The sequence below is a fragment of the Amycolatopsis sp. 2-15 genome, from assembly GCF_030285625.1.
Taxonomy (GTDB): Bacteria; Actinomycetota; Actinomycetes; order Mycobacteriales; family Pseudonocardiaceae; genus Amycolatopsis; species Amycolatopsis carbonis.
This window is the reverse complement of record NZ_CP127294.1, coordinates 1,557,618-1,613,250: the sequence shown is the minus strand read 5'-3', so window position 1 is coordinate 1,613,250 and position 55,633 is coordinate 1,557,618. Positions and strand designations below refer to the sequence as shown.

The window sequence follows — 55,633 nt, the reverse complement described above, 5'->3', positions numbered from 1 at the left end:
CGCGTCCGACCTGCTGGTGAAGGAACACCGCTGGTTGCCTTCGCTCGCCTCGCGTCTTCCGCTGCCGGTCCCGACGCCCGTGCGCCTGGGCGTTCCTTCGGAGCGGTTCCCGAAGCACTGGACCGTCGTCAGCTGGGTGCCCGGCACCCCGGCCGACCGCGCGCCGGTCACCTGCGCCGACGCCGCCGTTGCCCTGGGCGCCTTCCTCACCGCGCTGCACCGCGAGGCGCCTGCTGACGCGTTGACCAACTCCGACCGCGGCCTCCCCCTTGCGACCTTCACGCCGGCACTGCCGACCGCGCCCCTGCGCGCGATCTGGGCCGACGCCCTTGCTGCCCCCGCCTGGTCCGGCCCGCCGGTCTGGCTCCACGGCGACCTCCACCCGGCCAACGTCGTGACCACCGACGGCACCCTCTCCGGCGTCCTCGACTTCGGCGAACTCTGCGGCGGCGACCCCGCGACGGACCTCGCCGCCGCCTGGGTCCTCCTGCCCGACGCTTCGCGCCTCTTCACCGCGTACGCCACGGACGACGCCACGATCCGGCGCGCCCGGGGCTGGGCCGTGCTGTCGGCGTCGCGTCTGGTGTCCATCGGCGAAGCCGGCCCGCCGGGCGGGAAGCCGACGTGGGCGGTCGCCGGCCGGGCCGCGTTGGCGCGGCTGCAGGCCTGACGGGGCGGGGCTGGAGGCAGTCGCGGGTGCTGGGGTTGGTGGCGGCCGGTGAAGCTGGTCCGCCCGCTGTGAGCTGGTGGGCGGGTGTCGGGGTTCGCCAGCTCCGTCTCTCGGCTAGCAAGTCTCGCGCTCGCCGGCCAACCGCTCGGCCGACTTGTCCGCCGGGTGGCAAGCCGGCGTGGCTGTCGCCGGCCGGGTTGCGGGCGAGCGGCTGCAGGCCTGGCTAGGCGGGCCGTCAGGGCCAGAGGCGTTCGCGGGTCCAGGTGTCGGCGTCGCGGAGGTAGCGGAGGCGGAGGTGGCGGCGGTCGTGTGCGGCTTGCCAGAACTCGACCGTCGTGGGGGTGACGAGGTAGCGCGTCCAGGTTTTGGGGGCGGTGTCGGGGTTTTCGGCGACCCAGTGGGCGGCGGCGTCGGCGGCTTCGGTGAGTTTGGCGGGGTCCGGGAGGGGTTCGGACTGGTGGCCGATGAAGGCTTCGACGCGGGAGGCGGGTGGGCGGGCCAGGAAGTCTGCCGCCGAGATCTCCGGGGCGGCCGGGGCGACGGTGCCGCGGACGCGGACCTGGCGGCCGCGGGCGGGCCAGAAGAAGGTGAGGGCGGCGTGGGGAGTCTTGTCCAGCTGGCGGCCCTTGGGGCTTTCCGAGCTGGTGGCGATGGCCCAGGCGGACGGGGCGACGTCCTTGAGGATCACGACGCGGGCGTCGGGGGCGCCGTCGGAGTCCACTGTGGACAGGGTGACGGCGTGAGGGGCGAGGACGTGTTCGCCGGCCTCGGTGAGCCATTCGAGGAACAGCTCTTCGGGGGTTTCCGGGGCAGTGTCCGGGTCGAAGGAAGGGAGCTCTTCGGGGAAGGATTGCCAGCCGCGTAGGGAAACCATGTCACTGACCGTACGGTGGGCGGCCCGGTGGTGGGTAGTGCGGTGGCTGGGGGCCGGGTGGGCCGGCGGCCGGGGGTGGCGGGATCTGGGGTTGCCAGCCGGGTGGGATTTGCTGGCCCGGGAAGCCGCCGGGGCCGCCGGTGGTGGGACCGGTCGCGCCGGGGACCGAACCGGGGTCGTTCGGCGCGGTGCCAGGCCAGGCGTTGTACCCGGCCTGCTGTGCCTGCCATTGCGCTTGCCACTGCAGCTGCTGGTAAGCCTCCGTCGGTTGCGGGAAGCAGAACAGCAGCTTCGCGTTCACCGATCCCTGCACCGCCGCGCCCCAGAACTTGCCGCCGACCCAGGCGTACGTCATGCCGGCGTACGGATCGACGGCGACCATGCGCGTCTCGCCGCCGAACTGGTTGGCGGTTTTCGCCGACGCGGCCGTGGCGGCGTCGGGGTGCAGCGCGGCCCACCAGGCCCGCGATCACGACGGAGGCGGCCGTCCAGCCGACGGTGCCTTGCACGTTGGCGCGCGCGTCTTGCGTGGCGAGGCCGGTGAACTGGAACAACGTCTGCGCGTCGATCTCCGGGTAGGCGGCCGCGACGACGCAGTAGTTCATGGTGGACAACATGATCGACTCGGTGAACAGGCCGACGGCAGCGGTCACGGGTCCGATCTGGACGGTGCTGAGCCGGCCGCCGCTGCGCTGGACGCGCTCGGCCACCACCTGCAGGTACTGATCCGGCGTGAACACTCGCACCCCCTGACCGCGACAACCGACCGTCCGGCGCTCATCGTCGCACGCCGGGCGGCCGGGGCGGTCAGCCGGCGGCGACCGTGCCGGTGGCCGGGACCGCGCGGGTCCGGCGGAACAAGTCGGTCAGCGCCCAGTGGCCGCCGCCGGTGAAGGCGAGCAGCAGGAAAGCCCAGGCGAAGATGGCGGCTTGCTCGCCGCCGTTCTCGATGGGGAGCACGGCCTTGCCGATGTGCACGGTGAAGTACGCGAAAGCCATGGAGCCGGAGCAGATCACGGCGGCGACGCGCGTGCCGATGCCGAGCGTCACGGCCGCGCCGCCGAGGAGCTGGATGAGCGCGGCCCACCAGCCGGGCCACGTGCCGACGGCCGTGGCGTGGTGTCCCCAGAGGCCGAACACGGTCGAGGCCCCCTGGCAGAAGAAGAGAAAACCGAGCACGATGCGGAAGAGCGCGAGGACGTGGTCACGGCCTCTGTCGAAGAGTTTCACGGCTGTCGTCTCCCTGGCAGTCGGAAAATACGTGACTGCAAGGGTAGGTAAGCCAAGCCTCAACACCACCACAGTGAGTGAAACATCCCTTACTCGCTGGAACTTGAACCTTTCGCTCTTCACCCTCGTGTGACTGGACATGATTGACTGTGCGCGCTATGCGACGAATCCTCGCTCTCGCGCCCGCCCTGGCGTTGCTCGCCGGCTGCAGCGTGTCGACCCCCATCGCGGGCACCGCGCAGCCCGCGCCGCCGTCGACCACCACCAAGCACGCGGCTGAGCCCGGCCTGCCGCCCGATCCGCAGCCGGCGCGGGAAGCGAAGTGTCCGTACCTCTCGGCCGAGACCGTGCAGGATGCGAACGGCCAGCACGTGACGACCGTACGCGTCTCGGACGACGGGCCGCACCCGTCGTGCTTCTTCTACCGCCCCGACGGCGGGCTCCAGGTCACCGTGCAGGTGTACGTGGGCACGAAGGACGTCGCGACGAAACTGGTCAACCGCGCAGCGCCCGTAGACACCTCGAACCCCGCTTCGGACCCCGCCGGGTGGAAGGGCGGCTACCAGCCGGCCGGTGACGGAGTGGCGTACGCGGTCTCGAAGGGGGGAGCCGCGGTCATCGTGACGAGTAACCAACAGCAGAGCATCAAAGCACGCACAGTGGCCAAGAAGGCTATCGCGGCCCTGAAGCTCTGAGTAGTGGCCTCCACACGGGTGAGTGAAGTTGATCTTGTATTACCCTGTGCGGCACGCGCAGGCCTGGAGCACTCGCGCGGGCGGGTGCCCGTCCGGCACCACAAGCACTTCGCCATCTCGACGACAAGGACAAGATTCGTGGCTGACACCCTCAAGGAAATCCTGCTCGACTCCAGCCGTCGCCCGTCGGTCGTGACCGACCTCGAGGGCCTCGTGGACGCCGAGGTGTCCGACAAGGGCGGGGTCTCCGGCGCCGTCGTGAAGACCGGCTTCGCCGCTGTCAAGAAGATCAAGCCGGGCATCATCCCCTCGGCCGTCGACACCCTGCTGGACGACTTCGCCGTGGCCCTCGAGCCGTTCTACGGCGACTACCGGGCCCAGGGCGGCAGCGACTTCGGCGCGTACCTGACCAGCCGTTCCGACGCGGCCTCCGACGCGCTGCTGAGCGTCACCGACTCGCGCGCCGACCGCAGCAGCCGCGACAGCATCAAGAAGGTCTACTCGAAGCTGCGCCCGAACGGCAAGAAGAACGTCGAGGAGGCCCTGCCCCGCCTCGGCCAGCTCATCGACAAGCACGCCGCGATGGCCTGATCTGCCTCAGTAGCAACGGAAAAGGGCCCCGGGACGGCGATCCCGGGGCCCTCTTCGCGTCTGGTTCAGTTCTTCTTCTCGGCGGCCGGCGTGCTGGGCGCCTTGCCGTTGCTCGCCGGAGACGGCTTGGTCTCCGAAGCGGGCTTCGCCGGGGGAGCCGGCGGGGTGGCCTTCGGCGGCGCCGGGGCGACCGGCGGCTCCTGCTGGCGCGACTTCAGCACCACGGCCGTGCCGACAGCTACGGCACCCAGGCCGAGCAGCCACGGCCAGCGGCGACGCTTGCGCGTGCCCTTGGCCGCCGACTTCGCCTCGACCAGCGCGGCGCGGAAGTCCTTCTTCGCGGCCTTGAAGTCCCTCTTGCCCCGGCGCTTCGATTCACCGGCGGACTTCGCGGCCTTGATCGCGGCCTTCTTCGCCTTGCGCCCGGGCTTCTTCAGCTCGGCGACGCGGGCGAGGGCCTCCTTGCGAGCCGCGGCCGAGCTCTTCTTGAGCTCCTTGCGCGTCAGCTCGGTCTTCTTCGCGAGCTTCTTGCGTGCCCGGCGGCTCTGCTTGGCGAACTCTTCGGCGCCGGCTTCCGCGGCTTTCGCCGCCGAAGCCGCCCCGCCTTGCCCGCTTCGGTGGCTCGCTTGCGCAGGCCGACCGCGCCGGACTTCACCGACTCGCCCACCGAATCTGCGGCCCGGGTCATGGCCTTCACCTCACCAATCGTTTTGATATCGCTCTGTTGCCCGTAACCTATCGTGCCCTTTTTCCCGGCGTGACGCTGTGTCTTCCCCCATCGGGAACCGGTGAAACCTCGGGAAATGCCCATCTTCCTGCGGTCCTACCGCCGGGTTTCCCCGTGGCGAGCCCCCTGAACCCCCCAAATGTGGGAAGGGATGGCACGATGGCGACGTGACTGAAAGCGCCCGCAAGGCCACCCTGCACACCAATCAGGGTGACATCCACGTGAACCTGCTCCCCGACCACGCGCCGAAGACGGTCGCGAACTTCGTGGGGCTGGCCGACGGCTCCAAGGAGTACACGCAGCCGAACGCGCAGGGCACGAACTCCGGCCCGTTCTACGACGGCTCGATCTTCCACCGGGTCATCGACGGCTTCATGATCCAGGGCGGAGACCCGACCGGCACCGGTCGCGGCGGCCCCGGCTACAAGTTCGGCGACGAGTTCCACCCCGAGCTGCAGTTCAACAAGCCCTACCTGCTGGCGATGGCGAACGCCGGGCCCGGCACCAACGGCTCGCAGTTCTTCATCACCGTCTCGCCGACGACCCACCTGAACTTCAAGCACACGATCTTCGGCGAGGTGGCGGACCAGGAGTCCCGCAACGTCGTCGACGCGATCGCGCGCGCGGCGACCGGCCCGGCGGACAAGCCGCTGTCCGACGTCGTCATCGAGAAGGTCACCATCGAGGCCTGAGGCCGTCTCGGGGGGATTTCGGTAGGTTGGAGTCATCGTGAACCAACCGCCGAATCCCCCCGCGTACCCTCCGCAGGCCGCGCTCCCCGGTTGCTGGTGGCACCCCAACCGCCCGACCGGTCTCAGCTGTGCGCGCTGCGGACGTCCGGCGTGCCCCGACTGCCTCCGGGAAGCCCCCGTCGGCTTCCAGTGCACCGACTGCGTGCACGCCGGCTCGCAGCAGACGCGGCAGCAGCACCGCCAGTATCAGAACTCCGGCATGGGCACGCGCACGATCGCGGGAGCCCGGCCGACGAGCTCCGTCGTCGTCACGATCACGTTGCTCGCCGTCAACGTCTTGATCTACCTGATCACCGCGCTGCAGGCGAAGAGTCTCGACAACAGCAACGCGTCGATCGATCTCGCCGGCGCCATGCGGCCCGCCATCACCCTCGTCGGTGGTGAGTGGTGGCGCATCTTCACGTCGGGCTTCGTGCATTTCGGGATCATTCACATCGCCGCGAACATGTTCTCGCTGTGGATGATGGGCCGCGCACTGGAGCAGGTGTTCGGCAAAGCCCGGTACACGGCGCTCTACTTCGTGTCGATGCTCGGCGCGTCCGTCGCGGTGCTGCTTTTCGACAACCCGTTCCAGGTCTCCGGCGGCGCCTCGGGCGCGTTGTTCGGCCTGATGGGCTGCTACGCGGTGATCGTCGTCAAGCTCAAGCTCAACCCGAGCTGGTTGCTGGTCTCGCTGGCGATCAACGCCTACATCACGTTCTCGATCCCCGGCATCTCGATCCTCGCCCACGTCGGCGGGCTCATCACGGGTGCGCTCGTGGCCGTGGCGATCCTCTACGCGCCGGACCGCGACCGAGTCCGCTGGCAGGTGATCGGTGTGTCGATCATCGTGGTGGCGCTGATCGGCCTGTCCGTCTACCGCGGCGTCGTGCTCTCGTCGCTGGTGAGTTAGGAACGGTTGCCGCCCACCGGCCGGGCCCCTCGACTCGGCCGGCAGGCGATCGACCCGGGCTTACGCGGCGGTCGGCAGGCCCTGGCGGATGCGGCGGATCCCCGGCGCGGACACCGTTTGCACGAGGTCGGCCCCGACGTGGCGGATGTGCACGAACCCGCCGCTGTAGGAGATCTCCACGTTGCGCACCGTGCGGGTTTCAGTGCCTTCGGCGTCGGTGAGCACGTATCCCTCGACGAGCTCCACCTCGTCGGCGCGCTGCCACGACCGGGACATTTCGTCACGCGGCTCGAGCTCGATCGCGGGGAAGTCCAGGTCCGGCTGGGCGAGGTGGTTGGCGTAGTTGGAGAGCACGTTGAGCGCGATGTGGCCGACGATCTCCATCAGCTCCGCGTCGGTGACGCCGGCTTCGCGAGCGCTCGCGATGGCCTTGTCGTCGATCCGCCCGCCCGAGCGGAGCACGATCACCGCGACGCGCAGCACGGCTTCGGTGTGGTGGTCGTCGTCGAGGGCGTGGCGGGTGTCGAGCAGCTGCTGGGCGGACATCTTGAACAGGCGGCTGCCGCGCATCGTGTGGGCGGCGACGCAGTACTCGCAGCCGTTTTCCTGGGCGATAAGCAGCGCGAGTTTCACCCTGGTGCGCGCGTCGAGCACGCCGTGTCCGAGGGAGTCGCGCAGCGCCAGGTATCCGCGCAGGGTGGCGGGCCCGTTGGCGATCGCCGCGTACAGGTTGGGCACCTTGCCGAGCTGAGCCTTGGTCTGCTCCAGCAGCTCGCGCTGCTCGGTGCTGAGGTCGGCCTGGTCGAGGGCGAGCTGCGGGACGCGAGGCATGAGTTCTCCAGTTGGTACCAGTCGGTTCCATCTGACTTGATAACGGTACCAACTGGTTCCATCTTGTCAAGACGGAACCGACTGGTACCATTTTGGCATGGCAACCCAGGCGAGGCAGCGACTGCTGGAGTCGGCGGAGCGGTTGTTCTACGCGGACGGCACTCGTGCGGTCGGCGTCGAGCGAATCCTGGAGGAGTCCGGAGTGGGCCGGGCGTCCTTCTACCGGCACTTCACGAGCAAGGACGACCTGATCGTCGAGGTGCTGCGCCGCCGGGACACCGCCTGGCGGGAGTGGCTTGCCGCACGGGTCGAGGCGCTGGCCGGCACCGCCGCGGACAAGCCGCTGGCGGTGTTCGACGCCCTCGAGGAACGGTTCGGGTGGCAGGACTTCCGGGGCTGTGCGTTCATCAACACCATCGTCGAGACCGCCGACCCCACGAGCGTGGCCCACGACGTGGCCAACGAACACAAGGTCGCGGTGATCGGCTACCTCACGGGCTTGCTGCGGGACAGCGGTCATCCCGCGCCGGAGCCCACTGCCCAGGCGCTGCACCTGCTCATGGACGGCGCGGTCGTCACCGCGCTTCGGGAGCGCACGCCCGACGCGGCACGGCGCGCGAAGCAGACCGCGGCGGTTCTCCTCGCCGCGACGCCGGCGGCCGGCTAGCAGGCCCGCTTAGAACGCGCTACGCAAGGCAGTGAGCGCGTCCATGACGTCTCGCGGGTCTTCGCCGAGGTCGATGCGGCCGAAGATGTAGAGCTCGTCGTCGTGTTCCAGCTCCAGTGTGACGCCGTCGCGGCCCAGGCGGCGGGTGGTGCGCAGCTGGATGGAGGTGCGGGCCCACGGCAGGCGGTGCGAGCCGCCGAGGGTGCGGGTGACCAGGCCCTCGGCGTCGACGGACAGGCGTGGGCGGACCACGCTCCAGTGCGCCGCGAAGGCCCCGATCGCCACGGTGGCGAGCCCCATCAGGACTGCGCCCTTGCCGTCGCCGAAGAGCCCGTCGAGCACCGCGCCGGCGAGCAGCAGGGCTGTGACCAGCCAGGCCACTACCACAAGGGCCGGAAGGGGTGCCCACGAGGTGGGGTAGTTATCCACAGAGGTTATCCACACTGGGGATGAGTCACACCGGTGTAATTCGGTGTCAAGCCGCCATCCGGAGTAATGATCAGCGCCAGCGCATGGTCATGAGCAGGCCGACGATCATCGCCGCGAAACCGATGCCGAAGTTCCAGTTCCCGAGAGAGGTCAGGAACGAAATCTTGTCGCCGGCGATGTAGTTCACGATGAGCCACAGCAGCCCGAGGAGCATGAGGCCGAACATGACGATCTTGTAGAACAGGTTCGACGGGCCCGCGGCCTTGACCTTCACCGGCGTCCGGCGATCAACGGGCGGGGTGTACGCGGTCTTCTTGCGGACCTTGGACTTCGGCATCGTGTTCCTCGCGTGCTGTTCTGGCTCTGCCTGGTGGCGGTGCCTGTTCGCGGGCGTCCCGCTCGTCGGGTTGCGCAACCAGCGCCACGTGAACACGTTAACGTAAACGACGGCTCCAGAGCACCGGGCGGGAGCGGTCGGATTTCCGGACTGTGACAATAGCGCCACCGGCAGTTCCACCGGCGGTGTGAGAGGAGCTTGCGTGACGACGCAGGATTGGCCGGGTGAAGACGACCGCCGCCGCCCCACTGGAGGGCCTGACGGCCAGCGGCGACGCCAGCCGCCGCCTGGTGCCGATGGCGCCGCGAGACCGCGCAGGCAGCCCCCGGAGGACCCCACCCCGAGAGTGCCGCCGCCGCCCCGCCGGGTCGCGGGTGACCCGGCGCGCAGGCAGGCCGACCAGCGCAGATCACCCGAACAGCGGCAGCCGCGTCCCGCTCAGCAGTACGGCCCTGACGCGGCCGACCAGCGGAACCCGCCACCTTCTTCTCGACGCCCGCAGGGTGACCCGGGCCGACGCGCCGCCGCCCGGGCCGAGGGAACCGGTACTCCGCCTCGCGGCACCGAGCGCCTGAATCTCCCGCCGCGCACCGAGGGAACGGCGCCGCAAAGCACCGAGCGGATGGGCACCCCGCCCCGCGGGACCGGCCGTCCCACGCAGCCGCCGCGCGGCGGTGGGCCCGACCCCAGGCGCAGGCCGCGGCCCGTCGTGGCCGATCAGCCCACGGAGGTCTTCGCCGCCGTCGAAGCCGGCGGCAGCACCGCGCTGAAGGAGAAGCCCCAGCCCGCATCGCTGGGCAAGAGTGGCGTCGCGATCCGCACGGCCGGGGAAATCCTCATCACGCTCGGCCTGGTCGTGCTGCTGTTCATGGTCTACGAGGTCTACGTGACCGACCTGTTCTCGGCCGAGAAGCAGTCGGCGGCGAGTGACCAGCTCCAGGGCGACTGGGCCAAGGACCGCACGCTGCACCCCGGCCTCGTCGACGGCAAGGCGTTCGCGCGCATCCACATCCCGGCGTTCGGCGCCGACTTCAACTTCACGATCCAGGAGGGCACGGGCGAAGACTCGCTCGCCATCGGCCCCGGCCACTACAAGGGCACGGCGCTGCCCGGCGAGCCCGGCAACTTCGGCGTCGCCGGCCACCGCGTGGGCAAGGGCGCGCCGTTCAACGACCTGGACAACCTCAGCTCGTGTGACCAGATCGTGATCGAGACGCAGACCGACTTCTACATCTACAAGGTCCTGCCCTACGACGACGAGATCTCCGGCTGGAGCAGTGGCAAGGGCGCGCAGCCGGAGTGCAAGGGCGTGTCGACGCTGCGCAACCCGAGCATCGCGGGCGGCGGTGCGTACGACCAGACGTTCGGCCGCAAGGTCGTGCTCCCGAGCCAGGGCGACGCCGTGAACCCGGTGCCGTACAAGCCGGCCGACACGCTGCCGAAGGCGCAGGAGGCGTCGCTGCTCACGCTCACAACGTGTCACCCGCAGTTCTCCGCGAAGCAACGGCTGATCATCACGTCCGTGCTCACGCAGCAGGTGCCGAAGTCGCAGGTGGCCGACTACGGGAAGCTCCTGACCGAGATCGGCGGTGCTGCCTGATGTACGCGTGGCTCTGGCGGCGCCTGCCGGGACCGTTCGCAGCGAAGCTGACGATCGCGGTCGTGCTGGTGCTCGGCATCATCGCGCTGCTGATGTTCGTGGTGTTCCCGTGGCTCGACCCACTGCTGCCGTTCAACGAAGTGTCGGTGGACAACTGAGGCACACCCGCTTCGGCGTCTTCCTCGTCTCCGGGCGGTTCCCGGGGCAGGAGGACGCCGAAGTGCTGCTCAGGACCGTGCGCGCGGCCGAGGCCGCCGAGGCGGCGGGCTTCGACGACGTCTGGCTCGCCGAGCACCACTTCCTGCCCTACGGCGTGTGCCCGTCGGCGATCACGCTCGCCGCGCACGTCCTCGGGCGCACGTCGCGGATCGCCGTCGGCACGGCGGTGAGCGTGCTGTCGACGACGCACCCGGTGGCGCTGGCGGAGCAGTGGTCGATGCTCGACGCGGTGTCCGGCGGCCGGCTGCGCCTCGGCGTCGGGCGCGGCGGGCCGTGGCAGGACCTGGAGGTGTTCGGCACCGGGCTCGAGCGGTACGAGAGCGGTTTCGAGGAATCACTCGACGTGCTGCTCACCGCTGCGAACGGCACCGCGTCCGCGGCTGGTGAACACTTCGCCTTCCGCGAGGTGCCGCTGGTGCCGGCGCCGCGGCGGCGGCCGGAGGTGGTCGTGGCGGCCGGCGGGCCGAAGTCCGACGCCGTGCGGCTGGCTGCCGAGCGCGGCTTGCCGATGCTGCTCGGGCTTCACGCCGGTGACGACGAGAAGGCCGCGACCGTCGAGGCCTACGGCGGGCACAACAACCACGTGTCCACGGTCCTCTGCGAGGTCGGCGACAGCCGTGAGGCGGCCCTCGACGTGATGCGGAAGTCGTTGCCCGGCTGGCTTTCCGACGGGCTCGGCGCCCACGTGACGGTGGATGGCCGGCCCGGTCCGTCGCGTGATCCGCACGAGTACACCGAGCACCTGTGCGAGATCCACCCGGTCGGGGATCCGGACTACTGCGTGGCGACGCTGGAAACGAGCCTCCGGCGCACCGGGGCCGCCCACGTGATCATGTTCGTGGAGGCGTCCGGTACGCCGGAGGGCACGGAGGAGAACATCGCGCGGATCGGCGCCGAGGTGCTGCCCGCGCTCAGGTCTTGACCGGTACCGCTAGCAGTCCCGCAGCTCCGGGCTCTGGTTGAGCAGCTGCCCGCGCACCGACACGAACGCGCGGTAGCGGTCACTGTCCATTTCGGACGTCCGGAACACCGCCACCCGGTGGCAGTTCTGGAAAGCGAGCTTCACGCCGAAGTGGCGCTCGAGCCCGCCGCGGATGGCGTCGGAGGCCAGCGCACGCAGCAGCTGCCCGCGTGCGGCCTCGCTCGGCGGCGGCGTCTCGTTGTCGGCGAAGCCATCCGGCGCGCCGTCGGCCTCGGCGATCACGCCCGTGATCACTTCCCACGCGTAGGGCAGCGACTCCCGCACGCAGGCGACGAACTCGGCGTCGGAGACCTCCCCGCGCTCGGCCTTTTCCAGCAGCGCGGGCGATACGTCCAGAGACAAGACAACCTCCATGGTGAGTGGTTCCCCTTCCTGGCTACTCGCCTGGCCGAGCAGGCCACAAGAGAAAACGGTATTCATCACCACTTCGGTGGATCACTCCCACCGGAACAGCCGCACGGCCAGCGCCGTCCCGCCCAGCGCGAACGCGGCCAGAGCGACGAATTGCAGCGGCTGAACGCCCGCGCCCACCCACGCGTCCTGCAGCGGTTGCGTGCCCGGCGGCACGTACGCGCCGATCCGCTGGATCACCTCGGGCAGCAGCGGCCGCGGCAGGTACACGCCGCCGAGGAACATGATCGGGAAGAACGCGATCATCGCGAGCGCGGCCGCGGCCTTCGCCGTGCGGGCGATCGAAGCCGCGACGAGGCCGAGCGCGAACACCGACACCAGACCCAGCAGCAGCGTCACGACGTAGGTCAGCGGGTGGCGCGGAAGTGGCACGTCGAACCCGACGTGTGCGGTCACCAGCATCAGCGCGACGCCCGCGAGCGCCACCGCGGCGTGCAGCACCAGCTGCGCCAGCAGCAGGAACGCGGGTGGCACGGGCGTGGTCGCGAGCCGGCGCAGCACACCCTGCTCGCGGTAGCTCGCGACGGCCGAGGGGATCGACTGCAGGCCGAGCATCGCGAGCCCGACGACCACGAGCGAGGGGACCCACAGGTCGATGAAGCGGTAACCACCGGTCACCTCGCTCGGTTTGCTCATGCCGGGGATCGAGCCGACGCCGACCAGGACCGCGGTCGGCAACAGGATCCCGAAGATCGCCCACATCGGCGTGCGGAGGAAGAGTTTCGCTTCGGTGGCGAGAAGTTTGGTGAAGGTGTGCACGGTCAGCTCCGTCCGGTGAGGGTGACGAACGCGTCGTCCAAAGTGGATTTACCCGTGGTGGCACGGAGTTCGGCCGGGGTGCCGGTGGCGACGATCCGGCCGGCGTCGAACACGGCGACGCGGTCGCAGAGGCGCTCGGCCTCGTCCATGAAGTGGGTTACGAGCACGACGGTCACGCCGGCGCCCCGCACCCCGGTCACGAGTTGCCAGGTGTCGCGGCGCGAGTGCGGGTCGAGGCCGGTGGTGAGCTCGTCGAGGATCGCGATCTCGGGGTCGCCGACCAGCGCGAGCGCGATCGACAGCCGCTGCCGCAGGCCGCCGGAGAGCTTGCCGAACGCCGTGGTCCGGTGCTCTTCCAGCCGCAGCTGCCGCAGCAACAGCCCGACGTCGGCCGGGTGCGGGTAGAACGCGGCGAACAGCTCCAGCGCCTCGGCCACCCGCAGCTTTTCGGGCAGGCGGGCATCCTGCAGCTGCACGCCGACGCGCTGGTGCAGCTGAGCGGCGTCCTGCGCGGGATCCAGGCCGAGCACGGAAATCACACCACTGTCGGGCCGGCGCAGGCCCTGGAGGCATTCGACGGTGGTGGTCTTGCCGGCGCCGTTGGTGCCGAGGATGCCGAAGATCTCGCCGCGCTCGACGGTGAACGAAACGCCGTCGACCGCGACCCGCTTGCCGTAGGTTTTGCGGAGCTCGGTGACTTCGATGAGTGGCATGCGATAAACGCTAAAAGCGCGCGACGTCCCGCAGAATGACGCTGAAACCCCAGCTCAGGTGGGGTTTCGCTGACGCGGGGGTGGGGCTGGGCCCACCCCGGTCCGGGAGCTTCGGCCAGTGCGTTCGAGCGTCCGGCTCGGTCAGACTGCGGGAAAGGGGGTGCGGCGAATGGAATCCGTGCGGCGAGCGTTCGTCCTCGCCGGCCTCGCGCTGCTGAGCTGGGTCGACGCGCTCGTGGAGCTGCTGGCCTTCCTGCTGCTCTGCGTCGGGCTCGTCTTCTTCTTCACCCCGGTCATCGACCGGGCCCGCGGGCGTTCGGCGCGCACGCGGGAGCTCGTCGGCCGGTGGTGCGAGATCGACGTCGCGACCCCGTACCGGCCGGCGCCGGTAGAGCCGGAACGCGAGCGCGACGGCTGGTACCGCGACGGCAACCAGCTCTACAAACGCGCGTGGTGGATCCGCTGGAACCGACGTTTCACGTGGATCATGGAGGATCCGGCGACGGGCCGCGAGCTCGGCTGGCAGGTGCTGAACCCGCCGTTCGCGCTGGTCACGGCGCTGCTCTCCGTCTTGTTCCGGCGCCGCGCACTGCGCTGGTACGGCCGGTGGACCCGCCATTGGCTCGGGCCGCACCCGGCCGCCGACCCCGCTCGCAAGCGGTGGCTGCACCGGCACACGGAGTCGGCGGGGCACCAGTTCGCGATTCTCGCGCTGGCGCTCGTGCATCTGGTCTTCTCGGCGTGGCAGCTCGTGGTGATCATCGGCGCGGCACCGGTGGCCGCGCCGCTCGTGGTGGGAAGCCGGACGATCACCGACACGCTCCGCCGTGAGGCCGGCAACTGGACGGGCGTGCGCATCGCGCGGCCGTACCTGCCGCCGCCCGGGCTGCCGGTGCCGCGCGCCGACGGGCTCTACCAGTTCGGCCAGCAGCTGTACGACGAGCCGTTCTGGCCGCTGCAGCGCGCCCGCACGCGGTGGGTCCTGCGCGACCGGGCCACCTGGCGCGACCTCGTCGGCGGCGCGCTGATCCCCGTGGTCTCGCTGGTCCTGTCGCTGCCGACGATCGTACTGCTCGGCTGGAGCCTGACCGGCTTGGCGACCCTCTGGGTGGGGCGGCCGTTCGTGGTGTCGCCGGTCCAGTGGTACCCGCTGCCCGAGGTGTCGACGCACCTCGGCGCGCTCGCGCAAACGCCACTCGTCCTCGTGGTGCTGGTCGCGGGCCTGGCGCCGACGACGTGGCTGGCCCGGCAGCAGGCCCGCTTCGCGCGGGTGTGGCTCGGGCCGACGGAGGCGACCCGGCTCGCGCAACGCGTGGCGCGGCTGGACCAGTCGCGCACCGACGTCACCGTGGCCCAGGCCGCGGAGCTGCGCCGCATCGAACGCGACCTGCACGACGGCATCCAGTCGCGGCTCGTGGCCATGGGGATGAAGCTGGGCGCGGTCGAGGCGCTGATCGACAGCGATCCCGAAGCGGCCAAACGGCTGGCCGCCGAGCTGCGCACCGCCTCGGCCGAGGCGCTGACGGAGCTGCGGCTGCTCGTGCGCGGCATCCACCCGCCGGTGCTGTCCGAACGCGGCCTGGTCGACGCCGTGCGCGCGGTCGCGCTCGACAGCCCGCTCAAGGTCGACGTGACGGCCGACGTGCCCGGCCGGGTCGAGCAGCCGGTGGAGGCCTGTGCCTACTTCGCTGTGTGCGAACTGCTGGGCAACGCGGCGAAACACGGTGGCGCGAAACGGGTTGCGGTCTCGCTGACGCACTCCGACGGCATGCTGCGCGTGGTCGTGACCGACGACGGCAGCGGCGGCGCCGAAGCCGCACGTGGATCGGGACTTCGTGGAATCGAGCGCAGGGCGGGGGCTTTCGACGGTACGTTTGGCCTCACCAGCCCACCGGGCGGACCGACCGAGGCGATCCTGGAGGTGCCGTGCCAGACAGTCCCGGAACCGGCGGTCAAGGACCCGGCACCGGCCGCCCCCGAACCGTCATCGCCGAAGACCAGTACCTCCTCCGAGACGGCCTGACCCACCTGCTCACCGCGCACGGCTTCGACGTCGTCGCCGCGGTCGGCTCAGGCCCTGAACTCGCGGCGGCACTGCGGGAACACCGGCCGGACGTGTCCGTTGTGGACGTTCGCATGCCCCCGACGAACACCGACGAAGGCCTACAGGTGGCGCTCGCCGCCCGCCGGGAAATGCCCGGCCTGCCGATCCTCGTGCTGTCGCAACACGTCGAGCAGCTCTACGCGCGTGAGCTGCTCGCCGACGGCACCGGCGCCGTCGGCTACCTGTTGAAGGACCGCGTGTTCAACGCCGAGCAGTTCGTCGACGCCGTGCGCCGCGTCGCCGCCGGCGGCACAGCCATGGACCCCGAGGTGATCGCGAAACTGGTGGCAGGCAACGCGAATGACCCGCTCGCGGCCCTGACCCCGCGCGAACGCGAGGTGCTGGAGCTCATGGCCGAGGGCTGCTCCAACGCCGCGATCGCCGCGCGCCTGCACTTCAGCGGGGGCGCCGTCGGCAAGCACACGGCCAACCTCTTCACGAAGCTCGGCATCGCCGCTTCCGACGACACCAACCGCCGCGTGCTGGCCGTGCTCGCCTACCTAGGCGCGGCTTAACCGCGCGAAACTCGCACCATCTCGTCGCGCTCCACGACCTTGATCCGCTCCCGGCCGTGCGGCTCGCCCAGCGACTTCTCGTGCGCGTCGAGCTTGCCCCAGCCTTCCCAGGTGGTGAACGGAATCCCGCGCCCGGCGAGGAAGTCGAGGATCGCGTGGGGCGAGTCGTGCTTCGGCGACGTGAGCGTGTCGGCATCGGCCAGCAGGCTCGCGACGGTCTCGGCCGCGTCGCCCTTCGTGTGGCCGATCAGGCCGATCGGGCCGCGCTTGATCCAGCCGGTGACGTAGACGCCGGGCAGCTGGTTCTCGTCGAGGTCCAGCACGCGGCCGGCCTGGTTCGGCACGACGCCCGCGACGTGGTCGAACGGGATCTCCGGCAGGTGCGACGACAGGTAGCCGACCGCGCGGTACACGGCCTGAACGTCCCAGTCGTGGAACTCGCCCGTGCCGCGCACGCCGCCCTCACCGTCGTACTCGGTCCGCTCGGTGCGCAGGCCGGTCACCCGGCCGTCCTCGCCGAGCACCTCGGCCGGCGAGTGGAAGAAGTGCAGGTGCAGCCGCTTCGGCCGGGTGTCCTCGTCGCGAATTGCCCACTCCTGCAACGTCTTCACGACCATGTCGATCTGCTTCGACGCCCGCAGCGCGGTGATGCTGGCCTCGTCGAACTCCATGTCCTCGGGGTGCACGATCACCTCGACGTTGGGCGAATGGTCGAGCTCGCGCAGCTCCAGCGGCGTGAACTTCGCCTGCGCCGGGCCGCGGCGGCCGAACACGTGCACGTCGGTGACGGGGCTGGCCTTCAGTCCTTCGTAGACGTTGGCCGGGATGTCGGTGGTGAGCAGCTCGTCGGCCGTCTTCGCGAGGATGCGGGCGACGTCGAGCGCCACGTTGCCGACGCCGAGCACGGCGACGGAGGTGGCTTCCAAGGGCCAGGTGCGCGGCACGTCGGGGTGGCCGTCGTACCAGCTCACGAAGTCGGCGGCGCCGTGGCTGCCATGGAGGTCGGCGCCCGGGATGTCGAGCGGCCGGTCGGCCATCGCGCCGGTGGAGAAGATCACGGCGTCGTAGAACTCGCGCAGCTCGTCGAGCTTCAGGTCGGTGCCGTAGTCGACGTTGCCGAGCAGGCGGATGTTCGGGCGGTCGAGCACCTTGTGCAGGGCGGTCACGATGCCCTTGATCCGCGGGTGGTCGGGCGCGACGCCGTAGCGGATCAACCCGAACGGCGCGGGCATGCGCTCGAACAGGTCGACCTGCACATCGGCGTCGGACTTGTCCAGGATGTCGGCGGCGTAGATACCGGCGGGGCCGGCGCCCACGACCGCTACGCGAAGGGATCGGCTCACGGTACCCACGGTAAGTTAGGGCTACCTAACTTTCACTGTGATCTGGCGTACGGTCCAGCAAATGGGACGCAGTAAGGTGGCCGCATGCGCGTACTCGTCGTCGACAACTACGACAGCTTCGTCTACAACCTGGTGCAGTACCTGGCGCAGCTCGGCGCCGACTGCACGGTGTGGCGCAACGACGTGGTCGACCTCGAGCGGGTGCCCGAGTTCGACGCCGTGCTCGTCTCGCCCGGCCCGGGCACGCCCGAGCGCGCCGGCCAGAGCGTCGAGGTCATTGCGAAGTGTGCCGAGACGCGCACGCCGATGCTGGGCGTCTGCCTCGGCCACCAGGCTCTCGGCGTGCACTTCGGCGCGACCGTGGACCGCGCCCCCGAGCTGCTGCACGGCAAGACCAGCCAGGTCCGCCACGAGGGCAAGGGCGTGCTCGCCGGCCTGCCCGACGGGTTCACCGCCACCCGCTATCACTCGTTGACCGTGTTGCCCGAGACGATCCGCGACGAGGTCTTCGAGGTCACCGGCCGCACCGAGTCCGGTGTGGTCATGGGCATGCGTCACCGCGAGCTGCCGCTGGAGGGTGTGCAGTTCCACCCCGAGTCCGTGCTCACCGAGGGCGGCCACCGGATGCTGGCCACGTGGCTGGCCTCGACCGGCCACCCCGTCGACCCGAAGGTGGTCGACGAGCTGGAAGGCGCCACGAAGGCGCTGCAGAAGGCCGCCGCTGCGTGACCACACCGCTCATCCGGCTCGTGGGGGTCGGTAAGCGGTACGGCGGCGGCGAGCTGGTGCTCGACGGCGTCGACTTGACTGTGCCCGCCGAATGCGTGGTCGGGATCCTCGGGGCCAACGGCTCCGGAAAGTCCACGCTGCTGCGGATCCTGGCCGGTGTTTCGCGCGCGAGCCTCGGCACGGTCGAGGGCACGCCGTCGATCGGCTACCTGCCCGATCGGTTCCCCGGCGGGCAGCGGCTGAGCGCGCGGTCGTATCTGCGGCACCTGGCGCGCATCCGTGGACTTGCCGACTTGTCGATGATCGACCCGCTGCTGGAGCGGCTCGCGCTGGTCGGGGGGCCTGACGCGCAGCTGCGCACGCTCTCGAAGGGCAACGCGCAGAAGGTCGGCCTCGCGCAGGCCGTGCTGCCGCGGCCCGACCTGCTGATCCTCGACGAGCCGTGGTCGGGTCTCGACGTCGGCACCCACGCCGTGCTCGGCGAGCTGGTGGCCGAGACGCGGGCGCGCGGCGCGAGCGTGGTGTTCACCGACCACCGGCCGGCCGTCGTGCGCGAGAACGCCGACGCCGTCTACCGCATCGAAGGCGGCCGGCTCACAGCTGTCGACGGTGTGACCGAGCCCGCCACCCGCATCGTCCTGGCGGGCACCGGCACCGACTGGACCGCCGAACCCGGCGTGCGCCACGCGATCGCCGAGGGTCCGCACGTGGTCCTGACCGTCGACGCGACGAGCGCCGACGCCGTGCTCCTGCGAGCGCTGTCGGGCGGCTGGTCCGTGCGGGAGGTGGCGCCGTGCTCGCCGTGAGCCGCTACTACCTCGCGCTGCTGGGCCATTCCCAGCGCTACCTGCCGGCGGTGCTGGCCTACCTCGCGCTCTCGGTGATCCTCTACTCCGACCCGCACTCGCCGGTGCTGCCGCTCTACGGCGTGAGCAGTGGCGCGCTGGTCGTCCTCGGCTGCTGGCTCACGATCGCGGTGCTCGACATCGAAGATCCGGTGCAACGGCTCGTCACGCTCAGCCACGCGCGCAGCCGCCTGCGCACCATCGGCGGCGCGGTGCTGGCGGTGTTCGGCTGCCTGGTGGTGCTGACGGTGATCACGATCGTGTGGTCGGCGATCAGGACGTGGCAGCTGAACTGGGGCGCGTTCGCCGTCGGCGTGCTGGCTCTGCCGGCGAGCGGGCTGCTCGGGATCGCGATCGGCCTGCCGTGCTCGCGCCTGCTCGTCGGGCGCATCGGCTGGACGGTGCTCGCGGCCGTACTCGTGCTCGGTCTGGTCCTGCTGGGCAAGTGGGTGCCGCTGGTCCACCCGCTGATCACGGCGCTCACCAACGACGCGCCCTACGGCGGCGCCCTCGTCCTCGCCGTGGTCACGTCGGTGGTCGCGCTGGGCGTGAGCGCCGGCGTGGTCGGGTGGCTGGCGGGGCGGCGGGCCTGAGCTCGGAGCGGTTCGAGCATGCTCCGACGTGAATCTGCAAATTGCACATGGCAATTTCCGGTTCGGATCTTCCGGAGATCACCCAGAGCACGCTAATGTCTTGCCTTCACCCACGCGGGTGGCGCCGGCCAGCAGCACACACTGCTGCGGAGAGAGCCCGCGGCGTCGGGAAACGCTCCGGCGCCGCGGGTGGGTCTACCGGTCCACCGGCATTCGTCGGCGGCACGACGCGCCCGTGCCGACGGCGGATGCCGGTGCCCGGCCGGAGCGATCGCACTGAGTTATGTGCAAATTGCAGTCGGCAATTCATCTAGGCGGTCTTCCTCCGCGGCAGCGCGTCGGTTACCCTCGCGCCGTCTGTTCACCCGTGAGGGGAGAGTCGTGACGGCTGGGATCGCCGCGATCACCGTGGCCGGCTCGGATGACGAGCTGCACCAGCTCGCCTCCTGGCTGCGTTCCGAGGACGAGCTCCGCGACCGCGTCCGGCTGGCCGAGAGACCCGTGTCGGACGACGCGGCGCGTGACGCCGTGGTCGTGCTGGTGAGCAGCCGGTCGGCGGGCACGCTGTGCCGCTCGCTGTTCGGCTGGCTGCGCAAGGGCCGCGGCGACGAGCGCGTGCTGCTCAAGCTGAAGCGGTCCGGCGCCGTGGAGGAGCTGGACGTCGACTGCGGTTCGAGCAGCGACGTCGACGCGGTGCTGGCGAGCGTCCGCGGCTTCCTTGACCAGGACTGAGAAACTTCCGGGGAAAGCACAGGGCCCGCACGGAAAACCGTGCGGGCCCTGTCGCGTTTCAGCGGATGATCACGGGTTTCCGGGCGGATGGATGCCGATCCCGCCGCCGCCGGGGTTGCCCGACGTAGACGGAGTACCGCCGTCGTCCTGCTCCAGGATCGTCAGCGTGACGTTCTGCGTCGGCGAGATCGTCTGGCCGGCGTCCGGGCTGGTCCGGAGGACCGTGCCCGGCTGGCCCGCACCGAAGTGCACCGACTGGACGTTGATGTTGCCCGACCAGCCCAGCTTCTGCAGAGACTGTGTTGCCTGGTCTTCGGTCTGCCCCGTCAGGTCCGGCATCGTGATCTGCTGCGGGCCCTTCGAAACCGACAGCGTGATCTTCGAACCGGGTGCGACCTGACCGCCGTTCGGCTGCTGGTTGACGACCTGTTCCTTCGGCTGGGTCGAGTCCACATCGGTGCGGTTGACCGTGAAGCCGAGGCCTTCGAGCTGCTTCTTCGCGTTGGCGTAGGTCTGGCCGGTCGTGTCCGGCACCTGCTTGAGCTGCAGATCGCCGCCGACGGTGATGTTCACCTTCGTGCCCTGGGCCGCCGTCACGTTCGGGGTCGGGTCCTGCGAGATGACCTTGCCGACGTCGTCCGGGTTGTCGACCGACTTCGAGTTGACGTTGCCCAGCTGCAGGTGGGCCTGATCGAGAATCGGGCCGACTTGGTCCTGGGTCTTGCCGGTCAGGTCCGGCACGGTGGTCGAATCGGGCCGCGCGCCCACGTACAGCTGGATCTGCGTGGTCGTCGCGACGTTCTGGCCGGGGCCTGGGTCGATCGAGACGACCTTGTCGATCGAGTCTTCGCTGCAGGTCAGGCCCTTGGGGTTGGTGCTCGGGTCCGAGGCCCCGCAAATCACGCTCTTGTTCGGCGCGAACGAGGAGAAGCCCGCCGTTTGCAGGTTCGACTTCGCGACACCGGCCTGCTGGCCCACCACGTTCGGAATCGCCGCGTTGGTGGTCTCCGAGCGGAAGGCCCCGTTGAGCCACATGACCAGGAGCACCACACCGGCCACGAGCAGAACCCCGACCACGGCCAGGATCGTGCGGTTGCGGCGCTTGGCCTTCGGGTCCTCGTCCGGCTCGTCGGCGTACTCCTCGTAGCGCTGCGGCTGCCGGCGGTCCTGGTTCATCACCTGGGTGCGCTCGTCCTCCGACATCACCATCGGAGCGGACGGGCGCTGGCCCGAGAGCGTGCGCACGAGGTCCGAGCGCATCTCGGCGGCTGACTGGTACCGGTTGGCCGGGCCCTTCGCCAGCGCCTTGAGCACCACGGCGTCGAGCTCGGGCGTCACCGCCGGATTCACCGACGACGGCGGGTTCGGGTCCTCTCGCACGTGCTGGTAGGCCACGGCCACCGGTGAGTCACCCGTGAACGGGGGCTCCCCGGTGATGAGCTCGTAGAGCACGCAGCCGGCCGCGTACACGTCGGAACGCGCGTCGACGGCTTCACCGCGCGCCTGCTCCGGCGAGAGGTACTGCGCGGTGCCGATCACGGCGGCCGTCTGCGTCATCGCCGACTGGCCGTCGTGCATCGCGCGGGCGATGCCGAAGTCCATCACCTTGACGGCGCCGTTCTTCGTGATCATCACGTTGGCGGGCTTCACGTCGCGGTGCACGATGCCGTGGCGGTGGGAGAAGTCCAGCGCCGCGCAGACGTCGGCCATGACCTCCATGGCCCGCTTCTGCGACATCGGGCCCTCGGTCTTCACGATGTCGCGAAGCGTCCGGCCCTCGACGTACTCCATGACGATGTAGGGCAGGTTCCCGAAGTCGGTGTTGGCTTCACCGGTGTCGTAGACCGCAACGATCGCGGGGTGGTTGAGCGCGGCCGCGTTCTGGGCCTCACGGCGGAAGCGTTCCTGGAACTGGGGGTCGCGGGCGAGGTCCGCGCGCAGGACCTTGATCGCGACTTCCCGGCCCAGACGCACATCGTGCCCGTGATGGACCTCGGACATACCTCCGTAGCCGAGCGTCTCGCCCAGCTCGTACCGATTGGAGAGCAGTCTGGGTGTGCTCATCTCTGTGTGCCGTTCCATTCCGTCCAAGGTGTGGTCATGATGCCTTGCAGGCCCTGCTTCTCGCTCGCACCCGGTTCGGCGGGTCCGCCTGCGGTCGGTCCTCCTGCGCGGCCGGTCGGCTCGACCGGCGCCGGTCTGCCTGTGTCCACGCTTCTCGGTGTCTGTCCGTTGCCGGTGCCCGCCACTTTGGCCACGACGAACGCCGCCGCCACGATCACGGCGATCACGATCACCGCGAGCAGCACCCACCAGCCCCACTGGCTCTTCCGCCGCGGCACGGGCGGGTGCACGGGGCGCACCGAACCCGGCGACAGCGGCGGGAACCCGGGGTTGGAACCAGGACCGATGGGCACATGGGGGAGCTCGCCGGCCTGCGGCATCCCGGGGGGCGGCGACGGCGGGACCTGGCCCGCCGCGTAGGCGGCGTTGACCAGGCCGAGCGGCGTCGGCAGGGGGTGCCCGGCGCGGACGGCCGCGACGGCGTTGGCGAACTCGCCACCACTCGCGTAGCGCTGCCGGGGGTCCTTGACCAGCGTGGCCTCGATGACCGCGCGCGCACCCGGTGGCACGTCGGGCGGCAGCGGCGGCGGGAGGTCGCGGATGTGCATCATGGCGACGCTCACCGCGTTCTCCGAGAGGAACGGCCGGTGGCCGGCGAGGCATTCGTAGCCGCACACGGCGAGCGAGTAGACATCGCTGGCCGGCTCGGCGTCGTGGCCCAGCGCCTGCTCGGGAGCGATGTAGTGGGCCGTGCCCATGACCATGCCGTTGCGGGTCACCGGGGCGGCGTGCGCGGCCTTGGCCACGCCGAAGTCGGTGATCTTCACCTGGCCCGCCGGCGTGACGAGGATGTTGCCCGGCTTGACGTCGCGGTGCACCAGGCCCTGCTCGTGCGCGGCCTGCAGCGCCGTGCCGGCCTGCTCCAACAGGTCGAGCGTGTAGTCGGCCGAGAGGCGCCCGTGCTTGGCGAGGATGCCCGCGAGCGGGTCGCCCTCCACGAACTCCATGACCAGGTACGCGATGGGCAGCGCGTCTTCCTCTTTGCCGCCCTCGGTTCCGGCGAAGGTCTCGCCGTAGTCGTGCACCGCCGCGATCCCGGCGTGGTTGAGCGACGCCGTCATCCGCGCCTCGGTCCGGAACCGGTGCAGGAACTCGGCGTCGCCGGAGAGTTCGGCCTTCAGCACCTTCACCGCGACGACCCGGTCGAGCCGGGTGTCGCTCGCCTGCCAGACCTCGCCCATCCCGCCGACGGCGATCCGGTTCGTCAGCTTGTAGCGCTCGGCCAGCAGCTGACCCGAGGACAGCATCGGCTACCCACCCCCGAGGCGCGCGGCGATGGCGGCCCGGCCGATCTCGGCGGCGACGGAGCCGCCGGTCGCGGCGAGCCCGCGGTTGCCGCCGTTCTCGACGATGACCGACACGGCGATCTGCGGGTTGTCCGAGGGCGCGAACGCGGTGTACCACGCGTGCGGCGGCGTGTTCTTCGAGTCGGTGCCGTGCTCGGCGGTGCCGGTCTTCGACGCGATCTTCAGCGCGGGGTCCTTGCCCTTGCCCGCGGTGAAGCCCTCCGACGCGATCATCATCTGCGTGAGGATCTGGTCGTTCGACGGCGAGAGCGCCGGGGTGCCGGTGAGCTGCTCCGGGTCGGTGTCCTCGATCGTCGAGAGGTCCGGCGCCAGGATCGACTGCACGAGCTCCGGCTTCATCGCCATGCCGCCGTTGGCGACGGTCGCGGCGAGCAGGCAGTCCTGCAGCGGCGTGAGCCGAACGTCGCGCTGGCCGATGCCGCTCTGGTAGAGCGCGCCCTGCGAGTCGAGCGCGCCGACGGTGGACGGCGCCACCTTCATCGGCACGGTGAGGTCGGTCTGGCCGATGCCGAAGTTGGCGGCCGTCGCTTTCATCTTGTCGGCGCCGAGCTGGCCCGCGAACGTCGCGAACGGCACGTTGCACGAGTGCGCGAGCGCGTCCTTGAACGTGGTGCCCGGGCAGGCCTCGCCGGCGTAGTTCTCCAGCGTCGTGTTGGTGCCCGGCAGCTTCACGTTGGGCGCGGGGTTGATCGCCGTGTCGGGGCCGATCCCGGCCTCGAGCGCGGCCGACGCGGTGACCAGCTTGAACGTGGACCCCGGCGGGTAGGTCTCCGAGATCGCCCGGTTCAGCATCGGGTTCTTCGGGTCCTTGGAGTAGTTCGCCCAGGCGGTGTTCTGGTCCTTGCCGTGCGACGCCAGCGTGTTCGGGTCGTACGACGGCGTCGACACCATCGCGAGGATGCGGCCCGTCTTCGGCTCCATCGCCACCACGGCGCCGGTGTAGCCGTGCTGGGTCATCAGGTCGTACGCGGCCTTCTGCACCTTCGGGTCGATCGTGAGCTTCACGTTGCCGCCGCGCGGGTCGCGCCCGGTGACCATGTCCGACAGGCGGCGCACGAACAGCCGCGGGTCGGAGCCGTTGAGCACGTCGTCCTCGGCGCGCTCGAGGCCGCCGGCGCCGTAGTTGATCGAGTAGAAGCCGGTGACCGGCGCGTACATCGGGCCGTCGGTGTAGGTGCGCGTGAACTTGAACTTGTCGCTGGAGGCCTTCACGCCGGCCAGCACCACGCCGTCGGGCGTGACGATCTGCCCGCGCTGGCGCGAGTACTCGTCGTAGAGCACGCGCTGGTTGCGCGAGTCGGTGCGGTAGTCGTCGGCCTTGACGACCTGGATGTAGGTGTCGTTCGCGAGCAGCAGGACGATCATCACGAGCATCGCCATGCCGACCTTGCGCAGGGGAGTGTTCACGCGGCCCTCCCGTCACCGTTCGGGCTGCCACCGGCCGGCGGGCGCTGCACCAGCACGGTGTGCGCCTCGGCGATCGGGGCCTGGGGCTGCTGCGGCTTGGCGCGCTTGGCCGGCTTGCGCGCGGCGTCGGAGATGCGCAGCAACAGGGCGACGAGGATGTAGTTCGCGAGCAGCGACGAACCACCCTGGGACAGGAACGGCGCCGTGATACCGGTTTCCGGGATCAGCGCCGTGACGCCGCCGACGACCACGAAGATCTGCATGACCATCGTGAACGCGAGCCCGCCGCCGAGCAGCTTGCCGAACGTGTCGCGCACGGCCAGCGCGCTGCGCATGCCGCGCATCGCGATCAGCAGGTAGAGCATCAGCACGGCGGCCAGGCCGATGAAGCCCAGCTCCTCGCCGATCGACGCGGTGATGAAGTCGGTGCTCGCCGCGGGCACGATGTCCGGCCGGCCGGCGCCGAGACCGGTTCCGCCGACCCCGCCCGTGCCGAGACCGAACAGGCCCTGCGCGAGCTGGTAGGAGCCGCCGAGCTCGTCGTAGCGCGGGCCCAGCGGGTTGAGCCAGTTCTCCACACGCTGCTGGACGTGCGTGAAGAGGTTGTAGGCGATGATGCAGCCGCCGATGAAGAACGTGAGCCCGACGACGACCCAGATCACGCGCTCGGTCGCGACGTAGAGCATGACCAGGATGATGCTGAAGTAGAGCAGCGACGTGCCGAGGTCCTTCTCGAACACCAGGATGCCGATGCTCGCCGCGGCGGCGATGAGGATCGGGCCCAGGTCACGGGCGCGCGGCAGCTCCACACCGAGGACTTTCTTGCCCGCCACCATGAACAAGTCGCGTTTGGACACCAGGAACGACGCGAAGAAGATCATCAGGAGGATCTTCGCGAACTCACCGGGCTGGATCGAGAAGAACGGCAGCTTGAGCCAGACCTTCGCGCCGTTGACCTCGGAAAGGCTCGACGGCAGCACCGCGGGCAGCGCCAGCGCGGCGATGCCGATCAGGCCGAAGGTGTAGCCGTAGCGCGTGAGGGTGCGGTGGTCGTTGACCACGATCAGCACGACCACGAACAGCGCCAGCGAGATGACCGTGAACAGCACCTGCTTGGTCACTTCGGGGCTGTACTCGCTGCCCTTCTGCGCGGCCTGCTCGGCTTCGGCCAGGTCGAGGCGGTGAATCATCACCAGCCCGATGCCGTTGAGCAGCGCCACGCACGGCAGCAACACCGGGTCGGCGTACGGCGCCCAGCGGCGCACGGCGAGGTGCGCGCCGGTCAGCACACCGAGGTAGGCGAGGCCGAGCCACAGGATCGAGAGCGTGAGCTCCTGCTCCTGGTTGGCCTCCACAAGCACGAGCGCGAGGGTGACGATGAACGCGGCGAACGCCAGCAGCAACAGCTCGGTGCCCCGGCGCTTGGGCAGCTCCCGGGGCGGATTGGTCGCGAACTGGGCCGACAACGGGTCGGCCAGGGGCTGACCCATCAGTTACCGCCTCCTGTCGGCGCCGTACTCGACGTCGAGCAGTCCCTCCCCGCAGGCTGGTTCGCCGACGAAGACGCGCCGCCCGAAGGCGGCGGAACAGCGCTGCTCGACGACGCCGGCGGACCGCCGGGAGCCGTCGGCACGCCGGAAGTGGTGCCAGGGGTGGCCGGCGGGCAGTCGGACAGCTGCTTGCGCAGGCGCAGGAAGTCGTCGATGTACGTGCGGGCGTCGTCGAGGCTGTCGCGCTTCACGCCGTTCTGCACGGCGATGCGCGCGTCCTCTTGCAAGGCCGGCACGCGCAGCTTGTCGGTGCACAGCGTCCCCGGCGGGCACGAGCCCTGCTCGAAGGAGTGCAGCTGGATGCCGAGGATGCTGCCCGGCACCCCGCGGTAGATCACGACCTCCTGGTCGGGACCCTCGCCCACGTAGTACTGGCTGAGCACGAAGTAGCGCGTGGCGATCGCGGCCGCGGCCAGCACGATCAGCACCACGACGGCGCCGACGAGCCAACGGAACCGCTTGCGGCGCTTGGCCTTCGGATCCTCCTCGAACGCCTGCGGCTCGGGCCGCGGCTGAGGGGGCGGCTGCGTGAGCGCCCGGGCCCGCGCGGCCGGCGAGTCGCCCTGGTGCTGCTCGTCGCTGCCGTCGCCGGCGGCGCCGCCCACGATCGGGGCATCGTCACCGAAGTCGACGTCGACCACGTCGGCGATGATCACGGTGACGTTGTCCGTACCACCGCCCTTGAGGGCGAGCTCGATCATCCGGTCCGCGCAGTCCTGCGGGTCCGCGATGCGGATGGCCTCCGACATCGTCTCGTCGGAGACCATGCCGGACAGGCCGTCGGAACAGATGAGGTACCGGTCACCGGGACGCGCTTCGCGCACGGTGAGACTCGGCTCGACCTCGTGCCCGGTGAGCGCCTTGAGCAGCAGCGAACGCTGCGGGTGCACCGCGGCCTCCTCGGCCGTGATGCGGCCCTGCTCCAGCAGCTCGTTGACGAAGCTGTCGTCGCGGGTGATCTGCGCGAACTGGCCGCCGCGCAACAGGTACGCGCGGGAGTCGCCGACGTGCACGAGCCCCAGGCGGTTGCCCGCGAAGAGCACGGCGGTGAGCGTGGTGCCCATGCCGTCGAGATCGGGATCCTGGGAGACGAGCTCGGCGATGGCCGCGTTGCCGTTGGTCACGGCCTCGCGGAGCTGACCGAGCAGGTCGTCGCCCGGTTCGTCGTCGTCGAGCGGGGCGAGTGAGGCGATGACGACCTTGCTGGCCACCTCACCGGCCGCGTGGCCGCCCATACCGTCGGCGAGCGCGAGGAGGCGAGGGCCGGCGTACACGGAGTCCTGGTTGTTCGAACGAACCAGGCCCCGGTCGCTGCGGGCCGCGTAGCGGAGGACGAGAGTCATGGGCGAAGCTCGATCACCGTCTTGCCGATCCGGATGGGGACTCCGAGCGGGACCCGGAGGGGTGCAGTGACCTTAGCCCGGTCGAGGTAGGTCCCGTTCGTCGAGCCCAGATCTTCCACGTACCAGTCCTCCCCGCGCAGGGCGATGCGGGCGTGCCGGGTCGACGCGTAGTCGTCGTCGAGCACCAGCGTCGAGTCGTCGGCCCGGCCGATCAGGATCGGCCGGCCGTCGAGCGCGATGCGGGTGCCCGCCAGCGCCCCGTGGGTCACCAGGAGCTGCTGCGGGGCCTTGCTGCCCCGCGGCTTCTTCTCCTTGTTCCGCCGGAACGAGGGCACCTGCACCCGCAGACCGGACGCGGCGTAGAGATCCGAACGGACGACCCGCAGGGCGGCGAACACGAAGAGCCAGAGCAGCACGAGAAAGCCCACTCTGGTGAGTTGAACGACCAGCTCTGGCACTTGTTGTGTCCGCTCCCGACTCTGCCTGCAAGCCGCGGCGCAGCGCGCACCGCGGATCCCCCCGCAAGACAATTCTGCGGGAACCCCGTTACCGGCCTCTGCTCAGCCCTGGGTTCGGAACACCAACGAAGAGTGACCCACCCGGATGACGTCCCCGTCGGCCAGCTGCCACGTCTGCACCGGAGTCCCGTTCACGGTCGTGCCGTTCGTGGACCCGATGTCGGCGAGCGTGGCACTCTGGCCGTCCCAGGTGATCTCCAGGTGCCGGCGCGACACCCCGGTGTCGGGCAGGCGGAAGTCGGCGTCCTGGCCGCGGCCCACGACGTTCCCGCCCTGCTTCAGCGAGTACGTCCGGTTCGAGCCGTCGTCCAGCTGCAGGCTCGCCGCGAGCGCGCGGCCGGCCGCGGGAGCGGGCTGGCCGTAGCCGGGCTGCTGCTGGGCGTACGGGTCCGCTGCCGGCTGGCCGTAGCCGGGCTGCTGGCCGTACGGGTCCGCTGCCGGCGCGCCGTAGCCGCCGCCCTGCTGGGGCTGGCCGTACTGGTCGTAACCGCCGCCTTGCTGGGGCTGGCCGTAGCCCTGGTCGTAACCACCCTGCTGGCCGTAACCGCCACCCTGCTGCGGCTGGCCGTACTGGTCATAGCCGCCGCCCTGCTGGGGCTGGCCGTAGCCCTGGTCATAACCACCCTGCTGGTAGCCCTGGTCGTAGCCGGGCTGAGCGGCACCGCCCTGCTGGGGCTGGCCGTACTGGTCATAGCCGGGCTGCTGGCCGTAACCCTGCTGCTCGTAACCGCCCTGCTGGCCATAGCCCTGGTCGTACCCGGGCTGCTGGCCACCCTGCTGTCCGTAGCCGTACTGGCCCTGCTGGCCGTACGGGTCACCCTGGTCGTATTGGCCGTATCCGGGGGGCTGGCTCATTGCTGGGTCTCCTGCGTTGCTGGGTCGTGCCGACCGTGACGAGCCACCGGGTCCACTCGCGTGGGCGTCGGGATCGACGGACGAACGGGTCTTGAACTGTCCAGTATGCAGCGCCTCGTTGCGCTCGAGTGATACGACGACGTCACCATAGGTCTCCCAGCCGTGCTCGGCGAGGTGTTCGCCCACAGCTTGTGCGAGAACCGCAGTGACCCGCTGCTCGTCGCCGGCCATCCGATCGTGGTCAGCCTGCCCCAAGGACACGATGTAGTGATTCGGGGCGAGCTGCCGACCTCCTGCCAGCTCACGAACGTTTTCCTCGCCTTCCCGCTCGAGCGCCACCGCCACTTCCTGTGTGACGACGTTGCCACCGAACATGCGCGCGAAGGTGTTCCCCACGAGGTTCTCGAGACGCCTGTCGAAGCGCTCTACCCGACCCACCTGGGGTGACCTCCTCGCACGTGTGCTTCCGGACCGATCCTATCCGGGAGAGGAAGCCTCGACACGACCCCCGCTGAAACCTGTGAAAACCCCCTGCTACGCTTTGCTGGCTGTCAGAGAGAAGCAACTCGGGCGAGTGGCGGAATGGCAGACGCGCACGGTTCAGGTCCGTGTGTCCGAAAGGACGTGAGGGTTCAACTCCCTCCTCGCCCACCGTGTTCAGAGGCTGGTCGCTAGCGCGACCAGCCTCTTTCCCGTTTGTCGGTCGTCATTGTTCCCGGGGGCCGAGCCCCCGGACCCCCGCGGTGCCACTGGTGACCGTTCCTGCATGGCTGGGCTCCCGGAACCCCCGCGGTGCCTGTTCCTGCATGGCTGCGTTCCTGGGCCCCGCGGTGCCGCTGGTGACTGTTCCTGGATGGGCCCCCGGACCCTCCACGGTGCGGTTGGTGCTGACCCGGCGTGGTCCAGACCGGTGCGCTGAGCTGGGGAAATGATGTTTGTCATGCCGAGGGCGTGGGGGATTCACGGTGCGTTGGTGAGGTGTGCGTCTACGGGCTGCGGGGGGTGCGCAGCAGGGTGGGGGCATGGGTAGGGAAGTGGTTGTCGAGGTGGACGGGCTGAGGGTCGAGTACGGGTCCTTTGTCGCGGTGCACGGGTTGAGTTTCACGGTGCGGGCCGGTGAGGTCTTCGGGTTGCTGGGGACGAACGGTGCGGGCAAGACGTCGACGATGGATGTGTTGGAGGGGTACCGGCGACCGTCGGCCGGGAGTGTGAGGGTGTTCGGGGTGGATCCGGCCAGCGAGCGCGAGAAGGTGGCGCCGCGGGTGGGGATCATGTTGCAGGAGGCGGGGTTCTTCGATGATTTGACGGTGGTCGAGTCCATTCGGGCGTGGCGGAGGTTCACGGCGGATGCGATGTCGGTGGACGAGGCCGTCGAACTGGTGGATCTGGGGAAGGTCGCGGGTACGCGCGTCGGGAAGCTGTCCGGGGGTGAGCGGCGGCGGCTGGATCTGGCGTTGGCGGTGTTGGGGCGGCCGGAGATGTTGTTCCTGGACGAGCCCACTACGGGGTTGGATCCGCAGGCGCGGCGGCGGACGTGGCACGTGCTGGAGAACATGGTCGCCGGCGGGATGGCGATCCTGCTGACCACGCACTACATGGAAGAAGCGCAGTACCTCGCGAACCGCGTGGCGATCATGGACCGCGGGCGGATCATGCGGCACGGGTCCGTGGACGAGGTGATCGGCGCCGACCACGGGTCGACGGTCACGTTCGTCAGTGAGGTGGCGGTGCCGGTCGAACTGGCCGGGGTGTCGGAGGACGGCCGCCACTACGAGCTGAGCAGCACGGACCCGCAGGCCGACCTGCACCGGCTGCTCGACTGGGCCGCCCGCGCAGGCGCGCGCATCGCGGACCTCGAGGTCCGGCGCAACTCGCTCGAAGACGTTTTCCTCAAGGTGGCCGACGAGGCCGCCCTCGCCACCACCGCGAAGGAGCGCTGATGACCGCCATCGCCCCCGCGTACGCCGGACCTCGCCGTTCACTCGGCTTCTGGCGCTACACCTGGTCGCAATTCCTCTTGTCGCAGAAGGTGCACTGGCGCGATCTCGGATTCGCGCTCACCGGTGTGCTCATTCCGCTCGGGCTCGGCATCGGATTGCCGGCCAGCCAGCACGGCAAGGGCGAGATCGCCGGCGTCGACGGCGGCGTGTACCTGCTGCCCGGGATGATGGGATTCGTCCTCGTCTGGATCGTCTACAACGTGGTGAACTCCGCGACCAGCCGGCGCGGAAAACTGATTTACAAACGCCTTCGCGGCACGCCTTTGCCGGACACTGCCATCATGACCGGCGAAGCGATGAGCGGTTCGGTCACGAGCATCGCGCAGGTCGTGGTGCTGCTCGTTTTCGGGCTGACGTACCTGGGTGCGCCGGCGCCGTCCAACCCGCTGTTGCTGCTGGTCGGCGTGGTGCTGGGGGCGTTCACGTTCGCGGTGCTCGCGATCGGGGTGTCGGGTCTGCTGCCGACCAGCGAGGTGTCCACGTGGATCGTGACGCCATTCCTGTTCCTCATGATGTTCGCGTCCGGAATCGTTTTCCCGCTGTCCGAAATGCCGCACTTCCTGCAGGTGCCGGTGCAGTACCTGCCGTCGAGCTCGGTCGTGGAAATCCTGCGCACCGCGTATCTCGGCCGCGACTTCGCGTCGAATCCGGCGACGGCGCAGCTGCCGCACCAGGTCGGATTCCTGGAGTCGTTCAGGGCGTGCGTTATGCCCCTGGGACTACTGTGTGCCTGGATCGGCGTTTCCCTCGGCCTGGGCAAGCGCTTCTTCAAGTGGGACCCGAAGCGGTCGGGCTGAGCAGGAGGAGACGTGGACCGGTGGAACCCCGGGACACTGGGCCGCGTCGTCGCGCTGCTGATCCTCGGGACCACCGCCGCGTTCACCGTCGAGGCCTTCTTCCTGTGGCTGAGCACCCACCCCCCGGTGCTCGACGTGCTCTTCGCGGTGCTGGCCGGCGCGGGTGTGCTGGCCGGCACCGGACGCATCGTCTGGGCGGTCGTGCGCCGCTCCGCCGCCCGCGGCGAGCACCTGGTGGACATCGCGATCGCGACCAGCCTGGCGTTCGCGCTGCTGCTGGCCTTCGGGCCCGCGTGGCTGGCGCTGCCGTCGCTGGTCGCCGGTGTCTCCGCGATCAGCCTCACGGGGCTGAAGCGCTGGATCTTCCCGCTGGTCGTGCTGGTCGTCACGGCCGCTCTTGCCCTGTTGATGCAGGTGCCGGCGTACGCGGTGGCCGAGGTGCTGCTGCGGTCGCTGGTGACGATCGTGGTGCTGGCGGGGATGGGGCTGCTCGTCACCTACGCGTCCGAAGTCCACGCCAACCGCGACGAGCTGGCCCGCATGGCGGTGGTCGAGGAGCGGCTGCGCTTCGCCCGTGACCTGCACGACGTGCTGGGCCGCGGCCTGTCGGTGGTGCGGCTGAAGGCCGAGCTGGGCGTGCGGCTGATGGACAACGACCACGAAGCCGCCCGCGCGCAACTGGTGCAGATCGCGGAGCTGGCCGGCGGGTCCGTGACCGAGCTGCGCAAGGTGATCGCCGGCTACCGCCAGCCGAGTCTGGCCGAGGAGCTGCGCGGCACGTCGTCGATCCTCAGCCTCGCCGGTGTCCGCGTGATCGCCGATCCCGTTCCCGAGGGACTGCCCGGGCCCGTCGCGGAGGCGATCGGTTCGGCCATCCGCGAGGGCGGCACCAACATCCTGCGGCACAGCGCCGCCGAGAACTGCCGCGTCGAGTTCGTGCGGGACCCCTCGTGCGTCCTCGTGCGGATCCGCAACGACCGCCCGCACGCCGGCGGCACCCGCGCCGGCCACGGCCTCACCGGCCTGGCCGAGCGGCTCGCCGCCGTGCGCGGCACGCTGGAGCACGGCGAGGTCGACGGCGATTTCGTGCTCACCGCCCGCGTGCCCCTTGACCTGCCGAGGAAGAGCTCATGACCTTGCGGATCGTGCTCGCCGAGGACCACGCCCTGCTGCGCGAATCGCTGCGCACGGTGTTCAGCCTCGCCGACGACATCGACGTGGTGGCGGCCGTGGACAACGGCGCCGACGCGCTGGAAGCCATCCGCCGCGAGCGCCCCGACGGCGCCATGGTGGACATCGACATGCCGCGGATGTCGGGGCTCGAGGTGGCCGAGGCCGTGCGCGCCGAGGGGCTGGACTGCGGGCTGCTCGTGGTCACCAGCTACGGCAAACCCGGCTACCTGCACCGCGCGATGCGGGCCGGGGTGCGCGGGTTCGTCACCAAGAACATCTCGCCCGACGACCTGATCACCGCTGTGCGGAAGGTCTGCACGGGCGGTCGACATGTCGACCCGGAGATCGCCGCCGACGCACTGGCCGTCGGGGAGACGCCGCTGACCGAGCGGGAGCTGGACGTGCTGCGCCTGTCCGGCGCGGGGCTGCGGCCCGCGGAAATCGGCGCGCGGCTGTCGCTGGCCGAGGGCACGGTGCGTAACTACCTCTCGAGTGCGCTGACCAAGCTGCAGGTGGACAACCGTGTGGCCGCGTACCGCGTCGCCGAGGAGGCGGGCTGGCTGTGACGGACCTGCTTGAGCTCTACCAGGACCTGCACGCGCACCCCGAGCTCGCCGGCGAGGAGAAGCGGACGGCGGACGTGCTCGCTCGCGAGCTGACCGCACTGGGTTTCACCGTGCGTAGCGGAATCGGCGGCCACGGCGTGGTCGCCGCGTTCGAAAACGGCGCCGGGCCGACGGTGGCGGTGCGGACCGAGCTGGACGCGTTGCCGCTGACCGAGCGCACCGGTCTGCCGTACGCGGCCGGCGGTTCCGCCATGCACGCCTGCGGCCACGACCTGCACCTGACCGCCGTGGTCGGTGCCGCTCGTGAGCTCGTGGCGACGCGTGCGGAGTGGCGCGGCCGGGTCGTGGTGCTCGGGCAGCCGGCCGAGGAGACGCTCGAAGGCGCGCTGGCGATGGTGGCCGACGGGGTGCACGACGTGTTCGGCGCGCCTGATGCGCTGCTGGCCCAGCACGCTGTGCCCGGGCCGGTCGGTCGGGTGGGCCATTCGCCGGGGCAGATCACCGCGCCGTGTGCCGAGCTGGCGATCACCGTGCACGGCCGGGGCGGGCACGCGGCCGTGCCGCACCTCGCCGTGGACCCCGTCGTCCTGGCCGCGCACCTCGTGGTGCGCCTGCAGTCGGTGGTGGCACGCGAGACGAACCCGGCCGACCCGGTGGTGGTCACGGTCGGCTCGGTGCACGCGGGCGACGCGGCGAACGTGATCCCGGACCGCGTGGAGCTCGGAGTGAGCGTGCGCGCGGCGAGCGACGGGGCACTGGCCCGGGCGCTGGCCGCGATCGAGCGTGTGTGCCGGGCCGAGGCCGCCGCGTCCGGCGCGCCCGTGGAGCCCGAGGTCGTGACGGTGCGCTCGGCGCCGGCGACCACGAACGACCGCCAGCTCGTGCTGGCCGTGCGCGCGGCGCACCTGTCGGGACTGGGGGCCGACCGCGTCGGCTGGACGCCGCCCGTGGCCGCGGCCGAGGACTTCGGCCACCTGGCCGCTCTGCCGGACGGCGGGACCGTGCCGCTGTGCTACTGGACGCTCGGCGTCGGCACGCGCGGCACCAACCACTCACCCGACTTCGCTCCGGAGCCGGCCGCGCTCACCGACGGGTGGCGGGCTCTCGTCCTCGCCGCGCGGGCCGTACTCGCTGTAGCCGAGGAGTAGTCACTTCAGCACCCATAGTTGATCTACCTTAAGGGAACCCTAGGAGAATCCTAAGATAGCTGTCAGCTAACTACTCCAGACGGGTGACATGTGTGATTTACCCTCCTCTTGCCTACCGTGTTGGGTTTAGCGTTCCCCCTGTGCGAATCGCTCAGAGCGAATAGCACGAAACTGGGGAATCAAAAGCCTGGGGGGGCTTGCGTGATGAGAACTGTTTTGGTTGCCGCGTTAGTCGTTGTGTCCGTTTTATCCGGTATTACCGCTGCTGAGGCCAGTGTCCCGGCGCCTCCGAGATGTGTGCCCAGCACGCAGTACGCGTACGTCGGCTTCGAGCTGGCGAAATGGGATTACGTCGGTGTCGACGGCGGGGAATACCTGTACCGGTACAGCTTCATTGGTCGCAACCTGGGCATTGTCACCTGCAAACCCGAGGCGTGAATTCCATTCGCTTCTAGCCTTGAAGGGAGGTGAAGGGAATGCAGGAAAACACGAACATCGTCGAGACGGTGGAGGAGCTGCAGGTCGAGGAGCTGGTGGAAACCACCGCGGCCGGCACCGCCTTCTGCATCGGCAGCGCGGGCTGCCCATCCAGCGCCGGCACGGCGTCCAGCTTCGGCTGAGCAGTCCCACACCACTGATCCACACACTTGAGGAGACCGAGATGAACGAGTTCGACAACCAGGTCGAGCAGGCGTTCGCCGAGGACATCACGGTGGAGGAGCTCGGCGAGGTCGCCGGTGCCGGTACCACCAACACCGGCGGCACCATCAGCTCCACCACCTGCCCGGCGTGCATCGGCACCGCCTTCAGCTGGTCCTGAGAGGAACGCGGTCATGGAGATTCAGGAAACGCAGGACTTCACCGAGGAACTGACCGTCGAAGAGCTGTCCGACGCCACCGGCGCCGGCTGGTGCGTCGGGTCGGCCGGCACGTTCGGCTGCCCCTCCAGCGCCGGCAGCTACGGCACCGTCAGCTCGCATTGACGTACTAGCAGGGAGGAAAAGCAATGAACGAGGAAATCTTCGAGCCGGCCACGACCGAGCTCACGATCGAGCAGCTTTCCGACGCGCAGGCCGGCAGCTTCTGCCTCGGCAGCGTGGGCACCGCGGGGTGCCCGAGCTCGGCGGGCACGGTCGGCACCGCGAGCTCGAGCTGACAATCCCCCAGGACATCCGCGGCGAAACGAACCTCTGAAGGGAGGTTGTCATGGAGAACGTTACCACGCAGGCTCCGCAGGTCGAGGAGCTCGTGATCGAGGAGCTCACCGAGGCCGGTGCCAGCAACTGCTTCGGAACGGCGGGCAGCATCGGCTGCCCGGTGTGCTTCGGCACCTACGGCTGCGCCACCTGAGCCACCTGATCCCAGGTGAGCCAGGTCAGCTATTCCACCCACATCGCGTGGTCGCCGTCGAAAAACGATTCATGAATGGCGGCGACCACGCGGTGCGGGAAAACACGTGCTCTGAAAGGACTGGAGGATGTCGGAAATCGTCCAGCGGTTGTGGCGGCACTTCGCACGCCTGGAGCCGTTCGGAATGCAGGCTCCGGATTTCTTCGCGGAGCTGGTGGAACAGGCGCCGGTGGTGCGCTTCGACGGAATGTGGGTCATTTCCGGATACGAGTTGGTGACCCGCCTGTGCACCCACCCCGGCTTCCCCATGGCGGCCCCCGTCTTCACCGACGTGGTCCACCGAGATAACCCACAGTTTGTTCGCTTCTTCGGCAGCACCATGTCGGTGCGGGCCGCCGAGGAGCACACGCGGCTACGCAGTGTGCTGACCGGGGCGTTTTCCGGCCGTCGGCTGGCCGGTCTGCGTGACCGCATCGACGACGTGGTGGCCGATCTGCTGGCCGAACCCCTGCGTCGCGGCGAGGCGGAGTTCGTGTCCGAGCTGGCGACGCCGCTGCCGGCCGCGGTCACCGCCGTGCTGCTGGGCGTGCCGCCCGCCGATCGCGACTTCGTCACGGCGCGGGCCACCGGGATGATGAGTCAGCTCGCCGCCGGTTTCCTCACCGAGTCGCACCCCGAGGCGGGGACCCCGATCACCGCCGCCGAGTTCGCCGAGCTGCGCGACTACGTCGCCGGGCTGCTGGCCCGGCGCCGCGCCGAGCCGGCCGAAGACCTGATCGGGCACCTCGCCCAGGCGCAGGAGGCGGGCAAGCTCACCGCCGACGAAGCCGTGGACATGGTGCTGCTGCTGTTCATGACCGGGCTCGACACCGTCACGGCCGCGCTGGCCAACACGCTGGTCGTGTTGTCCGAACAGCCCGACGTCGCCGCGGCCCTGGCCGCCGACCCGGGGTGCGGCGACCGCGTGTTCGCCGAGGCCATCCGCCTGCGCACGCCGGTCGCGTTCGGTTCGCGCCAGGTCGCGCACGACCTGTCCGTCGGCAAGCTGGACTTCAAGGCCGGCGACACCGTGATCCTCGCCTTCGCCGCGGCCAACCTCGACCCGCGCAAGTTCGACGCGCCGCTCGAGTTCCGCTGGGACCGGCCGATGACCGGCAACGTCGCGTTCGGCCACGGCAGTTACTACTGCCTCGGCAGCGCGCTCGCCGCGATGACCGCGCAGTCGCTGCTGACTGCGGTGCACGACCGGCTGCCGACGCCGAGCCGTCCGCCGGCCGAGCTGCCGTGGCGCGCGTCGCTGGCTTTCCCGACGCCGCGCGTGCTGCCGGTGACCTTCGCGCCCGCGCTGGCGGACAGCGGTGCCCGGTGAGCACGCGCTACCGGTCTCGCGCCGGAGCCGAGTTCCGCCAGGTCGAGGAGTCCGACTGCGGTGCGGCCTGCCTCGGCATCCTGCTCGCCGGGTTCGGCAAGTACCTGTCGTGGCCGGTCCTCTCGCAGGCCTGCGGCGGTGGCCGCGACGGCATCAGCGCCGCGACGCTCGCCCGGCGCGGCCAGCAGTTCGGCCTGACGGTGAGCGCCAAGCGCGTGCGGCTGTCCGGTGCCGAGGCCGACGTCGCCACGCTGCGCGGGCTGGCCGCGCCCGGCGTGGTCTTCGTGGACAACCGGCACTTCGCGGTGCTGGAACGCGTCGGCCGCGGCGGTAAGGTGCGGCTGCACGACCCCGCGGCCGGGCGGCACACGCTGTCGATCGACGAGTTCCGCGAACGGTTTTCGGGGCTGTACCTGGGTTTCCGGCCGGGTGCCGGGTTCGAGCCGAGTGGTGCGCCGCAGCGGATGCTGCCGCGTGCGCTGCGTTGGCTGGGCGCCGGTCTGCCGGTGGTCCTCGGTGCGGTGGTGGCCGGCGTGGTCACGGCCGGGCTGACCGTGGTGGCCGCTCTGCTGGCCCGATCGCTGGTCACGGCGACCGCCGGGCCAGGGGCGACGTGGTGGCTGGCCGCGGTGGCCGTGGGTGTCGCGCTCGCGGGCTGGGCGCAACAGCGGCTGGTTTCGGCCGCGTTGCTGCGTACCTCGCTGAAGCGCTCCACCGAACTCGTCGGGCACCTGCTTCGGTTGCCCGGCAGCTACTTCCACCGCCGCTTCACGGGCGGCGTCGCGGCGCGGGTGCAGATCGCCGACACGATCGCGCAGCAGCTGACCACGGTGGTGCTGCCGGTCGCGGTGAGCCTGGCCGCCGTGGTCGGGCTGCTCACCGTGCTGGCCGTGCTTGCTCCGCCGGCCGCCGCGCTGCTGGCCGGGAGCACCGTGCTGACCGCGTTGGTCGTGCGGTTCGGCCGGCGGGCCGGGATCGAGCGGCAGTCGGCGTTGATGGTCGAACAGTCGGCGCGAGATGGACTTTCGCTCAACGTGTTGTCGGCCATCGACACGGTGAAGGCCGAGGGCAGCGGGCGCCAGGCGTTCGGGCGCTGGTCTGCGGCGCAACGCAAGGTGCTGGCCGCGCAACGGCGGGCGGCGCTGGGCGAGCACGGGATCGGGCTGGCCGTCACGGCGTTGCACGCGCTGGGCTACGCCGCCTGTCTCGCGCTGACCGCGCTGGTCGCGCCCGGCGAGGTGATCACCGTGGCCGTGCTGGCCGGCGTGTGGCAGCTGCACGCGGGCGGGCTGGTCACGGGGCTGCACCGGATCGGCGGCCTGCGCAGCAGCTTCGCCGCGTACGACGACGTGGCCGGCGCCGAGACCGATCCATCCGATGTGGACGAACCCGTCGCCGTCGGGCCGGGGCGGGTCACCGTGCGCGGACTGCGTTACGGCTACGACACCAACACCGAGCCGCTGCTGGTTTCGCTCGACCTCGACGTGCCGCCCGGCGGCCGGATGACGCTGGTCGGCCCGAGCGGCTGCGGCAAGTCGACGCTGGCGAAGCTGCTGGCCGGGCTCGTGCGGCCGTGGTCGGGCGTCGCGCTGGTCGACGGGCGGCGCAGCGCGGACCTGCCGCCTTCGGTGCGGCCGTTCCTGGTCGGGTACGTGCCGCAGCGGCCGGCGTTCTTCGAGGGCACCGTGCGCGAGAACCTGGAGCTCGGCACCGCGCTGCCGGACGACGCCATCGCCGCCGCCCTCGACGACGCCCAGCTCTCCGAGATGATCGAGCTGCGCGGCGGGATCGACGCGGCGCAGGTCAGCCAGCAGGCCCGCAACTTCTCCGGCGGGGAACGCCAGCGCCTGGCCCTGGCCCGCGCGCTCGCCCGAAACCCGCGCGTCCTCGTGCTCGACGAGGCGACCAGCGCCGTCGAAACCGCGCTGGCCGCCCGCATCGACGCAGCCCTGCGCACCCGCGGCGCCACCACGGTCGTCGTGGCCCACCGGCTCTCCGAAGTCCGCGGCGACGACACGGTCGTGTTGCTCGACCACGGCGCCGTGCGCGTCTACGGCACCCACGACGACCTGCTCGCCCACTCCCGCGGCTACCGCGACATCGCGGAGGTGGCCGGATGACCACGACGTTGCCCACTGGGAAAACCCGCTCGTGGTTCGAGGAACCCGGCGCGACGGCGGCGTCCCTGCGCCAGGCCGTCGCCGGTCGGACCAAGCCCGACGGCGACGCGACCAAGCAACTCGACGGCAGTGCGCCTCCGCCGGCCGCTGTCGCTCGACAGACCGAGCCGCAGGCCGCCGTGCCCCGCAAGGCCACCGCCGTGCTGCCCCACGAAGGCAGCACCGGCCGCCACCTGCTGTCCTTCGCCGTGCGCGGCCAGCGGGCCCGGCTCGTGGTGAGCGCCGTGGTCGGGCTGCTGGCGACCGTGTTCGGGTTCGTCGTGCCGCTGGCCGGGATGGTGCTGGCGATCGCGATCGCCGCGGACAACCGCGACGCCGTGCCGTATCTGGCCGGTGCGCTGGTGGGGCTGCTCGCGTTGCAGCTGCTGACCACCGCCGTGGTCGAGCGGGGGCTGCTGACCTTGACCGACGGGGCGCAGGACCGCCTCGAGTCGGCGATCTGGCAGCGCCTGCTGAGCCTGCCCGCGACGTTCTTCCGCGACTACCCACTGCGCCGCCTCATGGGCTTCTCCGGTGGGGTCGGCCAGCTGCGCGGGCTGCTCGGCAGCGGCGGCCTCACGGCGGCGCTGCACGCGGTGTTCGCGCTGGTGGCGATCGCGTTGCTGGCTCTGCTGGACCCGTGGCTGGCCGTCGCGGCGGTCGGGATCTTCGGGCTCGTGCTCGGGGCGATGCTGTGGCTTTCCGTGCGCCAGCAGCGGCACGACACCGAGGTGCTGTCCGCCGTGGACGACGTGCAGGCGGCCGTGTACCCGGCGATGCTCGGCATCGACGACGTGCGGGCGTTCGGCGCACAGTCCTATGTGGTCGGTCGCTGGAGCAAGGCCTTCCGCTCGCAGAAGCGGTCCGACGACGCCGGCCTGCGCTACGCCGAGATCGCGAGCGCGCTGGCCGTGGCCTGCTACCCAGCACTGCTCGCGGTGCTGCTGCCCATGGCGTCGGGCCTGGGGTTCACCGGGCAGTGGACCGTGGTGATGGTCGCGATGACACTCAACCTCACCGCTACCCGGCTGCAGGGCGCGCTCGTCGGCCTGTTCGCCATCGGCCCGGTGCACGCCCGTCTTGCGCCGGTGCTGACCACCCGGCCCGAGACGCCGGCGCGCCCGACCCCGCTGCCGGCCGCGCGTGGCGCGGTGGAGCTGTGCGACGTGAGCTTTCGCTACCCCGGCCAGACCCGCGACCTGCTCACGGACATCTCCCTGCGCATCGAGCCGGGCGAGTTCGTGGCGCTGATCGGCGCGTCGGGCGCGGGCAAGTCGACGCTGCTGCGCCTGATGCTCGGCCTCGACCGGACCGAGCGCGGCAGCGTGCTGGTCGACGGCGTGGACGTGAACACCTGCGACGTCGACGACCTGCGCACGCGGATCGGGTACGTCGCCCAGGACGCGACGCTCATGCGCGGCACGCTCGCCGAGGTCATCTGCGGCGCGGCGGACGAGGTGGACCTCGACCTCGCGCAGCGGGCGGCCGAGCAAGCGCAGCTCGGGGACGTCGTCGCGGCTCTGCCGATGGGCCTGCACACGCAGGTCACCGACGGGGAAAGCGGCCTGTCCGGCGGCCAGGTGCAACGCCTGCTGCTGGCTCGCGCCCTGGCCAAACGACCTTCCGTGCTGCTGCTCGACGAGGCCACGAGCGCACTCGACGCCGCCGCGCAGGAACTGGTGCGGTGCGCGGTCGACGACCTGCGGCTGACCCGGGTGGTGGTGGCCCACCGGCTCTCCACCATCCGCTCGGCCGACCGGATCGCCGTGCTGGAGCACGGACGCATCGCCGACCTCGGCACCTTCGCCGAGCTGTCCGGCCATTCGACGGCTTTCGCCCGGCTGGTGGGCAGCGCCCGCCGGCTCGACTGAGGGGACAACCATGACGAAGAGCATCAATCGGATCACGAGGTTCAACCGGTCGCTGCGGGTGCTGACCGTGCCCGGCGACGCGGTGTACCTCACGAGCGAGCGCACTACGCAGACCCGGCTGGCCGGTGCGCTGGTCGAGCAGCTGGCCCCGCTGCTGGTCGACGGGCAGCACAGCCGCGAAAGCATCAAGCAGGCCCTGGCGGAGGCCGATCCGGCGCGCATCGACGTGGCGCTGGACCGCTTGCGCCGCAGCGGGTACGTCGTCGAGGTCGACCCCGAGGTCGACCCGCGCGTCGGCGGCTACTGGGAAGCGTCCGGTGTGGACGGTGACGACGCCGTGCGCCGCCTGGCCGGTGCGGACGTGCGGGTGCTGACGGCCGGCGATGTCGACGCGGCCGGGTTCACCGCGGCGCTGGCGGAGCTCGGCACCGGCGTCACCACCGACCCCGACGCGCCGGCCGGCTTCACCGTCGTCCTCACCGACGACTACCTGCGTCCCGAGCTCGCCGAGTGGGGCACGAAATTCCACGCGGCCGGCACGCCGTGGCTGCCGGTGAAGCCGGTCGGCAGCATGATCTGGGTCGGTCCGGTCTTCGAGCCCGGCGTGACCGGCTGCTACGAGTGCCTGCGCGTGCGGCTGTCCAACAAAAACGTGCTGGCCAGCTACCTGCGCCAGCGTGGCGTGCTCGACAGCCCGGCGCTGGTCAACTCCGTGACCGGCACCGGCGTCACGCAGGACCTGGCCCACCGCCTCGCCGCGCTGCACGTGGGCAAGTGGCTCACCGGCGCGTTCGCCGCGGGCCGGGCCGCGATGCCGGCACCGCCGGGCGGGGTGGCCGCGCAGTACGGCACGCCGTGGCAGTCCGAGGTCATCACGCTCGACACGGTCAGCCTCACGCAGGAGCACCACCCGTTCCAGCGTCGTCCGCAGTGCCCGCTGTGCGGGGAGCCGGACCTGCAGGCCGACCGCATGGCCGCGCCGGTGCGGCTCGAGCCGCGCCCGCGGATGGCGAGCAGCGACGGTGGTTACCGCTCGAGCCCGCCGGAGCAGTTCGTGGCGCGCTACGAGCACCTGATCAGCCCGGTCACCGGCCCGATCAGCAACCTCGTGAAGGTGCCGCTGGAGGTCGAGGGCCTGCACACCTACACCGCGGGCCAGAACTTCGCGATCCCCATGGCCAACGCCAACGACCTGCGCGCCGGCCTGCGCAGTTGCAGCGCGGGCAAGGGCATGAGCGCCGCGCAGGCCAAGGCGTCGGCGGTCGGCGAGGCGATCGAGCGTTACTCCGGGCTGTTCCACGGCGACGAGGCGCGCCGCACCGCGCGGCTGGCCGACCTGGACCCGGCCGAGGTCATCCACCCCAACGCGCTGCACCTCTACAGCGACGACCAGTTCCGCGACCGCCAGGAGTGGAACTCGCGCCCGTCGCACTTCCACTGGGTCGCCGACGACCTCGACCCGCAGGCCGAGATCGAGTGGTCGCCGGTGTGGTCGCTGACCGAGCAGCGCACCAAGCTGTTCCCGACGTCGGGCCTGTATTTCGCTTATCACAACCCGAAAACCCCGTTCCAGGCCGGCGCGAACTCCAACGGCTGCGCGGCGGGCACGAGCCTCGAGGACGCGATCCTGCAGGGCTTCATGGAGCTGGTGGAGCGCGACACCGTGGCGATGTGGTGGTACCACCGCCTGCGCCGGCCGGCGATCGACCTGTCGACGTTCGACGTGCCGTACTTCGCGCAGTGGCAGCAGCGCTACGACGAGCTGGAGCGCGACACCTGGGCGCTGGACCTGACCAACGACCTGGGCATCCCGTCCGTGGCCGCCGTTTCCGTGCGCCGCGACAAGCCCGCGCAGGACATCCTGTTCGCGCTCGGCGCGCACTTCGACGTCGAGGTCGCGATCGGGCGGGCGCTGTCGGAGATGAACCAGTTCCTGCCGGCCGTGATCGGGATGAAGGCCGACGGCTCGGGTTCCTACGCCTACAACGACCCCGACCAGCTGCACTGGTGGCGCAACGCGACCGTGGAGAACCAGCCGTACGTGCTCCCGGCCGAGGGCGCTCGCCGCACTCGGACCGACTTCGAGCGTTACGAAAGCGCCGACGTGCGCGAAGACGTCCTGCGCGCCGAGCGAGCCGTGGCCGAGCGCGGGATGGAAATGCTGGTGCTGGACCAGACGCGGGTGGACATCGGCCTGCCCGTGGTGCGCGTGCTCGTGCCGGGGATGCGGCACTTCTGGCCCCGCTTCGCGCCCGGCCGCCTCTTCGACGTGCCGCGCGAACTGGGCTGGATCGATGAAACGCCGTCCGAAGCCGACCTCAACCCGATTGCGATGTTCCTATGACCACGCTCGAACGCACCGCCGAGTACACCGTCACCTTCCGCCGCGACGTCGCCGTGCTGACCAAGGACGACCAGGTTCTGCTCGGACTGGCCGACCGTGCGGGGTACCGCCTGCGCGGCGTCGGCGCCCCGATGTTGGCTGCCCTGGAGCAGGTCCGCGCCGGGCTGCACACCGAGGACGAGCTGGCCGCCGAACACCCGCAGTCGCCGGTCGCGACCGTGCTGACGAAGGTGGAACCTTTCCTGGCCACGGGTTTCCGCCTGCGCGGCGAGCGCTTGGCCGTGCTGGAGCGTACTGGCGTGACCGGGCTTCGGCCCGACCTGCCGGAGCTGGCCGGCGCGTGGCTGCGGCTGGGCAAGTTCAGCCTGCTGCGCCGTCGCGGTGGCGAACTGGTGGTGGAGTCGCCGCTGAGCAAGTACCGCGCGGTGCTGCTCGACGCGGCGCTGGCCGGCGCCGTGGCCGCGCTCGCCGTCGCCCAGCCGTCGTCCGAAGTGGACACCGAGTGGTGGCCGGTGCTGGCCGCGCTGGCGGGTGCGGGCTTCCTCGACGTCGGCGCCGACGGCGAGTTCCCCGTCGACTCCGACGACGTGCTGCGCCAGTGGGACGTGCACGACCTGTACTTCCACAGCCGCAGCCGGATCGGCCGCACCGACGAGGCGTTCGGCGGCCGGTTCCCGTACGTCGGCGAGATCGAGCCGCTGCCCGCGGTGCGGCCGGCGCCGGAAGGCCCGCGCACGGAGCTGTTCCGCCCGTCGTTCGACGCCGTGCGCGCCGCTGACCAGGGGCTGCAGGAGACGATCGAGGCGCGGCAGTCGATCCGCGCCTACGGTGAGGAGCCCATCACCGCCGATCAGCTGGGCGAGTTCCTCTACCGCACGGCGCGCGTGCGCGGCACCTACGGCCCGCGGCCCGAGGCGCGGATGCCGTACGAGGGTTCGAGCCGCCCGTACCCTTGCGGTGGCGCGGGGTACGAGCTCGAGCTGTACGTCACCGTCCGCCGGTGCCAGGGCCTGGAGCCGGGCATCTACCACTACGACGCCGGCGACCACGTGCTGCGGCTGATCAACACCGAGGCCGAAGCGCGCGATGAGCTGCTTCGCGTGGCGACGCTGTCGACCGGTGGTCAGGCCGTGCCGGACGTGCTGGTCACCATGACGTCGCGGTTCCAGCGGCTGGCGTGGAAGTACCAGTCGATCGCGTACGCGGTGACGCTCAAGCACGCCGGCGCGCTGTACCAGACGATGTACCTGGTGGCCACGGCGATGGGCCTGGCCGGCTGTGGCCTCGGCAGCGGTGACGCGGACGCGGCGGCGCGCGCGTTCGGGCTGGACTACCTGAAGGAGTCGTCGGTCGGCGAGTTCATCCTGGGCAGCGCCCCAGCCGAGCTGCCGGCGCCGGTCAGCGGCGACGGCGCGCTCGACTGGCGGGCCGGCAACGACCCGGGCTGGCAGGCCGAAGCACTCGCCGCGCGGAGGCGGTGAGGTCGTGTCCGAGCTGCTCGTCTCCCGGATCTGCGGCCTGCCCGCCGGCGTGCTCGACGGTCTGCGTGCCCCGGAGACCGTCGCCCTGCTGGAGGAGGCCGAGTCCGCCGCCGCGCGCAAAACCGCGCTGGCGGAACCGGTTTGCGATGCGTTGCACGCCGTGATCGGCCGCGACGAGCTGTCGCGCGAGCAGCGGCGCGGGCTGATCCGGCTTCGTCGGAGCGTGTTCAACGACCGCTCCGACGAAGCCGGCGTCCGGCTCGCGCGGGAAGTGCTGGCCGCGGAGGAGGCGGACCGGCTCGGTGAGTGGTACCAGCTGCTGGTGCGCGAGCGTGAGCTGCTGGAGAAGGCGACGCGGGCGCTCGGCGCGGAGCTGGCTTCGGCGCAGCACGCCGTGGCTTCGGCCCTGCGCAGCCCGCACGTGCTGGCCGGGCTTGCGCTGGCGAGCCCGGAGTTCGTCACGGCGTTCACCGACCGTGCCGAGCTGGGCAAACCCGGGGGCCGGCTCAGCCGCAGCGCCGTGTCGTACCTCGTGCGGACCACCTTGAAGCCGAGCCCGTTCGGTGCGTTGACGACCGTCGGCGTCGGGGACTTCGGCGGGGCGGTCGACCCGGGCGCGGGGTGCCGGCTGGTGAGTTCCTCGCGCGTCGCGGCGCGGCTCGCGTATGCGGCGCTGGAAGACGACCCGGTCGTGGTGCCCAATGTGGACACTCGCCTCGTCGGCGCGGAGTGGCTGGCCGCGCTGCCCGTGCACCTGATGCGTCACGGCGTGTACTTCCGCGAGGACGAGGTCACGGCGCTCGCCGGGCCGGTGCCGCTCGACGCGCGGCCGCGGCGGCTGCGTGAGCTGGCCGCGGAGCTGGGCTGCGCCGTCGACGACGTGCGCCGGCTCGTGGACCAGGGGCTGCTGCTGGTGAGTCCGCCGTGGCGCCTGGACGAGCCCAGGCATTTCACCGCGTGGGGCCGTCCTTCGCTGGCCGAAGCGGAGAAGGTCGTGGCCGGCAGCGCGGACGGCCGGCGCCGGGCCGACGCCGTGCTCGCGTTGCGTGGCCGGTTGCGAACGGTGCTGGCGGAACGCGATCCGGCCCGAGTCGGCTGGCTCGACGGGCTGGGGCTGGTGCACGAAACCGTCGCGCACGGCCCGGAGCCGGAGACCGCGCCGCCCGCGTGGGTGGCGGGGGAGCTCGACCGGCTCGACGGCTTGTTGGGCGCGACCACGCGGCCGCGGGCCGGTTACTACGACCTGGTCAGGTTTTTCCTGCACCACTACGGCAATGGTGGTGTCGCGGACCTGGCGGAGTTCGCGTTCCGGGCGGTGCGGGACCTGGACCCGATGCTGTGGCTGTCGCGCTGTGCGGTGCCTGAGCCCGACGTACGCGACATCGCCGGGCCGAGCATCGGTCGTCCGGTGCACTCGGTGTTCTGGCAGGTCGCGGGCGAAAAGCTGGTGGTCAACCAGGTGCACCCGGGTTACCTCGGTGCCGTCTCGCGCTGGGCCGGCGTGCCCGGGCTGGCCGCGCGGGTCGAGGCGGCCGTGACTTCGTTGCACGAGAAGCGTTTCCCCGGTTGCGCGGTGTACCAGGTGACCGCGCACGCCGATTGGACGGACACGCAGCGGCCGGCCGTGCGTTCGGCGCCGTGGCTGTCGTGGGGTGCCGAACGGCCGTCGGCCGGGCCGCATGCCGTGTCGATCGACGGGTTCCGCGTGCGCCACGACCTGGCCACGGGGACGTTGGAGGTGCTCGACCCCGCCGGGCGGCCGGCCGCGTTGAGCTACCTCGGTGCCGTGCCCGCGCACCTGCTGCGCGGGGTGCCGCGGGTGCTGCAGCTGCTGTCGGATCCGTGGCTGTCGCTGGGCCCGTGGGCGCCGGTGGCAGACGCGGGGTTCCGCGAGCGTGTGACCGACGGGCGGCTGGTGCTGCGCCGCGCCCGCTGGACGCTGCCGGCGTCGGCGCTGCCCGACGTCGCCGGCGGACCCGACGTGGACTTCCTCCGCGCCGGCCGGATGTTCCTGGCCGAGCACGGTTTGCCCGAGCAGGTGTTCGTCCGCGGTCTGGCCGCGGGCGGGGTGCCGCAGGGCAAACCGCAGTGGCTCAGCTTCGCCCACCCGCTCGCGGCGTGGACGGCGTTGAAAGGCCTGGCCGGCGCGGAGGAGCTCGAACTCACGGAGGCCCTGCCCGCGGCCGGCGCGGGCGTCGGGCGCGTGACCGAGTTCCTGACGGTGGTGACCCATGCTTGAGACCTTGCTGCGACCCGACTGGCGCTACTGGCGCGTGTACGTCCCGGATCTGCCGTCCGTGACGCGGCTGCTGAACGAGGTGGTGCGGCCGGTGGTCGGCGGCCATCCGTTGCGTCGCTGGTTTTTCCTGCAGTACATGGACATGTCGGGCCTCCAGCTGCGCGTGCGGGTTCAGGCGTTCGCGGAGTCGGCCGCGCTGGTCGAAGCCGACCTGGACCGCCGCTTCGCCGAGCGCGGCACGGAAGTCGTGAAGCGCTGGTACGAGCCGGAGCTGGCGAAGTTCCGCGGCCCCGACGGCGTGGAGTTCGCCGAACGCGTGGCCCACCTGGGCAGCGACACCGCGCTGGAGCTGCTGCCCGGCCGCGCGTCCGTTCACCGCATCACGCAGGCCGCGGCCCACACGGCGGCGATCGTCGAGGGCCTGCCCGCCGACCAGCAGGTGAGCTTCCTGCACCAGTACGCCTGGTACTGGTCGGGCCGCGGCGCCCGCACCGTCGCCTGGCGCCCCGCGGCCGCCACCGCCCGCCCGGACGACCCGGCCGCCGTGCGCCAAGCGGGCCGCCTGTTCGAGAACGTGACGCGCGAACTGGCCACCGACCGCGTCGGCAAACCCCTGCGCCGCTACGCCGAGCGCTTTTGGACGGAGTACCGCGAATCGGCCCGGCGAGTTTCGCCGTATCGGGCGGCGTTCCAGCACGTCCACCTCATGAACAACCGGCTCGGCGCAGTTCCCGGAGAGGAGGCCCAAATCGCGCGGTTGTTGTGGGTGCAGCGATTGCGTAGCATCGGTAATTGATCGGGTAATCCGATAAAACAACAGTTGGGGAGAAATACCATGGACTCAGGCTCCAGCGGCGTTGCCGGCGGCATCGGCGACCCGGACGACGACCACCCGAACCCCGTCGGCGACGCCGTGGTCAGCGGCGTGCGCTCCGTCCTCAACAAACTCGGCCCGGCGGGCAAGAAAGCCGCCGACCAGCTGCCGAAGAAAAAGGACAAGTAAAGCCGCGATTATTCCGGCATCGTGACCGCGCACCGCGAGGGAAATACGCGTGAACAATGCGGTCACGCATTGACCCGCCACCGGCAGGGGCGCGGAGAGCGATCCTGCTGTCGCTCTCCGCGCCGGTCAGCCACTCACTTCGTGCGGGCCGCGATCCAATCCGCGATCACGTCCACGCGCGACGTCGTCTCGACGGTCGCGTGGGGGCAGTCCGGGCCGGTCGTCTCCACGGAGATGAGCTGGCCGCCGCTGCCGGAGGGCACGAAGTAGGGCGCGCCCGAGTCGTAGACGCAGGCGCTGGTCGTGGGGGAAGGCGCGACGCCGCGGACGCCGACGGTGGTGCTGCCCACGGAGGCGATCTGCACGGTGCCCTGCTGCAGCTTCGAGGACGGCACGGGGTTCTTCGCCGTGTGGCTGCCCCAGCCCGCGAGGGTGAGGCGCTGGCCGGCGGCCGGGATCAGGCGGTTCACGGTCAGCGGCGTGATGTCCGGGACCGCGCTGTCGAGCTGCACGAGCGCGACGTCGTTCTCCGCGGACTGCAGCACCTGCGTGGCCTTGCGGGTGACGCCCGCTTCCTTCGCTTCGTCGACCAGGCCGAGCGTGACGGTGGTCGGGTACGGCACCGGGCCGGACACGCGGTTGCGCTGCGCGTCGTGGAAGCAGTGGCCGGTCGTGAGGATCCACGTGGGCGCGATGAGGGAGCCTGAGCAGAAGCTCGTGTACGTGCTCCCGTCCGGGCGCGGGATGCTCGCCATGGTCAGCTTGGCGGTGAAGCCGTACTGGCCCGGGGCCACGTCGGACCCGTCGGCGACGGCCAGGGCCGGGCCGGCGGTGAGGAGGGGCAGGAGGGCTGCTGCGGTGAGTGCGGCGCGGACGCGCATTCTTTCCCTTCGTCGGGCCACCGGCGGAGCGCCGATGATCGACCCTCAACGCTATCCAGCTACTTCCGGGTCAGGAATTCCCTTGTCGGGCGAAAGAAAACGGGCCCCGCGACCTGTGCGCGGAGCCCGTCTTCTGGTATCTGGGCGTCAGTGAGTCTGCGACAGCACCCAGTCGGCGATCACATCGACGCGCGAGGTCGTCTCCAGCTGGTCGTGGGGGCAGTCGGGGCCTTCCGACTCGACGGCCACGATCCGGCCGCCGCGGCCCGAAGCCACGAAGTACGGCGCGCCCGAGTCGTAGAGGCAGGCACTGGTGTCCGCGGCCGGCGCGACGCCGTGGACGCCGAGGGTGGTGGCCGCGACCTCGCCGACCGCCACGGTGCCCTGCTGCAGCTTCATCGACGGCGCCGCGTCCACCGAGCTCAGCGCGCCCCAGCCGGCGAGCGTCAGCTTCTGCCCGACCGTCGGCGTCGCGCGGCTGACCTTCAGCGGCGTGATCCCACGGACCGGCTTGTCGAGCTTCGCCAGCGCGATGTCGCCTGCGCCGGCCTGGACCACGTCGGTGACCTGACGCGTCACGCCGAGCTTGCCGCGCTGCACGGTCGTGCCGAGCAGCACCGAAGTCGGGTACGGCACCGGGCCGGAGATCGGGTTGCGGTCCACGTCGTGGAAACAGTGCCCGGCGGTGAGGATCCACTGCGGCGCGACGAGGGCGCCGGAGCAGCCGCTGTCGTAGCGCGTGCCGTCGGGCCGCGGGATGTTCGTCATCGTGAGCTTCGCGGCGAACTCGAACCGGCCCTGCGGCACGTCGGATCCGTTGGCGACGGCCGACGCGGGCGCGGCGGTGGCGAGCGCGGCCCCGAGCGTGAGCAGAGCCGCGGAAAGAATCGCGCGAACGCGCATGTCATTCCCCCTGGTTACTGACACCGGCCCCCAGCCGGTGATCGACCCGCAGCCTAGCCAGCACCGGGGTTCACTCGAAAGTGTTCGGGCAACCGGGCTGCCCATAGGGCCGGCCCGGCTGCCCGGAAGCCGATCAGTTCACGCCGACGAGGTCGACGACGAAGATCAGCGTCTCGTGCGGCTTGATCACGCCGCCGGCGCCACGCTCGCCGTACGCGAGGTGCGGCGGGATCACCAGCTGGCGGCGGCCGCCGATTTTCATGCCGGCCACTCCCTGGTCCCAGCCGGGGATGACCTGGCCGGCGCCGAGCGCGAAGCGCAGCGGCTCGCCGCGGTTCCAGGACGCGTCGAACTCCGCACCGGTGGAGTGCGAGACGCCGACGTAGTGGACCGTCACTGCGTTGCCCGGCTGGGCCTCCGCGCCGTCACCGACGGTGAGGTCGGTGATCTCCAGTTCGGCGGGAGGGGGTCCGTCCGGGCGGTCGATTTCGGGCTTTTCCAAGGTCATGGCGCTCACCGTACCCAGCGGTGTCGCGCTGCGCCGATCGGACTAGGCCCAAAGAGGGGTTAAACGCGAATAGTCTTCACGCTTCATCTACCCGTCGGTAGCGTGCGCTGGGTCAGCCCTGGGGGAACCTCGTGGACGGGAGCTCCGGCATGCGACGACGCATCCGCACCCTGGCTGTTTCGGCCCTGGCCGTTGTCGCGGCGGGACTCGTGACAGCCGTCGGCGGCGCGCCACCGGCCTCGGCGGCCTTGCCCGGCAACGACTACTGCGCCGGCCAGTGCAACGACATCCTCCCGCCGGGGGAGAACGGCAGCGCGACGCTGGCGGAGATCCTCGGCAACAATGCGTTCGGCACGCAGCCCGCGCATGCCGACGACCAGCTCGGCAAGTACGCCGACCTCGCCGGCGGCTACAAGACGCTGACCACGGACACCATCGGCAAGTTCTTCAACGACTCCTCCTTCGGCGTCCCCGCCGACCAGGTCGCGAGCACACTGCAGCCGCGCTCCGACGTCACGATCACGCGCGACAAGGCCACCGGCGTCCCGCACATCCAGGGCGCCACGCGTTCCGGCACCGAGTTCGGCGCCGGCTACGCGGCCGCGCAGGACCGCTTGTGGCTCATGGACATCATGCGCCGCGTCGGCCGCGGCCAGCTGACCTCCTACGCCGGTGGCGCGCCCGCGAACCGCGAGCTCGAGCAGTCGTTCTTCGCCGCCGCGCCCTACACCGAGGCCGAGCTGCAGCACCAGATCGACGCCGCGGCCGCCAGCGGCCCGCGCGGCAAGCAGGGCCTGGCCGATTCGCAGGCCTACCTCGACGGGATCAACAAGTACATCACCGATTCCCACAACGGCCGTTACTTCCCCGGCGAGTACGTGCTCACCGGCCACGTCGACGCGATCACCAACGCCGGCACGATCGAACCGTTCAAGCTCACCGACCTCGTGGTGCTCGCGTCCGTGGTCGGCGCGCAGTTCGGCGCCGGCGGCGGCGGTGAGGTGCAGAACGCGATCGCGAAGCTCGCGTTGCAGGAGAAGTACGGCGTGGCCAAGGGCGAGCAGGTGTGGCAGAGCCTGCGCTCGGCCGACGACCCCGAAGCCGTGAAGACGCTGCACGACGGCCAGACCTTCGTCTACGGCATGACCCCGGCCGACCCGCAGGGCCTCGCGATGCCGGACAAGGGTTCGGTCACGCCGCAGCAGCTGGTGTACGACCAGGCCGGCTCGGCGGCCACCAACACGCCGGCGAAGGTCGACGTCAAGGCGCCGCAGGACCAGCAGGCCGCGAAAGGCATGTTCGACAACGGCGTGCTGCCCGGCGACATGCTGAGCGACAAACACGGCATGTCCAACGCGCTCGTCGTCTCGGGCAGCAAGACCGCCAGCGGTCACCCGGTCGCCGTGTTCGGCCCGCAGACCGGGTACTTCGCTCCGCAGCTGCTCCTGCTGCAGGAGCTTCAGGGCCCGGGCATCAGCGCGCGCGGCGCGTCGTTCGCCGGGATCTCGATGTACGTGCTGCTCGGCCGAGGCCAGGACTACTCGTGGAGCGCCACGACGTCGGCGCAGGACGTCATCGACACGTTCGCGCTGCCGCTGTGCGACCCGAGTGGCAAGCCGGCCACGAAGGACTCGAACTACTACCTCTACCAGGGCCAGTGCCTGCCGATGGATACCGTGGAGCGCAAGAACTCCTGGTCGCCGACGGTGGCCGACGGCACCGCCGCGGGTTCGTACACGCTGCGCAGCTATCGCACGAAGTACGGCCCGGTCGTCAGCCGCGCGACGATCGGCGGCAAGCCGGTGGCGTACGCGTCGCTGCGATCTTCGTACTTCCACGAGGTCGATTCGCTCATCGGCTTCCAGGAGTTCAACGACCCCGATTTCATCCACTCCGCGGCCGACTTCCAGCAGGCCGCGAGCGACGTCAACTTCACCTTCAACTGGTTCTACGCCGACTCCAAGGACGTCGCCTACTTCAACTCCGGCGCCAACCCGGTCCGCAATTCCACTGTGGACCCGATGATGCCGGTGTGGGGCGACCAGGGTTACGACTGGCAGGGCTGGAACCCCGACGGCAACAAGGCGAGCTACACACCGGCCTCGCAGCACCCGCAGTCGGTCAACCAGGACTACTACGTCAGCTGGAACAACGCACAGGCGAAGGGTTACGCCTCCGGTGGTGCCGACAAGTCGGCCGTGCACCGCGCCGACCTGCTCGACACCCGGGTGAAGGCGCTCATCACCAGCGGCACCAAGGTGACGCGCGTGAACCTCGCGCAGGCCATGGAGGACGCGGCACTGGCCGACCTGCGGGCCGAGGAGGTGCTGCCGCTGCTGCTGCAGGTGCTCGACAAGTCCCCGCTCACCGGCACGGCGGCCGACGCCGAGGCGAAGCTCAAGACGTGGCTGCAGCACGGCCATCAGCGCGTGGAGACTGTGTTGAACGGTCAACCGGGGAGCAAGACGTACAACGACGCCGACGCGATCCGGATCATGGACGCGTGGTGGCCGCTGCTCGTCACCGCGGAGTTCAAGCCCGCCCTTGGCGACGACGCCTTCACCGCGATGACGAACGTGCTGCAGATCAACGAAAGCCCGTCCGGGTTCCAGAACGAGCTGCCGGGCAAGCACGTCGGCCAGCCGCACCAGGGATCGTCGTACCAGCACGGCTGGTGGGGCTACGTCAGCAAGGACATCCGCACGGTGCTGGGCCGGCCCGTCGCCGGCCCGCTGGGCGCCACGTTCTGCGGCGGCGGTGACCTCACCGCCTGCCGCACCGCGCTGGTCGACTCGCTCACGGCGGCCGCGGCGCAGCCCGCCAACACCGTGTACCCGGGTGACGCCGACTGCTCCGCCGGCGACCAGTGGTGCGCCGACACCGTGATCCAGCGGCCGCTCGGCGGCATCACGCACGACAAGATCAGCACACAGAACCGGCCGACTTTCCAGCAGGTCGTGGAGTACCCGGCCCACCGCGGCGACAACGTCAGCAACCTCGCCGCGGGAAAGCCGGTGAGCGCCACGAGCGCCGAGACGGGCCTGTTCAGCTCGCCCGCGTCGAACGCCGTGGACGCCAACCCGAAGACGCGGTGGGCCAGCGACTGGAGCGACAACCAGTCGATCACCGTCGACCTCGGCTCGGTGCAGCAGGTCGCGCGGGTGGTGCTGTCGTGGGAAGCCGCGTACGCGAAGGGCTACCAGGTGCAGCTCTCGGCCGACGGCGAGAACTGGCGTGACGCGGCCGTGGTGACCGACGGCAACGGCGGCGCGGACAACGTGTCCTTTGCGCCGTCGGACGCCCGGTTCGTCCGAATGCAGGGCGTGCGGCGGGGGACCGGTTACGGCTACTCGCTGTACGAGTTCGAGGTCTACGCGCACTGAAAGACGTGGTCGGCTCATCGGCGCGGGTGAGCCGACCGCCACATCACGGCTGCCTGGCCGCGGTTGCGAAGTTACGGTGTTCTTTATGGACGACTGGACACCGCGCACGATCGCGATCGCGGCCGGGCGGCCGCACGGCCCCGGCGAGCCCCTGAACACCCCGATCGTGGCCACGAGCACGTTCGAAGCCGGTGGTGACTCCGTCTACGCGCGCTCCGACGGCACGGAGACCTGGCACGCGCTCGAAGAAGCGGTCGGCGCGCTGGAAGGCGGCCACGCCACCAGCTTCGGCTCCGGCGTCGCGACCCTGTCGGCCGTGCTCGACACGCTGCCGGTCGGCTCGTCCGTGGCGGTCCCGACGTTCAGCTACGCGGTGACGCGCGGTGCGATGCACCACGCGGAGAAAATGGGCCGCATCACCGTCACCGAGCTCGAACCCACCGACACGCAGGCGTGGGTCGACTGCGACGCCGACCTGCTGTGGCTCGAGTCGCCGACGAACCCGACGCTCGAAGTGATGGAGATCGAGACCATCGCGCGCGGCACTCGCGGCTGCGTCGTCGTGGACAACACCTTCGCGACGCCGTTGCACCAGCAGCCGCTGAAGCTGGGCGCGGACATCGTGGTGCACAGCGCGACGAAGCTCATCGGCGGGCACAGCGACCTGTTGCTGGGCATCACCGTCGCGGCCGACGAGACCATCGCGGCCGAGCTGCGCGGCGCGCGTACGCGGATCGGCTCGACGCCCGGCGCGCTCGAAGCGTGGCTCGCGTTGCGTGGCCTGCGCACGATGCCGGTGCGGCTCGCGGAGCAGACGAAAACGGCGGCGCTGCTGGCTTCCCGCTTGGCGGAACACCCGGCCGTCACGAAGGTGCGGTACCCCGGTTTCGGGATGATGGTGTCGTTCGAACTGGCCACGGCCGAAGCCGCCGACCAGGTGTGTTCCGCCGTTCGGCTGATCCGCGCGGCGACGAGCCTCGGCGGCGTGGAAAGCCTGGTGGAGCGGCGCGCGTGGCTGCCGGGCGAGGAGCGCGTGCCCGCCGGGTTGCTGCGCTTCAGCGTCGGCCTGGAGGACCCGGAAGACCTCTGGCGCGACCTCGTCACCGCGCTGGGC

The 55,633-nt window shown here is 70.6% G+C and carries 56 protein-coding genes, 1 tRNA gene and 1 pseudogene (2 of these 58 only partly in view); 37 read left to right on the top strand and 21 right to left on the bottom strand.

Annotated elements, in window-relative coordinates; all coding sequences use genetic code 11:
* Positions 1-670: the 3' portion of an aminoglycoside phosphotransferase family protein gene (locus QRX50_RS08030; RefSeq protein WP_285971325.1), read on the top strand. The gene continues 149 nt to the left of window position 1, outside the view; only the last 670 of its 819 coding nucleotides appear in the window; its start codon lies off the left edge, out of view; the stop codon is at positions 668-670.
* Between the two features lie 235 nt (positions 671-905).
* On the opposite strand, the gene QRX50_RS08025 is transcribed toward QRX50_RS08030, so the two are convergent.
* From QRX50_RS08025 to QRX50_RS08015, 3 genes are all read right to left on the bottom strand, one after another.
* The gene (locus QRX50_RS08025; protein WP_285971324.1) at positions 906-1,544 is read right to left on the bottom strand and encodes a pyridoxine/pyridoxamine 5'-phosphate oxidase; all 639 of its coding nucleotides are present in this window, start codon (positions 1,542-1,544) and stop codon (positions 906-908) included.
* A gap of 1 nt (position 1,545) precedes the next feature.
* A complete protein-coding gene (locus QRX50_RS08020; RefSeq protein WP_285971323.1) occupies positions 1,546-1,926 on the bottom strand; it encodes a hypothetical protein in 381 nt (126 codons plus the stop codon).
* Positions 1,927-2,351: 425 nt separating this feature from the next.
* A complete protein-coding gene (locus tag QRX50_RS08015; RefSeq protein ID WP_285971322.1) occupies positions 2,352-2,774 on the bottom strand; it encodes a DoxX family protein in 423 nt (140 codons plus the stop codon).
* Between the two features lie 158 nt (positions 2,775-2,932).
* Between QRX50_RS08015 and QRX50_RS08010 the strand changes: the two genes are divergently transcribed.
* Positions 2,933-3,469, top strand: coding sequence for a DUF2020 domain-containing protein (locus QRX50_RS08010; protein ID WP_285971321.1), 537 nt, complete (start codon positions 2,933-2,935; stop codon positions 3,467-3,469).
* Positions 3,470-3,607: 138 nt separating this feature from the next.
* Positions 3,608-4,060, top strand: coding sequence for a DUF6918 family protein (locus tag QRX50_RS08005; protein ID WP_285971320.1), 453 nt, complete (start codon positions 3,608-3,610; stop codon positions 4,058-4,060).
* 65 nt (positions 4,061-4,125) lie between these two features.
* Here QRX50_RS08005 and QRX50_RS49440 read toward each other — a convergent pair.
* Positions 4,126-4,748 (bottom strand): annotated as a pseudogene (locus QRX50_RS49440) (hypothetical protein).
* A 206-nt stretch (positions 4,749-4,954) separates the two neighbouring features.
* Between QRX50_RS49440 and QRX50_RS07995 the strand changes: the two are divergent.
* Positions 4,955-5,479 carry a peptidylprolyl isomerase gene (locus QRX50_RS07995; protein WP_285971318.1) on the top strand — a complete coding sequence of 175 codons (525 nt, stop codon included), beginning with the start codon at positions 4,955-4,957 and terminating at the stop codon, positions 5,477-5,479.
* Between the two features lie 202 nt (positions 5,480-5,681).
* Positions 5,682-6,431 carry a rhomboid family intramembrane serine protease gene (locus QRX50_RS07990; protein ID WP_353074105.1) on the top strand — a complete coding sequence of 250 codons (750 nt, stop codon included), beginning with the start codon at positions 5,682-5,684 and terminating at the stop codon, positions 6,429-6,431.
* A gap of 60 nt (positions 6,432-6,491) precedes the next feature.
* Here the strand turns inward: QRX50_RS07990 and QRX50_RS07985 are convergent, their stop codons facing one another.
* Positions 6,492-7,262, bottom strand: a complete 771-nt coding sequence (locus QRX50_RS07985; RefSeq protein ID WP_285971316.1) for a carboxymuconolactone decarboxylase family protein — start codon at positions 7,260-7,262, stop codon at positions 6,492-6,494.
* A 97-nt stretch (positions 7,263-7,359) separates the two neighbouring features.
* Between QRX50_RS07985 and QRX50_RS07980 the strand changes: the two genes are divergently transcribed.
* A complete protein-coding gene (locus tag QRX50_RS07980; protein ID WP_285971315.1) occupies positions 7,360-7,929 on the top strand; it encodes a TetR/AcrR family transcriptional regulator in 570 nt (189 codons plus the stop codon).
* A 9-nt stretch (positions 7,930-7,938) separates the two neighbouring features.
* On the opposite strand, the gene QRX50_RS07975 is transcribed toward QRX50_RS07980, so the two are convergent.
* Together QRX50_RS07975 and crgA are read right to left on the bottom strand one after the other, a co-directional pair.
* Complete coding sequence (locus QRX50_RS07975; protein ID WP_285971314.1) at positions 7,939-8,310, bottom strand: PH domain-containing protein; 372 nt, start codon at positions 8,308-8,310, stop codon at positions 7,939-7,941.
* Between the two features lie 118 nt (positions 8,311-8,428).
* Positions 8,429-8,695 carry a cell division protein CrgA gene (gene crgA / locus QRX50_RS07970; RefSeq protein WP_220245435.1) on the bottom strand — a complete coding sequence of 89 codons (267 nt, stop codon included), beginning with the start codon at positions 8,693-8,695 and terminating at the stop codon, positions 8,429-8,431.
* 622 nt (positions 8,696-9,317) lie between these two features.
* Between crgA and QRX50_RS07965 the strand changes: the two genes are divergently transcribed.
* Genes QRX50_RS07965 through QRX50_RS07955 form a run of 3 tightly spaced genes read left to right on the top strand, consistent with a single transcriptional unit; the run spans position 9,318 to position 11,436 of the window.
* Positions 9,318-10,295, top strand: a complete 978-nt coding sequence (locus QRX50_RS07965; RefSeq protein ID WP_285971313.1) for a class E sortase — start codon at positions 9,318-9,320, stop codon at positions 10,293-10,295.
* Positions 10,295-10,453, top strand: a complete 159-nt coding sequence (locus QRX50_RS07960) for a hypothetical protein (protein WP_285971312.1) — start codon at positions 10,295-10,297, stop codon at positions 10,451-10,453. The genes QRX50_RS07965 and QRX50_RS07960 overlap by 1 nt, the downstream gene beginning before the upstream one ends.
* Positions 10,405-11,436, top strand: coding sequence for an LLM class flavin-dependent oxidoreductase (locus QRX50_RS07955; RefSeq protein ID WP_353074103.1), 1,032 nt, complete (start codon positions 10,405-10,407; stop codon positions 11,434-11,436). The genes QRX50_RS07960 and QRX50_RS07955 overlap by 49 nt, the downstream gene beginning before the upstream one ends.
* A gap of 9 nt (positions 11,437-11,445) precedes the next feature.
* On the opposite strand, the gene QRX50_RS07950 is transcribed toward QRX50_RS07955, so the two are convergent.
* The 3 genes from QRX50_RS07950 to QRX50_RS07940 all read right to left on the bottom strand — a co-directional run bounded on the left by QRX50_RS07950 (position 11,446) and on the right by QRX50_RS07940 (position 13,379).
* On the bottom strand, positions 11,446-11,838 hold the full coding sequence (locus QRX50_RS07950) for an SCO5389 family protein (RefSeq protein WP_285971311.1): 393 nt from the start codon (positions 11,836-11,838) through the stop codon (positions 11,446-11,448).
* Positions 11,839-11,931: 93 nt separating this feature from the next.
* Positions 11,932-12,666: an ABC transporter permease gene (locus QRX50_RS07945; protein WP_285971310.1), complete on the bottom strand. Its 735-nt coding sequence runs from the start codon at positions 12,664-12,666 to the stop codon at positions 11,932-11,934.
* 2 nt (positions 12,667-12,668) lie between these two features.
* Entirely contained in the window at positions 12,669-13,379 is a 711-nt protein-coding gene (locus tag QRX50_RS07940) for an ABC transporter ATP-binding protein (protein WP_285971309.1), read from the bottom strand.
* A gap of 169 nt (positions 13,380-13,548) precedes the next feature.
* Here QRX50_RS07940 and QRX50_RS07935 point away from each other — a divergent pair, with 169 nt between their 5' ends.
* Together QRX50_RS07935 and QRX50_RS07930 are read left to right on the top strand one after the other, a co-directional pair.
* Positions 13,549-15,402, top strand: coding sequence for a sensor histidine kinase (locus QRX50_RS07935; protein WP_285971308.1), 1,854 nt, complete (start codon positions 13,549-13,551; stop codon positions 15,400-15,402).
* Positions 15,399-15,998 carry a LuxR C-terminal-related transcriptional regulator gene (locus QRX50_RS07930; RefSeq protein WP_285974392.1) on the top strand — a complete coding sequence of 200 codons (600 nt, stop codon included), beginning with the start codon at positions 15,399-15,401 and terminating at the stop codon, positions 15,996-15,998. Before QRX50_RS07935 ends, QRX50_RS07930 begins: the two co-directional genes overlap by 4 nt.
* Here the strand turns inward: QRX50_RS07930 and QRX50_RS07925 are convergent.
* Positions 15,995-17,314, bottom strand: a complete 1,320-nt coding sequence (locus QRX50_RS07925; protein ID WP_285974391.1) for an FAD-dependent oxidoreductase — start codon at positions 17,312-17,314, stop codon at positions 15,995-15,997. The two genes, QRX50_RS07930 and QRX50_RS07925, sit on opposite strands and share 4 nt — an antisense overlap.
* Positions 17,315-17,425: 111 nt before the next feature.
* Between QRX50_RS07925 and QRX50_RS07920 the strand changes: the two genes are divergently transcribed.
* From QRX50_RS07920 to QRX50_RS07905, 4 genes are all read left to right on the top strand, one after another.
* On the top strand, positions 17,426-18,070 hold the full coding sequence (locus QRX50_RS07920) for an aminodeoxychorismate/anthranilate synthase component II (RefSeq protein WP_285971307.1): 645 nt from the start codon (positions 17,426-17,428) through the stop codon (positions 18,068-18,070).
* The gene (locus QRX50_RS07915) at positions 18,067-18,876 is read left to right on the top strand and encodes an ATP-binding cassette domain-containing protein (protein WP_285971306.1); all 810 of its coding nucleotides are present in this window, start codon (positions 18,067-18,069) and stop codon (positions 18,874-18,876) included. The genes QRX50_RS07920 and QRX50_RS07915 overlap by 4 nt, the downstream gene beginning before the upstream one ends.
* A complete protein-coding gene (locus QRX50_RS07910) occupies positions 18,864-19,508 on the top strand; it encodes a hypothetical protein (RefSeq protein ID WP_285971305.1) in 645 nt (214 codons plus the stop codon). Before QRX50_RS07915 ends, QRX50_RS07910 begins: the two co-directional genes overlap by 13 nt.
* A 381-nt stretch (positions 19,509-19,889) precedes the next feature.
* Complete coding sequence (locus QRX50_RS07905; RefSeq protein ID WP_285971304.1) at positions 19,890-20,240, top strand: effector-associated constant component EACC1; 351 nt, start codon at positions 19,890-19,892, stop codon at positions 20,238-20,240.
* A gap of 69 nt (positions 20,241-20,309) precedes the next feature.
* Here the strand turns inward: QRX50_RS07905 and pknB are convergent, their stop codons facing one another.
* The 7 genes from pknB to QRX50_RS07870 form a co-directional block, all read right to left on the bottom strand.
* Positions 20,310-22,304, bottom strand: a complete 1,995-nt coding sequence (gene pknB, locus QRX50_RS07900) for a Stk1 family PASTA domain-containing Ser/Thr kinase (RefSeq protein ID WP_285971303.1) — start codon at positions 22,302-22,304, stop codon at positions 20,310-20,312.
* Positions 22,301-23,611, bottom strand: coding sequence for a serine/threonine-protein kinase (locus tag QRX50_RS07895; RefSeq protein ID WP_285971302.1), 1,311 nt, complete (start codon positions 23,609-23,611; stop codon positions 22,301-22,303). Before QRX50_RS07895 ends, pknB begins: the two co-directional genes overlap by 4 nt.
* Before the next feature lie 3 nt (positions 23,612-23,614).
* Complete coding sequence (locus QRX50_RS07890; RefSeq protein ID WP_285971301.1) at positions 23,615-25,078, bottom strand: peptidoglycan D,D-transpeptidase FtsI family protein; 1,464 nt, start codon at positions 25,076-25,078, stop codon at positions 23,615-23,617.
* Entirely contained in the window at positions 25,075-26,568 is a 1,494-nt protein-coding gene (locus tag QRX50_RS07885; RefSeq protein WP_285971300.1) for an FtsW/RodA/SpoVE family cell cycle protein, read from the bottom strand. Before QRX50_RS07885 ends, QRX50_RS07890 begins: the two co-directional genes overlap by 4 nt.
* Positions 26,568-27,971: a PP2C family protein-serine/threonine phosphatase gene (locus QRX50_RS07880; RefSeq protein WP_285971299.1), complete on the bottom strand. Its 1,404-nt coding sequence runs from the start codon at positions 27,969-27,971 to the stop codon at positions 26,568-26,570. The genes QRX50_RS07885 and QRX50_RS07880 overlap by 1 nt, the downstream gene beginning before the upstream one ends.
* Positions 27,968-28,429, bottom strand: a complete 462-nt coding sequence (locus QRX50_RS07875; RefSeq protein WP_037718919.1) for an FHA domain-containing protein FhaB/FipA — start codon at positions 28,427-28,429, stop codon at positions 27,968-27,970. Before QRX50_RS07875 ends, QRX50_RS07880 begins: the two co-directional genes overlap by 4 nt.
* 102 nt (positions 28,430-28,531) lie before the next feature.
* A complete protein-coding gene (locus QRX50_RS07870; protein WP_285971298.1) occupies positions 28,532-29,782 on the bottom strand; it encodes an FHA domain-containing protein in 1,251 nt (416 codons plus the stop codon).
* A 130-nt stretch (positions 29,783-29,912) separates the two neighbouring features.
* On the opposite strand from QRX50_RS07870, the gene QRX50_RS07865 reads away from it, so the two are divergent.
* The 20 genes from QRX50_RS07865 to QRX50_RS07770 all read left to right on the top strand — a co-directional run bounded on the left by QRX50_RS07865 (position 29,913) and on the right by QRX50_RS07770 (position 48,844).
* Positions 29,913-29,995 (top strand) — tRNA-Leu (locus QRX50_RS07865).
* Between the two features lie 371 nt (positions 29,996-30,366).
* Positions 30,367-31,284: an ABC transporter ATP-binding protein gene (locus QRX50_RS07860; protein ID WP_285971297.1), complete on the top strand. Its 918-nt coding sequence runs from the start codon at positions 30,367-30,369 to the stop codon at positions 31,282-31,284.
* Positions 31,284-32,141, top strand: a complete 858-nt coding sequence (locus tag QRX50_RS07855; protein WP_285971296.1) for an ABC transporter permease — start codon at positions 31,284-31,286, stop codon at positions 32,139-32,141. Before QRX50_RS07860 ends, QRX50_RS07855 begins: the two co-directional genes overlap by 1 nt.
* A gap of 12 nt (positions 32,142-32,153) precedes the next feature.
* Entirely contained in the window at positions 32,154-33,275 is a 1,122-nt protein-coding gene (locus tag QRX50_RS07850; RefSeq protein ID WP_285971295.1) for a sensor histidine kinase, read from the top strand.
* Positions 33,272-33,880 (top strand): response regulator transcription factor, encoded by a 609-nt coding sequence (locus QRX50_RS07845; protein ID WP_285971294.1) that lies wholly within the window; start codon positions 33,272-33,274, stop codon positions 33,878-33,880. Before QRX50_RS07850 ends, QRX50_RS07845 begins: the two co-directional genes overlap by 4 nt.
* Positions 33,877-35,028, top strand: a complete 1,152-nt coding sequence (locus QRX50_RS07840; RefSeq protein WP_285971293.1) for an amidohydrolase — start codon at positions 33,877-33,879, stop codon at positions 35,026-35,028. The genes QRX50_RS07845 and QRX50_RS07840 overlap by 4 nt, the downstream gene beginning before the upstream one ends.
* A gap of 297 nt (positions 35,029-35,325) precedes the next feature.
* A complete protein-coding gene (locus QRX50_RS07835) occupies positions 35,326-35,466 on the top strand; it encodes a hypothetical protein (protein WP_285971292.1) in 141 nt (46 codons plus the stop codon).
* A 38-nt stretch (positions 35,467-35,504) separates the two neighbouring features.
* Positions 35,505-35,648: a thiocillin family RiPP gene (locus QRX50_RS07830; RefSeq protein WP_285971291.1), complete on the top strand. Its 144-nt coding sequence runs from the start codon at positions 35,505-35,507 to the stop codon at positions 35,646-35,648.
* Positions 35,649-35,689: 41 nt separating this feature from the next.
* Positions 35,690-35,848: a RiPP peptide gene (locus tag QRX50_RS07825; protein WP_285971290.1), complete on the top strand. Its 159-nt coding sequence runs from the start codon at positions 35,690-35,692 to the stop codon at positions 35,846-35,848.
* 13 nt (positions 35,849-35,861) lie between these two features.
* A complete protein-coding gene (locus QRX50_RS07820; protein ID WP_285971289.1) occupies positions 35,862-36,011 on the top strand; it encodes a thiocillin family RiPP in 150 nt (49 codons plus the stop codon).
* A gap of 23 nt (positions 36,012-36,034) precedes the next feature.
* Positions 36,035-36,184, top strand: coding sequence for a thiocillin family RiPP (locus QRX50_RS07815; protein ID WP_220245459.1), 150 nt, complete (start codon positions 36,035-36,037; stop codon positions 36,182-36,184).
* 50 nt (positions 36,185-36,234) lie between these two features.
* Positions 36,235-36,378: a hypothetical protein gene (locus QRX50_RS07810; RefSeq protein WP_158688140.1), complete on the top strand. Its 144-nt coding sequence runs from the start codon at positions 36,235-36,237 to the stop codon at positions 36,376-36,378.
* Positions 36,379-36,505: 127 nt separating this feature from the next.
* Positions 36,506-37,747: a cytochrome P450 gene (locus QRX50_RS07805; RefSeq protein ID WP_285971288.1), complete on the top strand. Its 1,242-nt coding sequence runs from the start codon at positions 36,506-36,508 to the stop codon at positions 37,745-37,747.
* Positions 37,744-39,867, top strand: a complete 2,124-nt coding sequence (locus tag QRX50_RS07800) for an ATP-binding cassette domain-containing protein (RefSeq protein ID WP_285971287.1) — start codon at positions 37,744-37,746, stop codon at positions 39,865-39,867. Before QRX50_RS07805 ends, QRX50_RS07800 begins: the two co-directional genes overlap by 4 nt.
* Positions 39,864-41,777: an ATP-binding cassette domain-containing protein gene (locus QRX50_RS07795; protein WP_285971286.1), complete on the top strand. Its 1,914-nt coding sequence runs from the start codon at positions 39,864-39,866 to the stop codon at positions 41,775-41,777. Before QRX50_RS07800 ends, QRX50_RS07795 begins: the two co-directional genes overlap by 4 nt.
* 10 nt (positions 41,778-41,787) lie before the next feature.
* A complete protein-coding gene (locus QRX50_RS07790; protein WP_285971285.1) occupies positions 41,788-44,121 on the top strand; it encodes a TOMM precursor leader peptide-binding protein in 2,334 nt (777 codons plus the stop codon).
* Positions 44,118-45,602, top strand: a complete 1,485-nt coding sequence (locus QRX50_RS07785) for a SagB/ThcOx family dehydrogenase (protein WP_285971284.1) — start codon at positions 44,118-44,120, stop codon at positions 45,600-45,602. Before QRX50_RS07790 ends, QRX50_RS07785 begins: the two co-directional genes overlap by 4 nt.
* Before the next feature lie 4 nt (positions 45,603-45,606).
* The gene (locus QRX50_RS07780) at positions 45,607-47,841 is read left to right on the top strand and encodes a lantibiotic dehydratase family protein (RefSeq protein WP_285971283.1); all 2,235 of its coding nucleotides are present in this window, start codon (positions 45,607-45,609) and stop codon (positions 47,839-47,841) included.
* Positions 47,834-48,637: a thiopeptide-type bacteriocin biosynthesis protein gene (locus QRX50_RS07775; protein ID WP_285971282.1), complete on the top strand. Its 804-nt coding sequence runs from the start codon at positions 47,834-47,836 to the stop codon at positions 48,635-48,637. The genes QRX50_RS07780 and QRX50_RS07775 overlap by 8 nt, the downstream gene beginning before the upstream one ends.
* A gap of 39 nt (positions 48,638-48,676) precedes the next feature.
* A complete protein-coding gene (locus QRX50_RS07770; protein WP_285971281.1) occupies positions 48,677-48,844 on the top strand; it encodes a hypothetical protein in 168 nt (55 codons plus the stop codon).
* A gap of 134 nt (positions 48,845-48,978) precedes the next feature.
* Here QRX50_RS07770 and QRX50_RS07765 read toward each other — a convergent pair whose 3' ends face one another.
* From QRX50_RS07765 to QRX50_RS07755, 3 genes are all read right to left on the bottom strand, one after another.
* The gene (locus QRX50_RS07765) at positions 48,979-49,725 is read right to left on the bottom strand and encodes a S1 family peptidase (protein ID WP_285971280.1); all 747 of its coding nucleotides are present in this window, start codon (positions 49,723-49,725) and stop codon (positions 48,979-48,981) included.
* Between the two features lie 147 nt (positions 49,726-49,872).
* Positions 49,873-50,628 carry a S1 family peptidase gene (locus tag QRX50_RS07760; RefSeq protein ID WP_285971279.1) on the bottom strand — a complete coding sequence of 252 codons (756 nt, stop codon included), beginning with the start codon at positions 50,626-50,628 and terminating at the stop codon, positions 49,873-49,875.
* A gap of 133 nt (positions 50,629-50,761) precedes the next feature.
* Entirely contained in the window at positions 50,762-51,136 is a 375-nt protein-coding gene (locus QRX50_RS07755) for an FKBP-type peptidyl-prolyl cis-trans isomerase (RefSeq protein ID WP_285971278.1), read from the bottom strand.
* 149 nt (positions 51,137-51,285) lie between these two features.
* On the opposite strand from QRX50_RS07755, the gene QRX50_RS07750 reads away from it, so the two are divergent.
* A complete protein-coding gene (locus QRX50_RS07750) occupies positions 51,286-54,519 on the top strand; it encodes a penicillin acylase family protein (protein WP_285971277.1) in 3,234 nt (1,077 codons plus the stop codon).
* Positions 54,520-54,604: 85 nt separating this feature from the next.
* Positions 54,605-55,633, top strand: partial view of a trans-sulfuration enzyme family protein gene (locus tag QRX50_RS07745; RefSeq protein WP_285971276.1) — the 5' portion only. It continues 3 nt past the right edge of the window; 1,029 of the gene's 1,032 nt are visible here — the first part of the coding sequence; the start codon lies at positions 54,605-54,607; the stop codon falls past the right edge of the window.

Excerpts from the sequence above, each read along its gene's own strand:
- QRX50_RS07795 (WP_285971286.1), top strand. The coding sequence starts at position 39,864 with ATGACCACGACGTTGCCCACTGGGAAAACCCGCTCGTGGTTCGAGGAA.
- QRX50_RS07880 (WP_285971299.1), bottom strand. The coding sequence starts at position 27,971 with ATGACTCTCGTCCTCCGCTACGCGGCCCGCAGCGACCGGGGCCTGGTT.
- QRX50_RS07825 (WP_285971290.1), top strand. The coding sequence starts at position 35,690 with ATGAACGAGTTCGACAACCAGGTCGAGCAGGCGTTCGCCGAGGACATC.
- QRX50_RS07940 (WP_285971309.1), bottom strand. The coding sequence starts at position 13,379 with ATGCCACTCATCGAAGTCACCGAGCTCCGCAAAACCTACGGCAAGCGG.
- QRX50_RS07935 (WP_285971308.1), top strand. The coding sequence starts at position 13,549 with ATGGAATCCGTGCGGCGAGCGTTCGTCCTCGCCGGCCTCGCGCTGCTG.
- QRX50_RS07750 (WP_285971277.1), top strand. The coding sequence starts at position 51,286 with ATGCGACGACGCATCCGCACCCTGGCTGTTTCGGCCCTGGCCGTTGTC.
- QRX50_RS07765 (WP_285971280.1), bottom strand. The coding sequence starts at position 49,725 with ATGCGCGTCCGCGCCGCACTCACCGCAGCAGCCCTCCTGCCCCTCCTC.
- QRX50_RS07830 (WP_285971291.1), top strand. The coding sequence starts at position 35,505 with ATGCAGGAAAACACGAACATCGTCGAGACGGTGGAGGAGCTGCAGGTC.
- QRX50_RS07755 (WP_285971278.1), bottom strand. The coding sequence starts at position 51,136 with ATGACCTTGGAAAAGCCCGAAATCGACCGCCCGGACGGACCCCCTCCC.
- QRX50_RS07760 (WP_285971279.1), bottom strand. The coding sequence starts at position 50,628 with ATGCGCGTTCGCGCGATTCTTTCCGCGGCTCTGCTCACGCTCGGGGCC.
- QRX50_RS07820 (WP_285971289.1), top strand. The coding sequence starts at position 35,862 with ATGGAGATTCAGGAAACGCAGGACTTCACCGAGGAACTGACCGTCGAA.
- QRX50_RS07810 (WP_158688140.1), top strand. The coding sequence starts at position 36,235 with ATGGAGAACGTTACCACGCAGGCTCCGCAGGTCGAGGAGCTCGTGATC.
- QRX50_RS07965 (WP_285971313.1), top strand. The coding sequence starts at position 9,318 with ATGGGCACCCCGCCCCGCGGGACCGGCCGTCCCACGCAGCCGCCGCGC.
- QRX50_RS08010 (WP_285971321.1), top strand. The coding sequence starts at position 2,933 with ATGCGACGAATCCTCGCTCTCGCGCCCGCCCTGGCGTTGCTCGCCGGC.
- QRX50_RS07885 (WP_285971300.1), bottom strand. The coding sequence starts at position 26,568 with ATGGGTCAGCCCCTGGCCGACCCGTTGTCGGCCCAGTTCGCGACCAAT.
- QRX50_RS07785 (WP_285971284.1), top strand. The coding sequence starts at position 44,118 with ATGACCACGCTCGAACGCACCGCCGAGTACACCGTCACCTTCCGCCGC.
- QRX50_RS07790 (WP_285971285.1), top strand. The coding sequence starts at position 41,788 with ATGACGAAGAGCATCAATCGGATCACGAGGTTCAACCGGTCGCTGCGG.
- QRX50_RS08020 (WP_285971323.1), bottom strand. The coding sequence starts at position 1,926 with ATGGTCGCCGTCGATCCGTACGCCGGCATGACGTACGCCTGGGTCGGC.
- QRX50_RS07775 (WP_285971282.1), top strand. The coding sequence starts at position 47,834 with ATGCTTGAGACCTTGCTGCGACCCGACTGGCGCTACTGGCGCGTGTAC.
- QRX50_RS07895 (WP_285971302.1), bottom strand. The coding sequence starts at position 23,611 with ATGCTGTCCTCGGGTCAGCTGCTGGCCGAGCGCTACAAGCTGACGAAC.
- QRX50_RS08025 (WP_285971324.1), bottom strand. The coding sequence starts at position 1,544 with ATGGTTTCCCTACGCGGCTGGCAATCCTTCCCCGAAGAGCTCCCTTCC.
- QRX50_RS07845 (WP_285971294.1), top strand. The coding sequence starts at position 33,272 with ATGACCTTGCGGATCGTGCTCGCCGAGGACCACGCCCTGCTGCGCGAA.
- crgA (WP_220245435.1), bottom strand. The coding sequence starts at position 8,695 with ATGCCGAAGTCCAAGGTCCGCAAGAAGACCGCGTACACCCCGCCCGTT.
- QRX50_RS07920 (WP_285971307.1), top strand. The coding sequence starts at position 17,426 with ATGCGCGTACTCGTCGTCGACAACTACGACAGCTTCGTCTACAACCTG.
- QRX50_RS07815 (WP_220245459.1), top strand. The coding sequence starts at position 36,035 with ATGAACGAGGAAATCTTCGAGCCGGCCACGACCGAGCTCACGATCGAG.
- QRX50_RS07770 (WP_285971281.1), top strand. The coding sequence starts at position 48,677 with ATGGACTCAGGCTCCAGCGGCGTTGCCGGCGGCATCGGCGACCCGGAC.
- QRX50_RS07860 (WP_285971297.1), top strand. The coding sequence starts at position 30,367 with ATGGGTAGGGAAGTGGTTGTCGAGGTGGACGGGCTGAGGGTCGAGTAC.
- QRX50_RS07980 (WP_285971315.1), top strand. The coding sequence starts at position 7,360 with ATGGCAACCCAGGCGAGGCAGCGACTGCTGGAGTCGGCGGAGCGGTTG.
- QRX50_RS07985 (WP_285971316.1), bottom strand. The coding sequence starts at position 7,262 with ATGCCTCGCGTCCCGCAGCTCGCCCTCGACCAGGCCGACCTCAGCACC.
- pknB (WP_285971303.1), bottom strand. The coding sequence starts at position 22,304 with ATGAGCACACCCAGACTGCTCTCCAATCGGTACGAGCTGGGCGAGACG.
- QRX50_RS07855 (WP_285971296.1), top strand. The coding sequence starts at position 31,284 with ATGACCGCCATCGCCCCCGCGTACGCCGGACCTCGCCGTTCACTCGGC.
- QRX50_RS07960 (WP_285971312.1), top strand. The coding sequence starts at position 10,295 with ATGTACGCGTGGCTCTGGCGGCGCCTGCCGGGACCGTTCGCAGCGAAG.
- QRX50_RS07805 (WP_285971288.1), top strand. The coding sequence starts at position 36,506 with ATGTCGGAAATCGTCCAGCGGTTGTGGCGGCACTTCGCACGCCTGGAG.